This window comes from Rhizobium ruizarguesonis, from assembly GCF_012349115.1.
Taxonomy (GTDB): Bacteria; Pseudomonadota; Alphaproteobacteria; order Rhizobiales; family Rhizobiaceae; genus Rhizobium; species Rhizobium ruizarguesonis.
Genome location: NZ_PQIG01000074.1, coordinates 1 through 55800, shown reverse-complemented (window position 1 = coordinate 55800; position 55800 = coordinate 1). Strand labels below are relative to the sequence as shown.

Below are 55800 nucleotides of genomic sequence, written 5' to 3'. Positions count from 1 at the left end.
TCAAACAGGCAGAGGGCCAGGTGCCGCTGAAGCTCATCGAATCCTCGACGACGGAAGGCGGCGCGGTGATCCTGCGCTACGAGCCCGTCAAGGCTTAAGGATTTTGATGCGATGCCGTCCCGGTGGTCAGGCCAGGGTATCCATCCCTGGCCGCACAGGAGAGCAGCCTGGGAAGTTCGCATTCGACTAAAAACCGGTTTTTAACATTTACGAGTTAGTAATCTCTCGGAAACGAGAGGTTTTGTTATGCGTACTCGTATCGTTCTGACGGCCGTGGGTCTCGCGCTGCTTGCCGGCTGCGCGACGGCGCCGAAGCAGACGAGGAACATCTGTGCCGTCTTCGACGAGCGCGACGGGCTCTTCTCCAGCTGGCAGAGTGCCGCCGAGCGGACGGAGAAGAAATACGGCGTGCCCGTGCCGATCCTGATGGCGACGATGTATACCGAATCCGGCTTCCAGCCCTATGCGCGGCCGCCGCGCACCAAGCTGTTCGGCTTCATTCCCTGGACCCGGCCTTCGACGGCCTACGGCTATTCGCAGGCGCTCGACGGGACCTGGGATCACTATCAGTCGCAGACCGGCAACTGGACCGCGCGGCGGGCGAACTTCGCCGACGCGATCGATTTCATCGGCTGGTATCACTACCAGAACAGCGTGGAGACCGGCATTCCGCTGAACGATGCCTATAATCTCTATCTCGCCTATTATTCCGGGCCGACGGGATACAAACGCGGCGACTGGCGCTCGAACGGGCAGTTGCAGCAGACGGCGCAGAAGTTTGCGCGGATGGCCGGGACGTATCAGCGGCAGTTGCAGGAGTGTGATTGAGCTTGGTGTCAGGTGGATTTTGGGTAGAGCCGCAAAGCCCGCCGACCTGGAATAACAGGCGCTATCCCTGCAAATTCCCATACCGCACCGAGTAGATCCGATCCCGCCCCAACAGATGCGCGACCAGCGACGCCTTGTCGAAAAGACCGTGCATCGCCTTGTGGCGAAGGTCGAGACCGCCGCTCATGACGCCGAAAGCCGGCATCAGCAGGCGGGCGCCATCGGTGGCAAAGCACGGGCGGCGGACGGATTTTTCACGCCGGCGGACGGTCGCGGACGGATGCAGGTGGCCGGCGATTTCGCCGCTCTGCAAGCCGTTCTTCGGCTCGTGCCGGAAGGTCAGGCCGGCATAATGCATCTCGTCGGCGGAAGCGCCCGGCAGATCGACGATGCCATCCGGATCATGGTTGCCATTGATCCAGATCCATTCGCGGCCGCGGGCCATATTGACGATCAGCGTGCGGAAATTCTCCGGCAGATGCTTCGAACCGATGCGGTCGTGGAAATTGTCGCCGAGCGAGACGACGAGCTTCGGATCATAACGCGAGATGACGGCGGCAAGGACGGTCAGCGTCGCCAGCGTATCGTAAGGCGGCAGCATCATGCCGCGGCGCGCGAAGGCCGCACCCTTTTCCAGATGCAGGTCGGAGACGACGAGCAGGCCGGTATCCGGCAGATAGAGGGCGCCAAGCGGATCGCAGACGGCGGCAATGCCATGGACCGATGTCTCGATGCCTGGTATCGCGGCCAGTCCTGAAATGTCGCGCGCCAGCGCCAGGCGGTTCATCACTCTCTTATTCCCAAATACGTCAGTCAGGCCCAATTTTTTATCAGGCGAGTGCTTCGGCGATCAGATCATCCGCCGCTTCGGCCAGGAGTGCGTCATGGGCCTCGCCCGGCACCGCCTCGCGTCCGATTTCCAGCATCACCGGCACGGCCAGCGGGGAAATATGGTCGAGGGCGCGGTGGGTGATGTGGCCCCTGATTCGTCTCAGCATATCGCCAAGACGGCCAATATCCAAAAGTCCCGTCGCCGCATCCTGCCGCGTCGCCTGCAGGAGGATGTGATCCGGTTCGTGGCTGCGCAGCACGTCGTAGATCAGGTCGGCGGAGACGGTGATCTGCCGGCCGCTCTTTTCCTTGCCCGGATGGCGGCGCTCGATCAAGCCTGCAATCACCGCGCAATTGCGGAAAGTGCGCTTCAACAGGAAGGATTCGTCCAGCCAGGCTTCGAGATCGTCGCCGAGCATGTCTTCGTCGAAGAGGTCGGAGAGGCTGAGCCGGCCGTTGCGGATCATCAGCCCCATATCCTCGAGGCCCCAGATGGCAAGCGAATAATCGGTGGCGACGAAACCGAGCGGTTTGGCGCCTATCCGCTCCAGCCGGCGGGTCAGCAGCATGCCGAGCGTCTGGTGGGCGAGACGGCCTTCGAAGGGATAGGCGACCATGTAGCCGCGGCTGCCGCGCGGAAAGGTTTCGATCAGGAACTCGTCGCGCTTCGGCAGCATCGACTTGTCGTTCTGCAGCGACAGCCAGTCGCGCACCTGATCCGGCAGGCGGCGCCAGCGATCGGGATCGGCGATCATCGCCCGCACCTGCTCGGCCAGATAGGTCGACAGCGGAAACTTGCCGCCATTATAGGACGGGATTTTCGGATCGAGCGAAAAGGCCTGCGACGCCATGCACTCATTTTCGCGAATGCCCTCGAAGCGCAGCACCTTGCCGGAGAAGACGAAGGTGTCGCCCGGCGACATTTGCTCGAGGAAATATTCCTCGACCTTCCCCAGCGTGGCGCCGCCACGGCCGATCCTGCCGCCCTCGCCGCGCTTGACCATGCGGATATTCAGCATCGGGCTTTCGACGATGGTGCCGAGGTTGAGGCGGTATTGCTGGGCGACCGCAGGATTGGAGACGCGCCAGCGGCCCTCCCCGGTCTTGCGGATGCGGGCGTAACGCTCGTAGGTGCGGAGCGCATAACCGCCGGTCGCGACGAAATCGACGATGCGCTCGAAGGTCTCCCAGCTGAGATCGGCATAGGGCGAGGCGCTGGTGACCTCATCGTAGAGTTCCAGCATGTCGAAAGGCTCGGCGCAGGCCATGCCGAGCACATGCTGGGCGAGCACGTCGAGCGCACCGCGGCCGACGGGCGGGGTATCCTGCGCGCCGATATAATTGGCATCGAGGGCGGCCTGACACTCCATGACCTCGAAACGGTTGGCGGGAACCAGGATCGCCTTCGAGGGCTCGTCCATGCGGTGATTGGCGCGGCCGATGCGCTGGGCAAGACGCGAGGCGCCCTTCGGCGCGCCGACATGGATGACGAGATCGACATCGCCCCAGTCGATGCCGAGATCGAGAGTGGAGGTGGCAACGACGGCGCGCAGCCGGTTTTCGGCCATCGCCGCCTCGACCTTGCGGCGCTGGGCGACATCGAGGGAGCCGTGGTGGAGCGCGATCGGCAGGTTGCCGTCATTGATCGTCCAGAGTGCCTGGAAAAGCATTTCGGCCTGGCTGCGGGTGTTGACGAAGAGCAGCGTCGTGCGATGTTCGACAAGATGCCGGTAGACATCGGGAATGGCATATCGGGCGGAATGGCCGGACCAGGGAATGTGCTCTTCGGTCGACAGAATCGAGATATCGGGCTTGGCGCCGCCTTCGACGACAACGAGGCCGGCATAATGTTCGCTACCCTCTTCCTGGCCGACCAGCCATTTCTGCAGATCCATGGGTTCGGCGACGGTGGCCGACAGGCCGATGGTCTGGAGGCCGGGGGCAAGGCGGCGCAGGCGGGCAAGGCCGAGCGAAAGCATGTGGCCGCGCTTGGAGGTGACCAGTGAATGCAGCTCGTCGAGGACGATATATTTCAGGTCCTTGAAGAAGCGCTCGGCCTCGCGGTTCGCCAGCAGCAGGGCGACCTGTTCCGGCGTCGTCAGCAGAATATCCGGCGGGCTGAGCTTCTGGCGCTGGCGCTTGGCGTTCGGCGTGTCGCCGGTGCGGTTTTCGACGGTGACCGGCAGGCCCATCTCCGCAACCGGTTTCATCAGATTGCGCTCGATATCGATGGCAAGCGCCTTCAGCGGCGAGACATAGAGGGTGTGGATGCCGGTGAAGGCGGAGCCGGGCGGTATCCGGCCGCGGCGGGTGAGATCGGTGAGCGACGGCAGAAACCCGGCGAGCGTCTTGCCGGCGCCGGTCGGCGCAATCAGCAGCGTGCTTTCGCCGGCCTCGGCGCGGGCGAGCAGTTCCAGCTGATGGGCGCGCGGCCGCCAGCCCTTTTCCGCAAACCAGCGGGTAAAGGCGGCAGGAAGCAGTGTGCGGGCTTCGGAATCGATCTGGTCCACGCCCTGAAACTAGTGAAACGCCGGGGAAAGAGAAGAGCGGCCAAAGCATGTCGCGCAAAAGTGTGCAGCGGTTTTGCGATAACGACATGCGTAAAAACAAAGAGCTAAAGCGCGAGGAGCGAATCTGAAAGATCGCGACGCGCATTAGCAATTCACATGGCGATATAGCGGTCCTTGCGGTGGTTGATGGCAATCGTCAGGTTGAGAACGATCGCACCAAGCACGGAGCAGGCGATGATGAAGGGGCTTGCGACGAAGAAGGACAGCGCCAGGATGATGCCGTCGAAGCCGAGCTGGACGAAGCCGGCCCGCCAGCCGAAGCGATCCTGGATATAGAGGGCGAGAATGCCGATGCCGCCGAGGCTGGCGCGGTGGCGGAAGAGCGCCAGCATGCCGGCGCCGATGACGAGACCGCCGAAGAGCGCACCGGCGAAAGGATCGACATGCGCCATGCTGATGAAGCCCGAGACGAATTCGGACAGGACCGAGGTCAGCGCGATGGCGGCGAAGGTCTTGATGGTGAAGGCGAGGCCCAAGCGGCGGAAGGCGAGATAATAGAAGGGCAGGTTCACGACAAAGAAGCAGAGGCCGAAGCTGAAGCCCGTCGCATAATGTGCGAGGAAGGCAAGGCCCGCCGTGCCGCCGGCAAGCAGTCCGGCGCCGGAGGGAAGCGTTACGCCGAGAACGGCGAGCATGCTGCCGGCGACGATGCCCTGGGCGTCGTCCAGCAGCGAGTGGCGATCGGCGCTGGAATTCAGAAGGCCTGCGAAAGCGTTGGATGCCATGATGTTCCCCTGTCGGCTTTTCCGTCTTCTATCCGGGGTCAGGATAAAGGCAAGTGGCAAGCAACGCGGACGTCTCTTGACAGGCGGCATAATCATGGATATTTTTTATCCACGAATTGAGGAGGCCACGTGGATGAAGATGGGCGATGGGGTCGAGCAGGCCATTCACAGCGTTGCGATGCTTTCCGGCCTCTCCGAGGGCGGCGTGCTATCGGCGGCCGCGCTGGCGGAATTCCACGGCGTCTCGACGAGTTATCTGCTGAAGCATCTGCAGGCACTGTCGGGCGCCGGCATCCTCGATACCGTACCGGGGCCGAAGGGCGGATATCGGCTGGCAAAGGCGGCGAAGGACATTTCGCTGCTCGACATCGTGATCGCGGTCGAAGGACCGGCGCCCGCCTTCCGCTGCGCCGAAATCCGCCAGCGCGGACCGAACCCGGTCTCCGATCGCTTCTTTGCCTCGCCCTGCAACATCAGCGCGGCGATGCTCAGAGCCGAACGGGTCTATCGGGCCGAACTTGCCAAGACGAGCATTGCCGATCTCGGCATCGAGCTGAACGCTCTCGACGACGGATCGATCGCAGCTAGAGGCTGCGCTTTCCTTGAAATCCATGAACGCAAGACGGCTCGTTGAGCCACCAACAAAGGAGAAAGACCATGCAACCACGTTTCAACTTCGCCAAAGCCGCTCCCGATGCCTACAAGGCGGTCGCCGCGCTCGAGCAATATGTCCAGTCCTCCGGACTGGAGCGCCGCTTCATCCACCTGATCAAGCTGCGCGCCTCGCAGATCAATGGCTGCGCCTATTGCGTCGACATGCATGTGAAGGAAGCCCGCCATGATGGGCTCTCCGAACAATGGATCAACCTGATGTGCGTCTGGCGGGAATCGCCGGTCTATGACGCCCGCGAACGGGCGCTGCTCGGCTGGGTGGATTCAGTGACCAATATCGCCAAAACAGGCGCGCCGGATGCCGACTACGAGACGCTGAAGGCACATTTCTCCGAAGAAGAAATGACGAAGATTACGGTGGCGATCGGCGCCATCAACATCTGGAACCGGCTTGCCGTCGGCTTCCGCTCACAGCATCCGCTCGATGCGGCAACGAAGGCCGCCTGATCGATATCTGCGTACCGAGAATTCATCCTGGCAACCGACCCGAAAATCTCGGGTCGGTCGAATATCGGATCACTCGTGATCCCTGGTGGCTCGTACGGCAACGGCGTCAAACCGATTGCCCGAGAGGTCCATGCTGTTGAATATGTCTCGGACGACTTTCGCAATTTCTTCTGCGGAAGCGCCCTTGGCGCGTTCTTCCTGCATACGGCGTCTCACAAGCTTTTCCAAATCTGACATAGTTCACCTCATCAAATCCGGCGCGAGCAGAGTTTGGCGCCGAGACCGATCACAGGCAAGTTACGTTTTGTTTAGAATGGCTTACCGATTTGTAACGTTAGAGCATGTCGCGCAAAACTGTGCGGCGATTTTGCGATAAGGGCATGCGTAAAACTAAAGCGCGATGTAACGGTCGGCGCGGTGGTTGATGGCGACGAAGAGGTTGAGGACGACGGCGCCGAGCACCGAATAAAAGACGACAGGCGGCGTGGTGACGAAGAAGGCGGCGGCGAGCACGCACATGTCGATCGCGAGCTGGACGAGGCCGGCACGGATGCCGAAACGCTCCTGCAGGTAGATGCCGAGAATGCCGACGCCGCCAAGGCTGGCGCGGTGGCGATAAAGCGCCAGCAGGCCGAAGCCGAGCAGCAGGCCGCCGAGAAGGGCCGCCCAGGCCGGATGAATGCTCGAAATGGACAGGAAGCGCGACTGCACATCGGCAAGCACCGAGGTCAGGCCGATGGCGATGAAGGTCTTGATGGTGAAGGCCATGCCGAGGCGCTTCCACGAGAGATAGAAGAACGGCAGGTTGAGCAGGAAGAAGGCGAGGCCGAAATTGACGCCGAAGGCATAATGCAGGAGGAAGGCCACGCCGGCCGTGCTGCCGGTGAGAAGGCCGGCGCTGGCGAGCACATAAAGGCCGAGCGCCGCAACGAAGCTGCCGGAGAATATGCCCTGTACATCTTCGATCGGGGTGTGGCGCGTCGCAGTCGTATTCCAGAAGCCAAGGGCATTGATGAGCTGTGTCATGTCGCCAGTCTCCACGGCAGACGAGTTCAAGAACGCGCTTGGGAAGATCTGCGCGCGACGGAATTTTGGATCATGAAAGGAGCCCGAGCGCCTCGGCGTTAATTGCCAAGCTCTCTGCCGATGCGGTGCAGTATCGGGTTTTTCGGCCTTTCGATCAAGCGAAATAGGTAAGCAATGCTGACCTATTAAAAAATCGCAAGAAATGTTCGCTCACACGGGCTTATGCGTAAGGAACAGAATGCCGGAAACCGGTTTTCCGCCATCTTTGCGAATGACCGATTTGACGATCTTGAGGATTTGGAAGCCGTGACGGGCAAGAAGCATCCTGACATAGCTTTCCGAATGGGCGTAGCGCAGCGACGGAGCGAGGTGAAAGCCGTCGCCCTCACCTGCATCCTCGACGGAAAAGGCGATATCGGCGCCTGGTGCAGCGAGCGCTCCAACGATGGCAAAGACGCTTTCGAGATTGCCGAGATACATCAGCACATCGGCTGCCGTCACCAGGTCGGCGCGACGGCGCGCCGCATCTGCAAAGAGGCCGGAGAGCTCGGGCGCGAGCGAGAGATCGGCCTGGGCGAGACTGTCATAGACCCGTTTCTCGGCAGCCTTCGCCAGCATGTTCTGCGAGAGGTCGAAGCCTTCGAGGCGGCCGGCAAAGCTACGGATTTCCGGGCCGAGCAGGCCGGTGCCGCAGCCGAGATCGACGGCCAGTTCGTAACGCCTGCCGGTGGAGGCGACGAGCGCTGCGAGCTTCTGCGGGACATTGTAGTCGAGCTTATCGACAAGTGCTGATTCGAACCGATCGGCATAGTCGTCGAAGAGGCGCTCGACATAGCGGCTCGGCGGCAGGTCAGGCGTGGCCGCGTCGCCGAGAAGGGTGAGTTTGAGGGCAGCGCCGAAAATGTCTTCGGGATCGAGGGCAAGCGTCTTGCGATAGGCCTCGATCGCGGCTTCACCCCTGCCCGCCTCTTCCAGATAGGTGGCGAGGCGATACCAGCCGGCTGCCCAGGCGGGCACGAGTTCGAGGGCCTGCTCCATCAGCTCGGCAGCCGCTTCCGGCTCGCCGCCTTCCTCGAGCATCCTGGCATAGTCGGCGCGGCGGTCGGCAATGACATCGCCGGAGGAAAGCTGGTGGGGCTGCATCAATGGACCTGTCGCTGTTTCTTTTACGCATGTCGTTGCCGCAAAACCGCTGCACACTTTTGCGCGACATGCGTCGGCCCGCATCTGGCGGCGGCCACAAAAAAACTCAAGTCCTATTTCAGAGGCGAAGCGGCCAATTCCGGAAAGGGCTTGCGGGCGCCGCGCCGCGACCTTATTCCAAGGGCAAACAGGAGATGGCTTATGTCCGATCAGGCGAACAGGTTCCTCGGCGATTCAATCGGCCGCACATTGATAAAACTTATCGTGGTGTCGCTGATCGTCGGTTTCGTCATGACCGTTTTCGGCCTGACGCCGTGGAGCATCATCGACGGCGTCCGCGACTTCATCCTGGAAATCTGGCACCGGGGCTTCTCGGCTCTCGGGCGCGTCGGCGACTATCTCATCCTCGGCGCGACGATCGTCATTCCGCTCTTCGTCATCCTTCGTCTTTTCAGCTACCGCCGGTAACATGACATCCATCGATCTTTCCAGACGCGGCCTGCTACGCCTTTCCGGACTTGCGCTCGCCGCCGGCATCGCCGGCTGCACCACGACCCCGCGGATGGCCGGCACGCCGTCGGACGGCGAAGACGAGACGGCGAGCGTGCTGCCGCTCGTCAACCAGCTGCGGGCCAAACACGGCCTGCCGGCGCTTGCCGTCGATCCGGCGGCGACCACCGCCGCCCTGTTCCAGGCAAAACGCATGGCGAGCGCCGGCAAGATGGCGCATCTGATGGGCATGACCGACAGCTTCGGTGCGCGTGTCAAGGCGAGCGGCGTGCGGCTGCCAGCGGCTGAGAACATCGCCGCCGGCCAGCAGAGCGTCGATGCCGTGGTGACGGCCTGGATCAACTCGCCGCATCATCTGGAAAACATGCTCGGACGTTATGATGGCCTTGGCGTCGCCGTCGCCCATAATACATCTTCCAGGAACCTGCCCTATTGGGCCATGGTGCTTTCCAGCTGAGGTGATTCCGCCTGCAGCAGTTCAAGTGATGCAGCGTCTGTTGCGCGTCTGAAACGACGCGTGGCGCTGCCGCGACGAGGCCGGCATGGATACACGCAGCAATCACAACGCGCTTGCATTCGACGTGACGCACCTGATGGTGCTGTCGATCGCCCTTCCGATGACGCTCGGCTTCATGACGACGCCGCTGCTCGGGCTGACGAACACCGCCGTCGTCGGCCGTATGGGCAATGCGGAGGCGCTGGCCGGGCTGGCGATCGGCGCGATGCTCTTCGATCTGATCCTCGGCAGCTTCAACTTCCTGCGCGCCTCGACGACCGGGCTGACGGCGCAGGCCTATGGCCGGCGCGACCAGCACGAGCAGCAGGCGGTCTTTTCCCGGGCAATGATTTCGGCGCTCGGCTGCGGACTGGCGCTGCTCTGTCTTTCGCCGCTGCTGATGGCGGCGGGGTTGAGCCTGATGGGGGCGGAAGGCGCGATCGCGCAGGCAACCGGCACCTATTTTTCGATCCGCATGCTGGCAGCACCCGCGGCACTGGCGAATTATGCCATCCTCGGCTTCGTGCTTGGGCGCGGACAGGGCAATATCGGACTGCTGCTGCAGGCTGTTATCAACGGCATCAACATCCTGCCTTCCATCTATCTCGGCCTGACGCTCGATTGGGGCGTGGCGGGGGTCGCCTGGGGAACGATGGCCGGCGAAAGCGTCGGCGCGCTCGCCGGGCTTGCCATCGTGCTCAGCGGCTTCGGCAAGGCAGCGCGACCGGCATGGTCCGAGGTCTTTTCCCGGCACCGGCTGGCCGAGCTTTTCGCGCTCAACCGCGACATCCTGATCCGCACCTTCGTGCTGATCGGCGCCTTCACCATCATGATGCGGATCGGCACCAGCTTTGGCGCGGTGACGCTTGCCGCCAATGCCGTAGTGATGAATTTCTTCCTGCTGTCCGGCTATTATCTCGACGGGCTTGCCAATGCCGCCGAACAGATCATCGGCCGGGCGATTGGCGCGCATTACCGGCCAGCCTTCGACCGCGGGCTGAAGCTGACGACCTTGTGGTCCTTCGGACTGGCGGCTGTTAGTTCCGCCTTCTTCTTCCTCGCCGGCCCCTGGCTAATTTCGGTGCTGACGACATCACCCGAGGTGCGGCAGGCGGCCGAAACCTATCTGCCCTGGGCGGCGGTGACGGGACTGACCGGTGCACTCGCCTTCCTGATGGACGGGGTGTTCATCGGCGCCACATGGTCGGCCGACATGCGCAACCGGATGCTGATATCTTTTGCCGGCTATCTCTTGATGCTCGCGGTCTTCGTGCCGCTCTTCGGCAATCACGGCTTGTGGCTGGCGATGAACGCCTTCCTGCTCTTCCGCGGTTTCTTCCTGGCGATGCTGGTGCGGTCGCGGGCCGATCAGACCTTTCGCGCCGCCCAATAATCCAGCCTGACATCACGCAGGTCGCGGATCGAGGCGGCCTTTTCGCGGTCCAGGAGTTTCGAGAGGCCGCGGAGGATATCGCCGGCCAGGCCAGGGCCTTCATAGACCATGCAGGAATAGAGCTGGACGAGATCGGCACCCGCCCTGATCTTCTCCAGCGTGGTTTCGGCCGAGGACACGCCGCCGACGCCGATGATCGGCAGGGCCGGGCCGACGCGCTTGCGCATCCTGGCGAGCACCGCCGTCGACTTTTCGAACAGCGGCACGCCGGAGAGACCGCCCGCCTCCTTCGCCTGGCGCTGATCCTTTAGGCCATCGCGCGACAGCGTGGTGTTGGAGACGATCAGGCCATCCAGCGCATGCGAGAGCACTTCCGCGGCGATATCGTCCATGCCTTCCTCGGTCAGATCAGGCGCGATCTTCAGAAAGACCGGGATCGTCCGGCCGGATGCCGCTGCCATCTCGTCGCGCGCCGCAAGCACGGCTGATAACAGCACCGCAAGGCTTTCGCGCCCCTGCAGGTCGCGCAGGCCGGGGGTGTTCGGCGAGGAGATGTTGGCAGTGAAATAGCGCGCGACGGAATAAAAGCGGCGGATGCCGGCGACATAGTCGGCGATGCGGTCCTCGCTATCCTTGTTGGCGCCGATATTGACGCCGATCATGCCACCGCCCCCTAGCGCGGCGAGGCGCCCGAAGGCGGCATCATGGCCTTCATTGTTGAAGCCGAGACGGTTGATGACGCCTTCATCCTCCACCAGGCGGAAGATGCGCGGCCGCGGATTTCCGGATTGCGGCTTCGGCGTCACCGTGCCGATCTCGGTAAAGCCGAAGCCGAGCTTCAACAGCGCCTCCGGCACTTCGGCATTCTTGTCGTAGCCGGCGGCCATGCCGAGCGGATTTTCGAAGGCAAGGCCGGCAACGGTCTGGCGCAGGCGCGGATCGGGCGTCAGCTGGCAGGCGGGCACGAGGCCGGATTTCAAGGCGGCGATCGACATGCCGTGCGCCGTTTCCGGATCGAACAGGAAGAGACCCTTGCGGGCGAGACGCTTGAAGGGATCGATCATGGCTGCAGCTCCGGAAAGACATGGGTGCCGGCTTCGTCGAGCGGCAGCGGCGCCTCCCAGAGTACGGCGACAAGCGGCAGATCAGCGTAGAGATGCGGGAAGAGATCGCCGCCGCGCGAGGGCTCGAAGACCAGCTTGTCGCCAAAGCCGCGGCCATCGACGGCAATCAGCAACAGGCCGGACTGGCCGGCAAAATGCAGGGCGGCGGTCTGCTTCACCTGGTCCGCCGTCGAGAAATGGATGAAGCCATCCTTGAGATCGATGCCGGCGCCATGAAAAGTGCCGGTTTGTCTGGCTTGCTGCCAGAGCGTTTCCGTCACGATCTTGTAAAGGGTCGGTGTCAGGGTCATCATGGCCTCACGATAGGCTGTTCCTTGGTCACGAGGGCTTTGCCGGAAAGAGGCGGCGATGTCCACGCCCCGGCGCGAAAAACGGGGCAGCTGGAACAGAATTAGAGCATGATGTCGTCCGAAAACCGCGCACACTTTTCGGCATCATGCTCCAGAAAATCCGGAGGATGAGACAATGAAGGCATTCGTTATCACACTTGGCGTTTTTCTGATGCCGTTGGCGGCCGCCGCCGTCGAACCCGATGCGGGCCGATTCCAGCTGGAGAAGAGCGGCGACCATTTCGTCCGGCTCGACCGCCAGACAGGGGCCATGTCGATCTGCCAGGACAAGGACGGCGCCCTCGTCTGCCGGATGGCAGCCGACGAGCGGGCGGCCTACGAGGACGAACTCGACCGGCTGGCAAAGCGGGTGACGGCGCTCGAACAGGGCGGTGTCATCCAGCGCGCGCTGCCGAGCGATGCCGAGGTCGACCGTTCGATCAGCATCATGGAGCGGATGATGAAGAGTTTCATGGGGATGGTGAAGGAGTTCCAGGCCGAGGAAAACACCAATCCCCTTCCGCAGAAGACCTGATCTGATATAGTCGGGCATGAGCAAGCTGGCGTGCAACGCGGAGGGGCGGAGGCATATGCCGGCATGATCGGGCTCTTGGGAGGGAGTTTTCGATGCAGGAACACACCATCATCATTGCGGACGATCATCCGCTTTTCCGCGATGCGCTGCGCCAGGCGGTGATCGGCATGGAAGGCCGGCAGTCGATCGTCGAGGCCGGCGATTTTGCCGCCGCGCGCCGGGCGGCCGGCGCCCATGCGGATGCCGATCTGATGCTGCTCGATCTCGCCATGCCCGGGGTCAGTGGTTTTTCCGGCCTGATGGCGCTGCGCTCCGAATTCGCCAGCCTGCCAATCGTCATCGTCTCGGCAACCGACGATGCGACGACGATCCGGCGGGCGCTGGAACTCGGTGCTTCCGGCTTCATTTCGAAATCCTCCGGCATCGACGACATTCGCCGCAGCATCCAGACGGTGCTTGCCGGTGATATCGCCACGCCGGAGAGCTATCGCGACGGCCAGGAGCAGGATCCCGATGTCGCCGACCTGATCCACCGCCTGCATACGCTGACACCGCAGCAGAGCCGGGTGCTGACCATGCTCGGCGAAGGGCTGCTGAACAAGCAGATTGCCTACGAACTCGGCGTCTCCGAGGCGACGATCAAGGCGCATGTCTCAGCGATCCTGTTGAAACTCGATGTCGACAGCCGGACGCAGGCGGTGATCCAGCTCGGCAAGATCAACATGGCGATGGTCGCCTGAGCGACGCATTCCCTTTGGCAACAGGATTTTATTCCTCTTCTATCTTTACTCAGGCGGCGCGGTCGGTTAATATTCCGCCGGGTTGGAGCGCGGCGTTGAATGAGCCGCGACGGAATCGCGCATGCTGTCACACAACCAGATCTGGGAAGCGCTCGACAGGCTTGCCGAACGGCACGAGCTGACGCCATCCGGACTTGCGCGCCGCGCCGGCCTCGACCCGACCTCCTTCAACAAATCGAAACGGCTTTCCGCCGACGGGCGGCTGCGCTGGCCCTCGACGGAATCGATCGCCAAGGTGCTCGACGCGACGGGGGCGAGCATGGAGCAGTTTCTGGCCTTCATGCGGCCGGGCGGTGCTTTCGGACGGCAGGAAGGCGCATTTCCCCAGCGAGGCAACTCCATTCCGCTGCTCGGCTTCGCTCAAGCCGGCGCCGGCGGCTTCTTCGACGATGGCGGCTTTCCGGCCGGCCAGGGCTGGGACGTGGTGGAATTTCCGGCAGCCCCGGCACAGAAATCAGGCGTCTATGCGCTGGAGGTGCAGGGCGAAAGCATGATGCCGCTCTACCGCGACGGCGACGTGCTGATCGTCGAGCCGGGGGCACAGGTGCGCCGCAACGACCGCGTCGTCGTGCGCACAAACGAGGGCGAGGTGATGGCCAAGGTGCTGCTGCGCCAGAGCCCGCGGTCGATCGAGCTGATGTCGCTCAATCCCGAACATCCCAACCGCACCTTCGAGCTTTCCGACGTCGACTGGATCGCCCGCATCATCTGGGCCAGCCAATAGGAAGATATTCCATGCGCCCTGCCGCCTTCATCACAGGTATCACGGGGATGGCGGTGGTGGCCGGCCTGCTGATGGCGGGCGAAGCAAGGCTTGGCGGCGGCACGGCCGGCGAAGAGACGGCGTCCGCCGAGGAGACGGCGACCGCACCGGCGGGTGCTGCCCCCGAGGCCGGAGAACCCGCGACGATGTCGGACGACCGTGCCGAAATGATCGCCCGCTCGACCGCACCGGCGGCTCCGTCTGCATCGGGTCCAGGCGACGGCGTGGCACCCCAACCGGCCGATGTCCCGCAACAAGCGGAGACGGCTGGCGGGCAAGCGGCAAGTCCGGCTACGAAAAAGCCGATGGAGCTGGCGCGGCCGGCAGTCGAAAATGCCGGCATTCTGTCCTTCGGCGAGCGCCGGCTTCAGCTTGCCGGCATCGTGCCGACGCCGGTCGACAGGATATGCGGGCCGGCGGGACGGCAATGGCCCTGCGGCATGATGGCGAAGACGGCGCTGCGCCTGCTGTTGCGCAACCGCGCCGTCACCTGCGATCTCGAGACCGTGGAGTGGAAGGAAAGCGTAACGACTGCCTGCCGGCTCGGCACAGAGGATCTCAGCGCATGGCTTGCCGAAAACGGCTGGGCGGAACCGGCGGCGGGTTCGCCGCTTACATCCGTCGCCGAGAAGGCCAGGCAGGCGGGAAAAGGCCTCTACGGCGACGATCCGCGCCGCAATTGAACCGGCAGCCATGACAAGCGATCGGACAGCCCGGATCGGGCCGATCCCTTGTAATGACTGTTACCAATTCCTAATCTGGGCTGATTGAAAAAGGAATCAGAGATGAACAAGCCGCTTTCTGCCCATGACGCGCTGATCTACGTGATGGTGATGGCATCCGCCGTCGACAGCACGATGAACGACAGGGAGCTGGAGAGGATCGGCCAACTGATCGGATTCCTGCCTGTTTTCCGGGATTTCGATGACGACAAGCTGATTGCGGTGGCGCGCGACTGCGCCTCGCTGCTCGCCGGACCGGAAGGTCTCGACGTCGTGCTCGAAACCGTGCGCGACACCCTGCCCGCGAAACTCTACGACACGGCCTATGCGCTGGCCGTCGAGGTGGCATCCGCCGATCTCTCGGTCAAGGCGGAGGAGTTGCGGCTGCTTAGCCTGCTGCGCGACCGACTGGGTCTCGACAAGCTCACCTGCGCGGCGATCGAGCGCAGTGCGATTGCCCGGTTCCGCAAAGGCTAAAGGCCAAAACGCGTCCCGCGTCTTTTGGCGGCTTCAATAGAGCCCGTAGGGAAAGTAGCGCAGATAGATTTCCTGGAGGCGGCCGTTGCGCGACAGCGTGGCGAGCGCGTGGTCGATGGCGGATGTCAGCACGCTGTCCTTCTGCCGCAGCATGATCGTCATGCCCTCGCCGAGAAAATGCTCGGAGAGATAGGGACCGTCGAACAGCGCGCAGCATTTTGCCGAGGCCGGCGAAGAGACCCAGAAGGAAAGCTGCAGCGCATCGGCAAAGGCGGCATCGACCTTGCGGTCCCCGAGCGCCGCAAGCAGGGCGTCCTTTGTGTCGAACGGCTCGGCCTTGATCGCCGGGAAGAAGGCGGCCAGCATCGCCTCGTGCACCGTCCCCCTGACGACACCGACCGGATGCTTCGACAGGGCGGCAGCGGTCTTTCCGTCGAGCGGGACGGCGAGATTGCGCACGAAGCGCGCCGGCAGCATCAGGTAGGGTCTGGAGAAGACGAATTGCCGGCGCAGTTCCGGGGTCACGGCAAAACCGGCGATGACGGCATCGCCCTGCGAGGCGGCGAGCGCATCCCTGAGGTCGGCGAAGGGGATCGCCTGGATCTGGCACTTGTCTGAAATCTCCAGCTCGCTGCAGATCTCGCGGGCGAGGTCGATATTGAAACCGGAGAGCTTGCCGTTCTGATCGGTGAAATTGAAGGGCGGGAAATCGACCGACGTCAGGAAGCGCAGGCGCACCAGCGATGAGAGATCGGGCCTCGCAAGACGTTCGCGCGCATCGAAGAGCAGCGGCAGCGAGGGGGACGCCTGCTGGGCGGATGCGGCAAAACTTGAGAAAAGCACGCCCAGAAACAGCCCGAACGCGAAAAAACCCTTCAGAGTCAGGGATGCCAGCTTGGATTGCATCATCTTGATCTTGGTCTCTGGGTTAAGCGCGAAGCATTGCGACGTCGGCGAGATGTATCAGAGTCATGCTCGGTGGGGAATATGTGTGGGAGTGAGACGGATCCCGCCGCCGTGCAGAGGGACGGCCTTCATGCGACATCTCCGGCCGAGATCCGCCGACGCCAGGCGTGAATCTAATAGCTCCGCTGGGGAGAAGAGGGAGCCAAGCCGCGGCTGGACACACTCAGCTTTCGGGAATAGCGTTCCAAGGCGCCACCTGGCCGAAAAAATGCCTGAGCCAGCGTGGATCGCGCAAGGCGCAGATATGGAGCGACGGCTTACCGCGATCTTGGCCGCTGATGTAGTTGGTTACAGCAGCCTCATGGGGAATGAGGAGGTCGGCACGCTGGAAAGGCTGAAGATCTGCCGCAGCGAGCTGTTCGACCCTGCTGTTGCCGAGTTTCACGGCCGTATCATCAAGCTCATGGGAGACGGGGCGCTGGTGGAGTTTGCCAGCGTGGTCGATGCCGTCCAGTGCGCCGCGGCGATCCAGCGACGGATGGCCGGGCACGATCCGGATGTCCCAGAAGCGCAGAAGATCCGTTTCCGCATCGGTGTGAACCTCGGCGACGTCATCGTCGAGGACGACGATCTCTATGGCGACGGCGTCAATGTCGCCGCGCGGCTGGAGGCTATGGCCGAGCCCGGCGGCATCTGCATCTCGGGCACCGCCTTCGATCACGTCTTTCACAAGGCCGACGTCGGCTTCACGAACCTTGGCGAGCAGCGGCTGAAGAATATTCCGGACCCGGTTCGGGTCTACCGCGTTCATCTCGATGCCGGCAAGGCGGGGGAGGTGGCCGCAAGGTTCCGTCGGCCGCGTGCGCGCACCATGGTCCTGTCGGGGATCGGGATTGCGGCGCTGCTGATCGTTCTCGCTGCCCTTGCGTGGCAATTCGAATGGCGAAACCTTGCCGCGCTGCAACGGACGTCGGTGGCGATCCTGCCATTTGCCAATCTCAGCGGCGATCCGAAGGAGGACTATGTCTCCGATGGCATCACCGAAGACCTGATCACTGATCTCGCCAAGCTTTCCGGCGTCGATGTTATCGCCCGCGATTCTGTCTTCGCTTACAAGGGCAAGCCCATTGTGCTTGCGGATGCGGCGCGCGCGCTTAACGTGCGCTACCTGGTCGAAGGCAGCGTTCGCCGCGTCGGCGAGCAACTGCGCATCAATGTGCAGCTCGTCGATATGACCAGCGGCAAGAACATCTGGGCTGACCGCTTCGACCGAAGTGCGGTCGATCTCTTCGCCATTCAGGACGACCTCAGGCGGGAGCTGGTCAGCGCGCTCGGCATCGAGCCATCAGCCACCGAAGCCAAGCGGCTGTCGCGGGTGCCGACGGAAAATCTCGAGGCCTATGACAACTTTCTGCGCGGCGAGCAGGCAGCGCGCAGCGGCAAGCGCGACGGGCTGCAGCAGGCGCTGGCATTCTACGACAAGGCGGAGGCGCTGGACCCCGCTTTCGCCGAGGCCTTCGCATTCGACGCACGCACCACCGTGAATATCTGGCGCGCCAGTTTCAACGACATCATGCAGAGCGCGCTTGCGAGGAAGAGGGCTTACGAGAAGGCAAGCATCGCCTTGAAACTCGATCCTGATCTCTCGTCGCCCTACGCCATTCTCGGCATCATGCAGGTCGTCGACCGACGGTACGAGGAAGCGATTGCGTCTGCTGAGCGCGCCACGGCACTCGGCCCGGGCGATGCGGCAGCACAGATCGCGCTCGGCTACGTTCAGCTGTTTGCCAGCAACCATGCGGAGGCAAGTGCTGCGGTGGAAACGGCGCTGAGGCTCGACCCCGATCTGTCGGCCATCGACCGGGAAATCGCCGGCCTCGTCTTTCTGGTGAAGGGTGACACCGCGAGAGCCGTCGAAACTCTCGAACGCGTTTGCGACGTCGCACCCGAAGTCAGCGAATTCAGGATCGTGCTGGCTGCGGCGTATGCCCGCGCCAACCGCTTGGCCGAGGCGCGGGCAGCGGCTGCCGAGGGCTTACAGCTGTTATCAGGATCTGAAACCTTCAACGAACGGTCCCTGGCTGCCTGGCGGATCGGCTATGCCCACTTTCGGAACCCCGAAGATCTGACGCTCATCATAGACGCGCTCAGCCAGGCCGGCTTGCCCGAGTGGCCGTTCGGGTTCACCGCTGATGAAAAGGACCGGGTGAAGGGTGCGGCACTCGCTTCCCTCGTTTTCGGCCACACCTGGCAAGGCCAGCTCGAACCTGGCGGTCAACCTGCTATCCTGCAGATCGCAAAGGATGGCAGCGCGGGATTTCGCTCGATGACACGCATGTACACAGCCAAGCTCCATGTCGATCACGACGTCTTGTGCGAGCAGAGCGAGAACATGTTCGGGCGGCCCGATTGTGGTCCGGTTTACATCAGGGGCGACGGGACCGGCAAATCCTACACCTATATAAACTCGGGCAAGGTGTTTCATTTCACTGCGGACGAATGACGCGACTATGCCTCAGCGATAGTTATTCTGTGCCAGCTCAGCCTGCTTTTTAGGCCAGTTCGCGTCGGCCTTCGGCCCTGCGGCGTCAACATGCGCGGCAAAATCCTGTGTGTGCACCTTGTCATAGGTAATATAGAGTTTGCCGTCGACGATGGCGAAAGCCTCCGGATCGATGTTGACGGTGACCGATCCGGAAACGGCGACCTCTCCTGCGCAATAACCGCCATATTGCGGGGCATATTTCGCCGGATTTTCCTTGAAGAGTTCGCGGTGCGCTTCACTGGCGAAATACCAGGGCGTGCCCAGCCACTCATAGGAATATTGCTCCGAGCCTTTGACGGCCTTGTTATCCAGGAAATAGGCGACCGTGTCGTAGCCACCAATCGCGACGCCGCCGAAGTAGCCGGTATTCACGCGGCCATCGGCAAACGCGGGCGCGGAAAAACCGAGCAAGAGAGCGAGACAGGCTGCTCCCTTGATGACATGCACAGGCTTTGCGTATTTACGGTGTGAGACCATGATCCGTCCTCCCATCAATAGCTCAGACACTTTTGATACCATTCTTCACTGCCGAGAATTTTTGCCGGCGGGCAGGTGACCCCGTGCTGCTTGTAGAGGTGAACGATATCCTTGTTCCCCTTCCAGAGCGCGCGCGTGATCGGCAGGTAACCGTGAATTTCGGGGTGGCTGGGGTCCGCTCCCTCAGCGATCAGCAACTCGGCGACATCGAGATGGTTTTGCTCGCCCGCCACCATCAGCGGCGTGACGCCCGCCTTGTTGGCTGCATCGTCGAGGGACGCGCCTTTGGCGAGAAGTTGCCGTGCGATCGCAGCACTTCCGGCATAGGCCGCCGCATGCAACGGCGTGAAGCCGCCGGAATTGCGCGCAGTGACGTCAGCCCCCTTGTTCAGCAGCAATTCAACAATATCGGCTTGCTTGCCCAATGCAGCGGCAATCAGCGGCGTTGCCTGATCAGCGGCCCGGTCATCAACCTTGGCGCCGCCGGCCAGCGCCTGCTCCAAAGCATGCCTGTCGCCAGAAGCCACCGCATCGAACAACGTCTGCGCTGACGCAGCCGGGCTCGCCATAGCAAGTCCAGCCATCGGTAACGCCAGAAGCCATCGCATTTCTAATATTAGCATATTCGGAAATTTTGTACCAGTTGGATTGGGTGGTAGGGGGCGGATCGCACCCATCCGCCCCGGGTTGGAGGCCAACTGTCAGGTGCCCACTTCTTCTGTTCATTCCAGTGGTCGCGGAGCAGGGGACGACGGCGGCTGCCACATACCTCTTCTGCCCAGCGGCGTAAACGGGGAGAAGTTCCGGAGCGATAGCGAGGCGATGAGGGGGTGAGCGGCAAAGCCGCGAATGCGCTGAGCGCAAGCGAAAGGCAATGAACGGCGTACCGTGCGCGCTCCTTGCATCCGCCTTGCCGGCACCTTTGGGACACCAAGCCCGTGGGAGAGCGTGGGTCTCCGTCCGCCGTTCCATTGAACCCGAACAGTCGCCAGGGCCGCTTGCGAAAGCAAAGCCCGATTGGACAAGGATGAGATTTGAGGCGTCGTCTCGATTCCCATGACAATTCAGCCCCTAAAAATCACAGTCATCCGCCGCCCTCTGTTAGCGCGGAATTAAAGAATATCGCCTTTTATTTGTTGCGACGACATCGGACCCCGCCAGCCGATCGCATGATGCAAGCGTCAGCCCAAACGTAATCCCTCAACCGCGATATTGAAGCAGCGTTTTCTGCAACAATTGATTTCAAAAGCACCGGGCGCGCGAGCAGCCCCGTCAATCGGGTGACATTTCCATGCTGAAACATCTGAAAATCCGCACAAAAATCATCTCGGTCGTGGCGCTCATGGGGCTGATCACGATGGCCGGGCTGGTCTATGTCATTTCCGAGTTCCGCCGTGCGGACGCGGCCTACAGCGCCTTCATCGATCATGAGGCGCAGGCCTCGATGCTGAGCGCGCGCGCCAGCGCATCGGCGGTGGCCTCGGTGCTGCAGGTAACCCTGCTTGCCGACATGAAGCCCGATACGCCGGCATTCCAGACGGCGCTCGCCACACCGAGCAAGCTGCCGCAGGCGCGTGACCGCATGAAGCAGGCGCTGGCGCTGGTGCCCAGCCGCAAGCCGGCGATCGATGAAATCCAGGCCGGCATCGATGAGATCGAAACCCTGGCAAACAAGATCGTCGAACAGAGCAAAGCCAAGGACAGCGCCGGCGCGCTTTCGAATGTTGCTCTGATCAATGCCAAGCTCAATGCGCTGACGCCGAAGATGATCGCCAACAATGATGCGATGATGGCGATGCTCAACGACGGCGGCGACGCGCTCTCGGCTTCCGTCAACGAACGGATCGTCTTCTGTTTCGTGCTGATCGGCATCGCCGTTCTCGCCGCCGTCGGTTTCAGCGTGGTCGTCGCCCAGAAGGGCATCGCCGGCCCGATGACGCAGCTGCGCCAGCGCATGACCCGGCTTGCCGAGGGCGATACCACAAGCGATGTCAGCGGCCTCGACCGCGGCGACGAAGTCGGCCAGATGGCAAAGGCCGTTTCGGTCTTCCGCGACAACGCGATCGAGCGTGGCCGGATTGAGGCGCGCGCCGAAGCCGACCGCAATGTCAGCGACAGCGAGCGCCGCGAACGCGAGGCGCAGAAGGTCCGCGAAGCATCCGAACTGGAACGCGCCGTCACCGCACTCGGCGACGGCCTGCGCCGCCTTGCCGCCGGCGATCTCGCCTCGCATATCGACGAGCCCTTCGTCGCGCATCTCGATGCGCTGCGTGAGGATTTCAACAACTCGGTCGAGAAGCTCAACGAAACCCTGCATACGGTCGGCGCCAATGCCCGGGCGATCGGCGCCGGCGCCAATGAAATCCGCTCTTCCGCAGACCAGCTTTCCCAGCGGACGGAACAGCAATCGGCCTCCGTCGAAGAGACGGCAGCGGCGCTGGAGGAGATCACAACGACGGTGCGCGACGCCGCCAAGCGTACCGAGGAGGCGAGCCAGCTCGTCGCCCGCACACGCCTCGGCGCTGAAAAATCGGGCGAGATCGTCCGCAAGGCCGTCTCCGCCATGCAGCAGATCGAGAAGTCCTCAGGCGAAATCTCCAACATCATCGGCGTCATCGACGACATCGCCTTCCAGACAAATCTTTTGGCCTTGAACGCAGGCGTTGAAGCGGCCCGCGCCGGCGAAGCCGGCAAGGGCTTTGCGGTCGTCGCCCAGGAAGTGCGCGAGCTCGCCCAGCGCTCGGCCAAGGCCGCCAAGGAGATCAAGGCGCTGATCAGCACCTCCGGCACGCATGTGCAGACCGGCGTCTCGCTGGTCGGCGAAACCGGCAAGGCACTCGACGCGATCGTCCAAGAGGTGCAGGAGATCAACCAGCACGTCCACGCAATCGCCGAAGCCTCCCGCGAACAGTCGATCGGACTGCAGGAGATCAACACCGCCGTCAATTCCATGGACCAGGGCACGCAGCAGAATGCAGCGATGGTCGAGGAATCCACCGCCGCCAGCCACAACCTGGCAACGGAAGCGGCAGCGCTCAACAACCTGCTCGGCCAATTCAGGCTAACCGGCACCGGCGGCTTCACCACGAGTGCGCCAATCGCCACAGCAGTACCACGCGCTGCCGCCCGCCCGGCAGCCAGGGCAGCCCCGATTCGCGTCGCCCGCGAAGGTGCTGCCCGCCCGGCCGCCTCGCCGGCCCGTGCGCTCGGCCAGAAAATCGCCAACGCCTTCGGCGCAGGCGCCAGCACGTCGCCGAGCCAGGATCCCGACTGGACGGAATTCTGAGGCGACCTCGGCACGAGGCACGGCTGTCCGGTTCGCGCCGATGGCTGCCCCTCACCCTAACCCTCTCCCCGTAAAACGGGGCGAGGGGACGTGCCCTGCAAGAGGTGGGCGGGGGACGGAGAGGTCGCGGCATATCCCCTTCGCCCCGCTTGCGGGGAGAAGGTGGCGGCAGCCGGATGAGGGGCGGACGGCGGCGGCCGTCCTTTCCTTTTGGGGTCTCGTCTAACCCGGCCGCCAGCCGATCTCGACGAGGATGTTTCCGGGCGCCGTGCAATAAAACAGCCAGCCGCCGCGCATGGCGGCCGGCGGACCGGACAGCTCAGCACCGGCAGCAGCAAGCCCGGCATGGGCCGCATCGACATCCGCCTTTTCGGGCAGAATGAAGCCGATGTGATAGGTCTGGCGTCCGATCTCCATCTGATCGGCGGTGCCGAATTTTGCGATTGCGTGGCTGAGGACGATTTCGAGGCCGGCATCGTCTTCGAGGATCGCCAGGCCGTTCTGGCCGCGCATATCCTTAAGTCTCAGGCCGAAATGGCGGATGAAAAAATCCGCGGTGGCAGCGATATCGGGTACGTGGAAGTCGAGGTGGTTCAAGCGCATGACAGTCTCCGTTCGAAAAAATCCCGGGACTGCCTTTTGCCGTCTCCGCACGCCGCCGGGATCCCGCATCTTGATGCGGATCACGTCGCGGGTTCTCGTGCCATGGCACGGAGCAGAGCTTCCGTGAGAGCGCTCTTGACGCTCCAATGGAAGGGACCGGGCTTACCTCAACCGATCCTGCCTTTTTCGACGATGCCGATCTAGCAGACGGCATCGATTTCGGCAATGGATGCGTCGGCGCGTCTGGAGGAACGGGATTCTCACCCTAATATCAACAGATGGATGTGGCGTCCCGCCGGCCGCTCGATCACGACGTCCCCGGCGACGCTTCCCGAAGGATTGAAGCGCGGCATGAGCATTCGTGTCGTGAGCCCTATCCGACGAGGTGTAGAGTGATTTTATTCAACGCAATGGGAGGGATGGACATGAAAGCTGCAATCATCGGCCTCGTCGGCACGCTCGTTGTCGCGGGATGCAACACCGTCAGCTACAGCGGACCGGGCCTCGAACCCATCCCCGGCAGCATCACCTATAGCGGCCAACCGCGCACCAAGCTCACCAAATCGCCTGTTGGTTCCGCCTTTCCGCATGATTTCATCGACCAGTACGGCCAGCAGGTGGAAGAAACCTACATCATCCAACCCGACCGGAGCCTGATGATCGCACATCGCCGATACAAGCCGATCCGCTTTTTCGGGGATTAGGCTTGGTCGGCGTGGTTTGCGGGAGATGGAGCGGTGACGGGAAATATACCCTCAATTGCGAACGGAGGCCCTGAGATCGCATCTGGCGCGAACCGTGACACCGGTTATTTGTGACGCGGCCGCGGTGAGCTTAAAGCTTGACGTGACATGTTCGCTTCAGCGAGAGCTCAATTCTGCGCTGGCATCGCAAAACTGTCTATTCTGCGATGCTGCATATCGCCCGGTCATTGGCGCGGCCGGCCAGGTGACGTGGGGGCACCACGGGTGGTGTGCCCCAAGTGGAACAGCTTGCCATTACCGTGCCGGTGATCTTGAGGTTGTTGTCCTTTTGCATCTGGCTCAGCGCCGCGCGCGCGTCCTCGTCGACGACGCCAGTCAGGGAGCCAGCGTTAACCGTAGGCAGTCAACCCCGACAGCACCTGGATGACGATCCGCCTGAAACTTGTTAGATCAACCCTTCAGGGCCAGCCAATCACCGATCGTTTTTCCGTAACCCCGCGTGGAGCGGATGGCCGGAGCCGGCCGCTGTTGAGTTGCCACGGTCCTTCGGATTTCACGCGGGCTCAGCCTGAATTCGTGGATGAAGGCGCGCGTAAAATTGGCGGCGACCTCGAAGCCGGCGGCTTCTGCGATTTCTGAAATCGGCCTGTGGTCGGCCGAATTGCTGAGATCCGCATAGGCCTGCAGCAATCGCCGCTTGCGAATATAATTGAGCACGCCTCCGCTCGCCTCAAACAGCTGGTAAAGCCGCGTACGCGAAATCCCCAACGCGCGGCACATCATGTCTGGTGTCAAGTTTTCCGAATGGAGATTGACGTGAATGTAGCGGTGCGCCCGCTCCATCAATCCCATGTTGGTCTGGTTTTGACCGGTATCAGTCCTTGTGGACGATGCGGCGCCCGCAACGACCATATCGCCGATGGTTTGGATGATCCGGGGCACTTCCTCTATCGTCAGATTGCCGAGGTTCGTTTCGAGGCCCGTGAGATAGCCCGTGAGCAACTCGGCGTGGCTGCCCGAAAGAACCGTGTTGCCGGCGCTCTGGAGAAGGCTCGCATCGCGCGCCAGCAGCTCATACGGCAGGAACACGAGCAACGCTTCGGTATCGGTCATCCGACCGCGATAGGGGCTGCCGAGAGACATGAAAAGTATCTCGCCGGCACCGGTCTCGGTGACACGACGGTTGACCTCGGTCCAGGCTTGGCCGCTGCGCTGCAGGCCGACGTTCCAATGGTCGATAGGGCTCGATCGAAGCATGGCCTGATCGCGGACATATCTGTGGGCCTGCGCGCGCTGCTGGACGATCAGGATATCGCCGAGATGCCAGCCGATCTGCTCCGCGAGGAACCCGTCTTCCGGGGATTTTCCCTCCGGCAGATGAACATCCACGAGCGGCGCCATATGCGCCCGCCAGGCCTGGAATTGTTCTGCCGGTGGCAGGTCCTGCGTCGAGAATCGCAGCGGCACGAGTGCAGGGGAGGCATGGGGTGGGCGTTCCTTGCGCATGGCCGGTTCACGCGGCCAGCGCCGCCGCTCCATATGCGCCGGCCGTTCCTGTTCCGCGGCAGGATCATCGTCGGATTCAGACCCTGTAGCCATCCAATTCCTCCAGCGCATAACCCGACCCGAGCCATGGAAATTGAGAAAAGCAATTGTTTTTGCGGCTGAAATCTCCGCAGAACTCCGTCTGAAAAAGCGGAAGTGCTCGAAGAGTTACCTTCATAAGTTGTTTATCATATTCCTTTTCGCTCCGAAATGTACGGAGTGATAATTTCCAGGACGTGCGGATAACGACAATTGCCTCCCTTAGCTGTATCTAAATAAACATCGGTTCTTTCCAAAAGAAAAACCGGACGAATAAAATATTCGCATGATCGAACGACTTATGTTCGCGGTATGACGAAGTAAAGATCGAAGATCCCATAGCAAAATCTGAAAACACGGGAGGTAGTCGTGAACTATCTTGGTAAGATTCGTGCGCGCTCTGAGCAAATTTCGGCTCGTGATGCAAATTATCCATCCGGAATATCTCGTGCTCCCAAGAGAGTTCTTGTCACCGGCGGTGCAGGTTTCCTCGGATCACATCTGTGCGAGACGCTTTTGGCCGCCGGACACCAGGTGATCTGCCTCGACAACTTTTCCACCGGCATGCGGCGCAATATCGCCCATCTGGAGCGAGTCGATCGCTTCAATGTCGTCGCCCACGATATCGTCCACCCGATCGATCTGGAAGTCGACGAGATCTATAACCTTGCCTGTCCGGCATCGCCCCCGCATTATCAGGCCGATCCGGTCCATACGACAAAGACCTGCGTGCTGGGCTCCCTCAACCTTCTGGAGCTGGCCGCGCGCACCGGCGCACGCATACTTCAGGCATCCACCTCCGAAGTCTACGGCGACCCGAACGTCCACCCGCAAGTCGAAAGCTACTGGGGCAACGTCAATTCGTTCGGGCCGCGCTCCTGCTATGACGAGGGCAAGCGGTGCGCCGAGACGCTGTTCTTCGACTTCCACAACACGCACGGCGTCGAGATCAAGATCATCCGCATCTTCAACACCTACGGCCCGCGGATGCGTCCGGACGACGGCCGCGTCGTCTCGAATTTCATCGTTCAGGCCCTGACGGGGCAAGACATCACGATATATGGCGACGGTTCCCAGACCCGCTCGTTCTGTTTCGTCGATGATCTCATCGGCGGCATGGTCCGCATGATGGCCTCACCGTCGTCGCTGACGGGGCCTGTCAATCTCGGCAATCCGGGAGAATTCACGATCCGGGAGCTGGCCGAGCAGGTGATCGGATTGACCGGCTCCCGGTCGCAAATCATCCATCGCGCTCTGCCGGTTGACGATCCCCGTCAGCGTCGCCCCGATATTTCGCTTGCCATGCAGGAACTCGACTGGCGGCCGAAGATCGACTTGTCGGGCGGCCTGCGTCAGACGATCGACTATTTCGATGGCCTTCTTACCCGTCCGGCACGCGAACTGGAGGCGGTCTGATGGATGCGCCCCGGGTCCTTGTCACGGGCGGCGCCGGCTATATCGGCAGCCACACCGCCAAGCTCCTCCGCTCGGAGGGGATTGAGCCTGTCGTCTACGACAATCTCACGACCGGAAACCGTTCTTCCGTGCGCTGGGGCCCTTTCGTCGAAGGTGACGTCCTCGACACGCCATGCCTGATCGAGGCCATCGAGAAATATGCTCCCGATGCCGTCATCCACTTTGCCGCCTCGGCCTACGTGGGCGAGTCCGTGCAAAACCCAGCGAAATATTACAACAACAATGTCTGCGGTGCGTTGTCGCTTATCGATGCCTGCCGGCAGACGGGGCTTCAGAACGTCATCTTCTCATCGAGTTGTGCCGTCTACGGCGTCCCCTCCGTGCTGCCGATCGATGAGACGTTACCGAAGGCTCCGATCAATCCCTACGGCAAGACCAAGCTGATCTTCGAGCATATGCTCGCCGATTATGCGGCGGCCTACGGCCTGCGGTATGTTGCCCTGCGTTACTTCAATGCCTGTGGAGCCGATCCGGACGGCGAGCTTGGCGAATGGCACGTTCCGGAAACCCATCTCATTCCGCGGGCGCTGCTGGCCGCGGCCGGCCGGATTCCGCACCTGGAGATATTCGGCGATGATTACGACACCCCCGACGGGACCTGCATAAGGGACTATATTCACGTCGCAGATCTCGCTCGCGCCCATGTTCAGGCCTTCACCCATCTCGCCAAAGGCGGAGCAAACCTTGCTGTCAACCTCGGCACCGGGCGGGGTTTTTCCATCAGGGAAGTCCTGCGCGTGATCCAGGAAACGACCGGGTGCGAAGTCCCGGTCGTCATCCATCCACGCCGGCCGGGCGATCCGCCCAGCCTCTACGCCGACGCCAGCCTGGCCCGCGAGACGCTCTGCTTCCAGCCTCGATATTCCGACCTCGAAACCATCGTGCGGACGGCGGCTCCGTTCTTCGGACTGGAGGCGCGCGCGTGACCCAACTTGCGATTACCCAAGCGACGCATGCTCCCGAACCCTCCCACGAGCCGCTTCTTGTCCCGGTTCTGACAGGACATCGGCGGGCCGAATATCTGTTCCTGGCGGCCGTATGGGCCTGCGCCTTCGCCTATTTCTGGATCTGGTGGCTGGAGCCGCGCCATCACGTCGATGCTTTCGGCACAATTACGGTGAGCCTCGTTCTCGCCTGGGTTACCGCTCTGCCGGCCTATTTCATCGTCGTCTTCTATCGGGCGGCAAGACCGAACGGTCCCTTGCGCCTGCCGGCGGGCAGTCGAGTGGCCATGGTCGTGACCAAGGCGCCGGCGGAACCCTTCTCGGTCGTCACTGAAACCCTGCTGGCAATGCTTGCCCAGGAGGTGGAACACGACACCTGGCTTGCCGACGAAGACCCTTCACCCGAGACTCTTGACTGGTGCTCCGGGCACGGGGTCTTCGTCTCGACCCGCAAGGGGCGATCCGATTATCATCGGACGTCGTGGCCCCGACGCACGCGGTGCAAGGAAGGCAACCTCGCCTTCTTCTACGATCACTACGGCTACAACAGCTACGATTTCGTGGCGCAACTCGATGCGGATCATGTTCCCGCGCCCGACTATCTCTTCCACATGCTGCGTCCGTTCGCCGATCCAAAGGTCGGCTATGTCTCGGCCCCCAGCATTTGCGACAAGAACGCTTCCGAAAGCTGGTCTGCACGTGGAAGGCTCTATGCCGAGGCCAGCATGCATGGCTCGCTCCAAGCCGGTTACAATGGCGGCGGCCTGGCGCCGCTGTGCATAGGGTCGCATTACGCGGTACGTACCGTCGCCCTCAAACAGATCGGCGGCCTCGGTCCGGAGTTGGCTGAAGACCATTCGACGACATTGATGATGAATGCCGGCGGCTGGCGGGGTGTGCATGCGCTGGATGCCATCGCCCATGGTGACGGCCCCAGAACCTTCAGCGATCTCGTGACGCAGGAATTCCAGTGGTCGCGCAGCCTGGTCATGCTCCTGTTGCGGTACTCGCCGAGCCTCGTCGGCCGGCTGCCGGCCCGGCTCAAGTTCCAGTTCCTCTTTTCGCAACTCTGGTATCCGCTTTTTGCGTTCTTTATGTTGCTCATGTTTGCGATGCCGATCATCGCGCTCGTGCGCGGCCAGAACTTCGTGACGGTGACCTATCCCGATTTCCTGGCGCATTTCGCACCGCTTTCCATCGCTCTCGTGGTGATGGCTTATCGCTGGCGCGCCAGCAGCTCGTTCCGCCCCTACGACGCCAAGATCCTGAGCTGGGAATGCATGCTCTTTCTCTTCGCGCGCTGGCCCTGGGCGCTCGCCGGCACGCTGGCTGCGGTGCACGATTTTGTGACAGGCTCCTTCGTCGATTTCCGCGTCACGCCGAAAGGGCGGTCCGAAGTCGATCTGCTGCCGGTGCGTGTCCTGGCGCCCTACGCTTTGCTGGCGCTCATGGCGGTATTGCCCGCCCTGGCAATCGGCGATGCCGGCGCCTCCAAAGGGGGGTACTTCTTTACCGTCCTGAACGCGGCAATCTACTGCGCGCTGCTGCTGGTCATCGTCGGGCGCCATTCGAAGGAAAATACGGTTGCGGCGGCCCCGCGTTTCTACCGTCCGGCGATGGCGGCCGTGCTTCTTGCGCTCGTCGCGCTGCCGGGGGCTGCAACCATCATGCGCGGAAAGGATGCGACCGAGGCACTCGCCTGGGGCAGCGGCCGCCTTCAGCTGTTCGAAGAGCGCTATGCCGTCTCCGGTGCAGGCCGGGGCGGGACCGCCCTGCGCACGATCTTCTTCAAACCACGATGGATTTCCGATCCGGAGGAGATCCAACTGAGAACGGATGCCGCTCACCCGGATTTGCGGCCAAGCGTGGAGGAACTACACAATGCATAGCCCATCCAAAATAGCCCTGTTGTCGTTAACCGGCCTGTTGCTGTCGGGAGTCGCGGTCCTGCCGACCGCTCTGGGCAGCTTTGCCGAAGGGCAGCCGCTTGCAATGACGACATCGTCCATCGCGCCGCCGACCAAAATGCCGGTCGTCACGAAGGAGTCGATCACGTTCGGCGCCTATGATCCGCACGGAGATTTAGGCGCCTCGCCCAATTCGAAGATCGAACACCTCTTCCTGCCCTGGGAAGATGTCGATCTGGGCACGCTCGCCCTCGCCGACAATTATGCGCAAGCGCGTGGCCGCACCCTGCTGATCTCGGTCGAGCCCTGGACCTGGTCATCCGATTTTCGCCAAACCTCGCAGGAACTGCTGCACAGCATCCTGGACGGTTCGCGCGATGCGAACATGGCCGCCGTCTGCTCGACTGCTGCCAAGCTGAAAAGTCCGGTGATCATTCGCTGGGGACAGGAAATGGACGAAACCGACAGCCAGTTCTCCTGGTCGCATTGGCAGGGCGCCGATTATGCCAAGGCCTATCGCCGGATGGTGGAGGTCTGCAAGGTCCACCTGAGGACGGCCAAATACATGTGGTCACCGAAGGGCAATGAGGGGCTTCAAGCCTTTTATCCCGGCAACGATGTCGTCGATCTCATCGGGCTCTCGGTCTTTGGCCTGGAACAATACGACAGGGACAAGACTGGCCGTGACCAGACGTTTGCCGAGCACCTTGCGCCCGGATACGCCCGTGTCGCTGGTTACGGCAAGCCCATCATGGTTGCCGAACTCGGCTACGAAGGCGACGATTCCTTCGTGCGAAACTGGGCTGAGAGCGTAACGAAACGCTATCCCCAGTTCCCGGCCCTGAGCGCCGTTATCTACTTCAACGACCGTGAAGTCTATCCGTGGCCGGACGGCTATGGCCGCCCCGACTGGCGGCTCGTCCACGAAAGCATCAATTGAACAAGAAGGAACCTGAACATGTCCATGCTTCAAAAAATGCTCCTGGCCGTGGCCCTGACCAGCGGTATCGTCACGGCCGCGTCCGCTGCCGGAACCAATGAGCCTGCGGGGATCGAGACCGCAAAGCCGATGAGCAGCGCGGAAATCTATCGGCTCTACAACCAGAATTCCTGGATGTGGAAAGCCGGCGCCGGCTACTTCTCCACAAAGGCGCGTCGCTTTACCGCCTGGTCGCGGGAAAATGGCTCGCCGTCCTTCGGCATGGGCCGCTGGTTCATCACGGAGTCGGGTAAACTCTGCTTCAACGCCGACTGGCACGCCAAGACCGGAACGGCGACGGCAATCACCTGCTTCAGCCACCGCAAGAAGGGCGGCCTGATCTATCAGAAACGCGAACCGGACGGTCAATGGTACGTTTTCAAGAGGGCACCGGCACAAGCCACCGACGAATTCGCAAAGCTTCGCCGCGGCGACTACGTGAGGTCTCAATTGGGGAGAATTGAGACGACCGTCAGTAAGACCAGATAAAGGCGAAGCTAGGGGTTGCGCGCGGCCGAGGCGCCATCTGTCTCCTTGTAGGAGCCGATGCCTGCGCGCAACCCTTTTCATAAAAGATCACGAAGCGCCTTCAAAAGGCGGCGAACAGACGGCCGGGGCTCGAACCCATCCCCGGCAGCATCACCTATAGTGGCCAGCCGTGCAGCAAGCTAACCAAATCCCCCCCGGCTCCGCCTTCCCGCATGATTTCATCGACCAATACGGCCAGCAGGTCGAGGAAACCTCCATCATGCAGCGCGACAGGAGCCTGATCATCGCGCATCGGCAATATAAGCCGATCCGGTTCTTCGGGGATTAGATTTTGGAGATGGGCGTGTGAAGAAAAGCCGTTTGTGACATCGGGTATACCCCCATGTAACCAGCGACTTGTTACTCGCTGTCCTGTAACTTCTGGGTTGACATCGCCTATTTGTGACACGGTAGCCTCGGGCCTAAAGCTTAAGGTTACAATATGCCACATACGGAATGTGTGCGTCTGGTCGTCGAGCGGCCATGGTCACTGAGACGCGAATTCGCAACGACCTGATCGTCAGCGACAGTCATCGGAATGGCTATCATCGAGTTTCAGAGCATATTTGCTTCGGAAGACCGACGGCCTAGCGGATCGTACCATCGCATTCGACGCTTCTCCGTCGTCCCTTCACACCCTCATTCAAATTCAGGCCGTATCGATCCCGCCCGGCCAGGTGACCCATTGGGTCCCGGCAAGCCTTTTTCTCCAGGGGGGCCATCTGGGCCAGCCGGACCGCCTGGACATGCGGCAGAACCACGTCCTCCGTCCCCCCCTTTTCCTCCGGGTCCGCCAGGCCCGCCCTGGCCTCCCTTGCCGCTCTGTCCACCTAGCGCCGTAAACTGAATCGCCAGTCGAGACTTCGCAATTTCGCCGCGCAATACCAGATATCCGCCGTCGCCGCCGTCGCCACCCGCTCCGCCCGGTTGACCTGGTCCACCTCTTCCTCCCGGCCCACCTGCTCCCCCAGGACGCCGGCATTTGAAAAAAGCCTCTTCTGCGAAGGACCTTGCGTCCTCCCCCCGCGCTCCGACAGTGCCTGGAGAACCAGGAGCGCCATCACCACCAGGTTCCCCAGGCTCCCCATTCACGTTCACATGAAGTGACGAACCGAGTTCGACCCGCCCCACATTGAGCAGAAGTGTCCCGCCGGGGCGCCCCGAAAGACCGCTGGCGCCGACTTCGGCCTGTATAACGACTGGATCTTCGAAAGCAACGATTTGCCCGTCACTAGATTCGAGGACCGCAGTGTTAATAACGAGATCGTAGCCATTAGTAACGATCTTACTGCCGTTCAACATCCTTATGCGCGTCGCTGAAATTGTCTTCTCACCATAACTATCTTCCAATCCCTCTATTATCTCAAGTGTTGCACCATCCAGTATAAGTTCCGGCAAATGCTTGACGTATTCGTTAATCCTTTCGGGGCTAATGGTCCGAAGCTTCCTCGCACCCTGCCGCATCATCATTGGCAACTGGTCTAAAGTAATGACTTTCCCAGGACCGTATCGGATCGGTAGCTGCTGAGACGCTGCGGGAACATGCGCGGCCGCCATCACAAGGGATGCTATCAACACACGAAAGCTCATTTCTTCGGCCCACTCGTCTGAGAAACTGTTCCAATAATCTCGAATTCGTGATCGCCGGCAGCTGATCTAACCTGCAAATCACCGCCAGGAATTGGCCACCTCAATACAACATCACGATTAGGATCCCAAAACGTCCACATTCTTTCGGGACTCTTCTGTTCAACCAAGGCGCTTGCCATATCGTCACGTTTGAAGACCCAACCTTTTCCTTGTTTTATAAGTCGACCTCCAGTCGAAACACGGTATTCATATTCCACAACCGGAGCCGTTGAGACTGCGCCTTGCACTACTTTTGCCTCCTGGAACGCTGCTCGTAAGATTTCACTCTTGGACAAGAGCTCCTGGATTGTGACCCCACGATTGGAAGAATTTGGATCGCCCGCACGGCCACCCTCTAAGTGCAGCCCGATTAGGTTGAAACTTCCATCAAATACAGGGGCACCGGAACTGCCGGGATCGGTATCGCAGGTATGGAAAAATGAGTTCCCGTTGATTGCCGGATTAGACGAATGGCAGTCCATGCGCGTTATGACCAAAGTACCCGGACCTGGGTAATGGAGGACGAACAAATCTTTGTCGTCGCTCAGCGGGTTTTCCGATGACTTCAGCAAGGGTGCTGCGAACTCCGTGATTTGCTCCTCAGATGCTATCACAACGAAGTCATCGATATCGCTTTGATCGGCAAAATCGTGCTTCAACTTGTAGGTCTTGACGCTGTTTTCCGTGCGCCCCATAGAGACATAGGAGTTCAGATAAGCTACCATCCCTCCTGAGGGGCTCAAAAAACAGTGACGAGCTGTGAGGATATATCGCTGAGAAATAGCCAGAGCCGAGCAAACATTAGATGTGGTCGTTCCGCCGGAAGGATCCGGGACTTCCAGAATCACTTGCCCTACCATTTTGGCCAATTTAAAATAGTCTGATTGCGGCGAAACGCTTTCCCGCCGGGACAGGGGAGGCGGACCCTCCGTTCCGCGTGACACGCCTGGATCCTGAGCAGCCAACAGCATCGTGAGAGCAACGCATCTAAGATGTGAGTGCATTGTCAGCACCCCAACTTTGTTACGTGGGCGCCCATTTTCTAAAGCCCCTGCTCGAATAATGCCGCCTCTGCCTCACGTCTTCTTTTCAATCCTCTAACGTCGGGCCAAAGCCGCCTCATGCTCCGGATCTCGTTCGGGATATCTTCGAGTTTTCTCTCCACCATGAGCTGCCTGATATTTCGCATCTCTTGGTAACGCCCAGAGGGGTCACTCGTCTTTGGCACATCGAACGACGGTCCACGATTGTAAACAAGAGAGACTAAAGCACCGCGGCAATCCTCCGATAGGGCTGAAAAGTTGGGTAAGCTTGTCTGAGTTAATGTCACATAGCGTTGAATTTCGACATTGAATTGCTCGGTTGCCACAGCCCACGTTATTTCAACATCAGACAATTTTGGAACAAGATCTTTGGCAGCATCCCCGGTCACGCCGCAGGCAATCTTTAAAATGGACAGATACTCTGCATGACCGTTTAAAATCCTCTCCCAACTCTCCGTCAGTTCGTCGGTACTCACATAACCGAGGTCGTAACCAATGCCGATAGTTGCACCGGAGCGACCTCCGGGCCATATTGGTCTCCTATAATTGGCTGAGTAGATTGCCTCGCTTGACACTTCGAAAGCTATGATTAGATCCCGGGCAGTCTTTGAAATTTTTAGCTTAGACGGTTTAATACGGCTTGGAGCGCGTTCTAGGCTTAACAGAGGGAAATTTTCCTCGAACTCGCGAAAGCCGAAGTTGGCGGCAGACAATTCGCCTGAATTGCTGAAATCTTTTAGAGCCGATTGAATAACGTCCGCTGGGCTTTCGGCGATCGCACGGAACCTTGCCAGCGGCATCAGAGAAACCGTGCTACCCGCCAGTAGAGAGACGAACAAACGACGGCTAATAACTCCCGGCAGAGGAACCAATGCTGCAAGCTCGACAACAGTCATTGCGCGCTCCCCTATGTTTAAAGAAAGAATACTTCCCAGCGTATTCCAATGCAACTGTTTCTTGCAAGGTGCCCTGGGTTGAGCGTAGCCGTAAGGCCCTGCGACCGTCTCCGTGAGTAAGGTAACCGCATCTCGGATGGCCGAGCCGATCTCCTCAGAAGGGCGAGTGATAGCGCAACCAAAAGCAAACCGCGCTCAACACCTAGGGGCGATCTATGGGCCAAAATCCGGCCGCGGCGGCAAAGCGCTGTTGTCGGTCCCCTGCCAATTTGAGGGCGGCGTAGACGGCGACTGAGCGGGGCTTATGCGGGCAAACCGCAAAGTCCTGTCTATCGCTTCGACTACCCAGATCGGCTTGTGGGGTGCATGAGATTCGGCAGTCCGCGGGTTACCTAGGCGGTTGCGCGCGACATCGTTACGCACTTTGGTCTGTGCCCTGTCAGATGTCGTCACTCAGGATGTGCACGCAAAATGCGATACACTTGCATTCGCGAACACCCCACGGCGGCTGCTATGGCAGAAGGCCCCACACCCTCATGGTGTAGTTGCCTAATTTGGGAGGCGTCAAAGCGCGCCTTGCCGCCTTTGTATACGCCCTCATTTTTCGCTCGCGCAATACCTTCACGCTGCCGTTCTTTCAAAAATCGGCGCTCCATCTGAGCGACCATGCCGAGAACCGTGAGGATGACGCAACCCATTTCCCCTCGCGTTGAAACGTGAGGGTCGAGGACCGTCACGAACGCACCACGTTGCTGGCATTCGTGGACGATGTTGAGCACATCCCGGGTGTCCCGTCCGAGCCTATCAAGGCGGGTCACCACCAGTTCATCACCCACCCGGAGAAATTCAATAACCGTTGAAAGTTCGGAGCGACCTTCACGGCTGTCCCCGGACACCTTCTCCGAGCGGACTATGTCGCAGCATTCTTGTCGAAGACGTTCGACTTGAACATGTAGATCCTGATCAATCGTGCTGACTCGGGCGTAACCGATGCGGGCCATATTGTAACCTTAAGGTTTAGGCCCGAGGCTACCGTGTCACAAATAGGCGATGTCAACCCAGAAGTTACAGGACAGCGAGTAACAAGTCGCTGGTTACATGGGGGTATACCGCGATGTGACGCGATGCACCTGTGCGATCCGCTGCGACGACCGCCTCTATTGCACACGAAGCAAAAGGCCCGCGCAAAACAGAGCGAGACCGCGCGAAATGGGGACATGTGGCTTTTTATGTAGAAATACCACAACGAATTCAACAATGTGATAAGCTGATAACAACTTAAAAGGTTATTACGTGAAAAATGTGCTTGAATAATAGATGTTTATGAGTTTCTATTGCGGATAGGGAAATATGAAATAATACAACCGGCCGGAGGAAGCAGTGCGAGTTCTCGCCACGGGTATTTGTGCACTTTTTTCCGTTTTGATTTGTTCGTGCTCGTCAGTTCCTGCGAGTATAAATCACAATTTTACCGCATCCACCGTCGCCGGATACGCATCCAACAACAGAGTAATATTAGACGCATTGTCAGCTGATGCCGGATACGCAAAGGATTCGGTGAGTTTTTACAATATTGCTGAATCCGGCTTCAATTTTGTAGACGACCAATGCAATCGGTATTTTCAAGATCTCCATGAACTTGAACACAAACGCTCAGCCACGAAACGGGCTTTCGGCGCATTCGGCCAGACCACCAACGCGATCCTAGCAATAACTGGCGCAAGCGCGATCTCCATTGCGGTTACGGCGCAGGCGTTCGGATTGGCCCAAAGTGTAACCGATGCCTACGCTGGCACGTTCTTGTTCTCTTTGCCGCCCAGCAAAACCGGGCAATTCGTCTCCAAAATAATGAGTGCCTATCGGAATTCGGTAGCGCAGCACAGCGACAGGGTCGATAGCGGACCCGCAGTTTACCGAGAAATCCAAGGCTATCTAAGACTTTGCACTCCAGTCACCATCGAGGCGATGCTGACGGAGCACGTCGCCGACGTGACAGCTGAGGGGATATTTGGCCCGGGAAGTACAGACGTAGTGCTCGGAAGCCGCACGAGTGCCCAACAGAAGGCAGTACAGGACGCAGTAGCACCAATAGCTAGTCCGCAGACAAAGCTCCCGAAGCGTACGGGACAAACACAAGACACGCCCGGCGCAATAAACAGATACGAAGCAAATGTTAGTCCGTCTTTACTGAAGAATATACAGGCCATGGTTTGTGTTGAGCCATCGGGAAGGTGGACCCCCCACACAAGGGAAGCGATATCGAAGTTGCTTGATGCAATGAAGCTTCCCAGGCCGACCGTCGTGTCGAGTGGAGTTACCGCGAACGAGGTGACGATACTGCAACGAGGATTGGTTCCGAAGCCGCTGAAGTGCGGCAAGGGCAAGAATAACAGCTTCAATATTGAGTATGAGAACGTCGAAGACTTAGCCGCCCACCTAAGCTAGGAGATATTGCAATGGCAGTCGTGACAAGCACGCGAACCCTCAGGCGCGATCCAGCAGGTGAGAGTAGTGGCAACGACGCGCCCGCCGGAGCCAGGGTCGAAATACTAGAAGATACGGGCAATGGTTGGATAAAGATACGAATACCGGGCGCGCCGGGCGCACCCGAGGGTTGGGTGAGCGCTCTCGCCGTCGATCGGGAACGCGACTCACTTGGCGCGATAGACAAACTTGTGTTTGCGACGACATGCTCGTGGGATTCGCTCTTGGTGGAAACAAGCGCGCACTACCTGTTAGCCGTAGCTCAATTGAGATCAAACATCATTGATGGCCCACAAGAAGGGGACGGTGATTGGGGCCCATTTGCACTGAATGAAAAAGAGTGGAGTAAATTCTCCCAAAAGCCGGAACTTGAACTCTCATTTCAGGAAAGCGACCGCAAGGACTGGCTCGCACAATGTATGGTTTTTGCCGTAATGTCGAATGCAATGCAGAAGCGGGTTGCAATCAAGCTGTCGGATGAACCTACTGTCGCAGAGCTGTACCTCGCACAGATGGTCGGCGCGTCGGCCGCTCACGCTATAAAGACGTCCCCTGGAAAAGCGATTGCGGAAGTTCTCGCTGCTATTCCCGAAGAGGAGTTTGCCGTTGATGGCATCACGCGGGACCGAGCGCGCGACCGAAAGTATCTCACGGCAGGCTCGGGTTCGGACTTAGTGAAGCTTCTTGAAAAGGACTTGCAAAAGGCTCTGGACGACACCCGGCAGTTTGCGACTCAAGTGAGTGCTCAGCTGCTCGCTTCGGATGAGACCCGGCTTGAGGCTGATGGTCTGCCGAGTCTGGACATCAATTTCAACGCTGCCGTCATTCCCTCGAAAAGGAAAGGAAACGCAATACTCATCGCTACACGCTTTAAAGACGCGGGATACGGTTCGATCCAGCAGATCGCGGCAATCGCAAACGCGATCGCCGAGTCCGGCCTGGATGAAACCGCGGATGGCGACAATCACCACAGCCACGGCTTGTTTCAACTGAACCAAAAGGGCGGTGTTGGGGCGGACTTCAGCACGAAGGAGCTCGAAGACCCGGAGAGGAACATTGTGATCATGCTCGAGCATATGGCGAAACAGGAGAAGGCAGCGGACAAGGCGTTCCGCGCTACGACAGCCATCTTGGCGGCGGTCACAATATTCGTCCGCAACTTTGAGCGACCAAAGGACCAGCTTGGCGAAATCGCCAAGCGAGTCGGAATCGCCCAAAAGTTGGTTGTGTGAGAGGCTGAGCGCCAAGCGGAGATGCCGCGATGAAGCGAATATTCCTTCAATGGTCAATGGCTGCAACTGCTGCGATCGTGCTCTGTTTGGCCAATTCCGCGCCGGCGTTCTCCGCAAAATGTCAACCCAATTCCGTGCAAGGTGTTGCCAGCACCGGAAATCTAGTCGTCAGTGAGATTGCCCTCACAAAGCAATTCGACGCATGCCCGTCATCGGCGGCCCAACAAACGATTGAAGTGGCAGCTCAGCAGCAGATTTTCGTATGGCTGCGACTTGAAGGCGACGAACGATTTGCCAAGTCCGCGCGTGCCTCGGATGAATTCAGCATCCGTTTACACAGGGTCGGAACACTAAGGGAGCATTGGACAGATCTTGAACTCAACAACACCAAGCTCACCATCCCAGCCGTTAGGGAAGAAGCTGCACTCCCAGGCAACAGCGGCTTTTTCGATTGGCGGATCTACGCTGATATCAAAGCGTATCTGGTTCCGGGCACCTATCAGATGTTCGTATCGTACGGCCGCAATCGTGTGTGCCCGGCGAAGGGCCGGTGCGAGATTGTCTTTGCCGTAAAGAGGGGAGAATAGAAATGGCAAACGCTTTCGGACAGGCAGCGCAAGACCCCGGCGATGAAGGAGGTGCAGAGCAGAACGCGGGTCAAGCGGCTCCCGCAAATGGCGCGGCGGAGGTAGGGCAGCAACAGGTTCAACAACCGAATCAAGTCGCAGGGAATGGCAATGGCGCGCCAGTAGAGCCTGCGGCCGTACAGGTCGACACTGCCCCCGAAGAGGAAGTCGTGACTCCAGTTCCGGCGGCACGCCTTTTGCCGGCAAGTCCCGAGCTTCGCCGTGCAGCGGAGGATGTGAGGGTACTTTATTCTTACGTGTCTCGAGAGGGCCGTCTGAACCCCAAGGATCTACTCCATGAACCTCTAACGCTTTATGCCGAGTTGCCCGATCGGATTCTGGACGAAAACATTCCAGCATCGTATGAACAACGCTCCAAACTGTGGGAAATCCTCTCCGAGCTGTCGAACCTCGCATACCCGGCAACTGCGGACTCTATCCGCAACAGTTACTATAGTGAATTGATGGACACTCCCGATCGCAAAGGCCGAAAGGCGAACGGCAATGTCATAAGGCCCATCTGGATGATCGGTGTTCTGGGGTTCATTCTTACTCTGCTTCTCGGACTTTATGTTTCGTTCACTGAAAGTGTTGTTAACGACACGAGTAAGAGAATAGAGGAATACGACAAGATCCGTGTCGGGATCTATTCTGGAACTCGGCTTGAAAATCTCGTCTCCACTCCGAAGGGCGAGGTTCCCCCGCCCGCGCCAGCACCATCGCCGGTAGGAAGCGCGCTCACTTCGACAGCAAACGGGACAAACAGCGACGATCCAAAGGCCAATGCTACACCGGCTGATACAAGCGGGGAATTCGCAACGCTCCGTACACAAGCGCTTGAGGAGGTAGACGGCGAGATTATCGGCAGCTTCCGTATTCTTCATATTACGTCGTTCGGATTCAGTGCTCCTCTGGGTGAGCCGTTTTTGCAAACTCCTGAACAGGAGTACAGTCTCTTTTCTCGGATGCCATTGCATGTCCAAGGCTACATAAACAAAACCATTTCCGCGTTCATACTCCCAGCTATCGCGTCGCTCTTAGGGGCGGTTGTATTCATTTTGCGCGATGCGGAACGACGCATGGACAGCGTTTCCCTATCTCCAATGCGGTCCGAAACCTACACCCCACGCATAATTTTGGCAGTCATCGCCGGGACCGTGATCGGTTGGCTGACCGGACAAGACAGTTCGGGCGTAATAGCCAAAATTTCACCGGCCGCGGCTTCGTTCGTCGTAGGATACTGCACAGAGATCCTGTTCAGACTGTTGGATTCGGTGAAAGAAGCACTCGGTGTCAATGAAGGCGAACCGAAGACAAGGGACCGTGGGCTGGTCAAATAGGGTATTCAGCAGTCGCATCGCAACGCCTGTAACGAAATGTCCGACCTGAGAGATAGGTGGGGTGATTGGAGCGGGTGAAGGGAATCGAACCCTCGTATTCAGCTTGGGAAGCTGCTGCTCTACCATTGAGCTACACCCGCGATGAAGCGAGATTTCCAACAGATGGGGGGCGCTGTCAAGTCGCGCCGGATGCGACGCCTCAGATGCGGAAGTGTTTCGAGAGTTTCAGGCCCTGCGCCTGGTAGTTGGAGCCGAGGCCGGAGCCGTAGAGGCTTGCGGGTTTTTCCTGCATATGCTCGTAGACGAGGCGGCCGACGATCTGGCCGTCTTCGAGAATGAACGGCACCTCGTGGCTGCGCACTTCGAGCACGGCACGGCTGCCGCGCCCGCCGGCGGGCGCATGGCCGAAGCCAGGATCGAAGAAGCCGGCATAATGAACGCGGAATTCGCCGACCAGCGGATCGAAGGGGGTCATCTCGGCGGCATAATCCGGCGGCACATGCACGGCCTCGCGCGAGACGAGGATATAGAACTCGTCGGGATCGAGGATCAGCTCGTTGCGGCCGCGGCTGTGGAGCGGTTCCCAGAAATCGAAGAGGTCGTGCTCGGCCTTCTTGTCGACGTCGACGACGGCAGTGTGATGTTTGCCACGATAACCGATCAGGCCGTCCTTATCTCCGGCAAGGTCGATCGACAGGGCAATGCCGCCGCCTGATACGTTCGGCAGCTTGCTGGCGACCAGCGTCTCGCTCTCGTGCAGCTTCAACAGTTCCGGCTCGCCGAGCAGCGCCTGGCCGACGCGGAAGCGGATCTGCGACAGGCGCGAGCCGCGGCGCACGACGATCGGGAAGGTGCGCGGGCTGATTTCGAGATAGAGCGGTCCGGAATAGCCGGCCGGGATCTTGTCGAATTCCTGGGCGTAATCGGTGATGACGCGGGTGAAGATATCGAGGCGCCCGGTCGAGCTCTTCGGATTGGCCGAGGCCGACATGTCGGCCGGCAGCGCTAAGCTCTCCATCAGCGGCACGATATAGACGCAGCCGGTTTCGAGCACCGCCCCCTCGGAGAGGTCGATCACATGCAGGCTCAGCCGGTCGAGCTTGTCGGACACCAGATGCGAGGGGCCGGGCATGAAGCTGGCGCGCACGCGAAACGCCTTGGCGCCCAAGCGCAGATCGAGGCTTGCCGGCTGGATCTGGTCGCGGTCCAGCTCCCGTTCGGAGATCAGACGCCCCGTTTCGAACAGCGCGGAGATCGCGCGATCCGCCAGAATTCCCGTTTCGCGAGCCATCATGCCTCATCCATCATTTGCCGCCGACAAAACCAAACTCGGGGAATTGACGCAAGCAGCTAACAGCAGTATTGCAGAATTATCCCGTGGTGATTTGGCCGGTCGGCTTGCAGCCACGTTAAACAAGTGGCTAAAAAGACCGGGTTGAAACCGGTCTGCTTTTGCGACCGGTTTTTTTGTTATGTGAAGGTGATGGCATGAGCAAGACCTGGCGCCCGGCAACCCAACTCGTCCACGGTGGCACGCTACGTTCGCAATATGGCGAGACGTCCGAGGCAATCTATCTCACGCAAGGGTTCGTCTATGAGACTTCGGAGGCGGCCGAAGCGCGCTTCAAGGGCGAGACCGAGGGCTTCATTTACGCCCGCTACGGCAGCCCGACCAACGACATGTTCGAAAAGCGCATGTGCATGCTCGAAGGGGCCGAAGACGCCCGCGCCACCGCTTCCGGCATGGCCGCCGTCACCGCGGCGATCCTCTGCCAGCTGAAATCAGGCGATCATATCGTCGCCGCCCGCGCCCTCTTCGGTTCCTGCCGCTGGGTCGTTGAGACGCTGGCGCCGAAATACGGCATCGACTGCACGCTGATCGACGGCCGGGATCTGGCGAACTGGGAAAAGGCGATCACGCCGAAGACCAAGGTGTTCTTCCTGGAAAGCCCGACCAACCCGACGCTCGAAGTGATCGATATTGCAGGCGTCGCCAAGCTCGCCAACCAGATCGGCGCCAAGGTCGTCGTCGACAATGTCTTCGCCACGCCGCTCTTCCAGAAGCCGTTGGAGCTCGGCGCCCATATCGTCGTCTATTCCGCCACCAAGCATATTGACGGCCAGGGCCGCTGCCTCGGCGGCGTGGTACTATCCGACAAGGAATGGATCGACGAAAACCTGCACGACTATTTCCGCCATACCGGCCCGGCCATGTCGCCGTTCAACGCCTGGACGCTGTTGAAGGGCATCGAGACGCTGCCGCTGCGCGTGCGCCAGCAGACCGAGAATGCGGCAAAGATCGCCGATTTCCTGGCCGAGCAAGGCAAGGTCGCCAAGGTCATCTATCCCGGCCGCAAGGACCATCCGCAGGCCGATATCATCGCCAAGCAGATGACCGGCGGCTCGACGCTGGTCGCCTTCGAGCTGAAGGGCGGCAAGGATGCGGCCTTCGCGCTGCAGAACGCGCTCGAGATCATCAAGATCTCCAATAATCTCGGCGACAGCAAGAGCCTGATCACCCATCCGGCGACGACGACGCACAAGAACCTGACGGAAGAGGCGCGCGCCGAACTCGGCATTTCTCCGGGCACGGTCCGCCTTTCGGCCGGCATCGAGGATACCGACGACCTGATCGAGGATTTCGCGAAGGCGCTTGCCAAGGTCTCGGCCTGATCGACAGTCATGACGGCCGGGCCCGCCCGGGTTCGGCCGGACCTCAGCCGCACCAGCCGCGGAACAAGTTTGCCCGCCGCGGCGTTCCGAAACGGAATTAACACTGACAATTAGGCTTAACGTTCGAAAACCTTCGGATCACAGCCATTTCAGCGATGATAATTGTTCCGTTTCTTGACGGACAGGGCCTCTTATAAGATACGGGTAACATATCTTGACTAAGGTGCAAGGCATGTATCGCGCCCTCACAAGAGACATCGAAGTTGTCGTCGAACCGTTCTATCTGGAGGAGCAATCCGATCCGGAAGACGATCGCTATGTCTGGGGTTACCGGATTGTCATCAGCAACAATTCCGGCATAGCCGTTCGCCTGGTCAACCGTTACTGGAACATCACCGACCAGAACGGACAGGTGGACGAGGTCACCGGCCCCGGCGTCGTCGGCGAGCAGCCGCGGCTCAGCCCCGGCGACACCTACGAATATTCCTCCGGCTGCCCGCTCGACACGCCCTCAGGGCTGATGTTCGGCCATTACCAGATGGAAACGGACGAAGGCGAGATGTTCGATGTCGACATCCCCGCCTTCTCGCTGGATTCCCCAGGGCTGTTGCGGGTGCTCAATTGAGGCGCATCAATTGACACGTCATATTCCGTCAGCGCCACGTTCCTGAGACGTCTTCGACGCCGGCTCCTGGGAGATTGCCGAGGCCTGCCCCTCATCCGCCTGCCGGCACCTTCTCCCCGCTCTTGCGGGGCGAAGGGGACGTGTCGCGACCTCTCCGTTCCCCACCAATCTTTCGTAGGACACGTCCACTCGCCCCGTTTTTACGGGGGTCCGCAGGACGGGCCGAGACCAGTGGCTCGACCCCGGCAGGGTTAGGGTGAGGGGCAGCCATTCGCGCAAATCGGACAGCAGTGGTGTCAACTATTCAGCCGGCTGAAGCTCGGCCGGCTCGAAGCGATAGGTGGTCGAGCAGAATTCGCAGGTGACGGCGATTTCGCCGTTTTCCTGGCTGGCTTCGATCTCCTCGGCCGAAAAGCCCTTCAGCACGCCCTTGATCTTGTCGCGCGAGCAACTGCAGCGGTCGAAGACGGCGCGCGGTTCGTAGACGCGCACGCCGCGCTCGTGGAACAGGCGGAACAGCAGCCGCTCGGTGCCGACCAGCGGATCGGTGAGCTCGTCGGCGTCGATGGTCTCGACCAGCGAACGCGCTTCGAGCCAGGCGTCGTCCTCGCCATGCGGGCGGCTGCCAGTGTCGCCGTCGCCGCCGTGGAGATCCGGCTGGCGCATGCGCTCCGGCGCTTCCGGCAGGAACTGGGCGACGAGGCCGCCTGCCCGCCAGCGATGGCGCGGCTTGCCCGCATCGTCACGATCGAAGAGCTCGGCCGCGGCAAGGCGCACGCGCGTCGGGATCTGCTCCGACTGGCGGAAATAGACGCCGGCGATGTCTTCCAGCGTGGTGCCGTCGAGCGCAACGATGCCCTGGTAGGGCTGGCTGAACTTGCCCTGGTCGATGGTGAAGGCGAGAATGCCCTTGCCGAGCAATTGCTCCGGCTCGGTTTCGCCTGACTCGATCGCCTTGTTGAGCAGCGCCTGATCGAAACGGGCGTAGGCGCGGACATTTTCCGGCGTCGAGAAATCGGCGACGAGAAGATCGACCGGGCCGTCGCCCTTGGTCTGCACCGTGAACTTGCCGTCGAACTTCAGCGAGGTGCCGAGCAGCACGGTCAGCACGACGACTTCGGCAAGCAGCCGGGCAACGGGTGCGGGATAATGATGACGCTCGAGGATCGCGTCGAGCATCGGGCCGAGCTGAACGGCGCGTCCGCGCACATCCAGCCCTTCCACCTGGAAGGGGACGACATGGTCATCGCCGGCGAAATCAAACTGGCCGAGGGCGGCTGCAGCTTCTGCCATGGCTTTTTCACTCCTACTTTCCAGAGCGATGGGCCAGCGTGCCCGCCGCTCGCGCGGTCGCGAGTCTGTGACTCGCGACGTCCGATTATGGTTCAGATCGCGCCCAGGCACCAAGCAAGAATCGACTTCTGCGCATGAAGACGGTTTTCCGCTTCATCGAAGACCACGGATTGCGGACCGTCGATCACTTCGTCCGTCACTTCCTCACCGCGATGGGCGGGCAGGCAATGCATGAACAATGCATCATTGCCGGCTTTCGCCATCAAGGCCGCGTTGACCTGATAAGGCTGGAAGACATTGTGACCCCGGGCCCGATGTTCCTGATTCATGGAGACCCAGGTATCGGTCACCACGCAATCGACGCCGGCGACCGCACGGTCGGCATCATGGCAAAGCATGATTTCGGCGCCCTCATTGCGGGCCCAGTTCAGATAGTGATCCTTGGGCTCCGAGCCAAGGGGGACGGCCATGTTCATGCGGTAGCCGAAACGCGCGGCACCCTCGACCAACGAATGCAGCACATTGTTGCCGTCGCCGGTCCAGGCGATGGTCTTGCCCTTGATCGGGCCGCGGTGCTCTTCGAAGGTCATGATATCGGCCATGATCTGGCAGGGATGGGTGTCATCCGTCAGCGCATTGATCACAGGCACGGTCGCATGCTGGGCCAGCTCGACCAGCCGCGAATGCTCGGTGGTGCGGATCATGATCGCATCGACATAACGCGACAGCACCTTGGCGGTGTCGCCGATCGTCTCGGCGCGGCCGAGCTGCATCTCGGTGCCGGACAGGAACAGCGTTTCGCCGCCGAGCTGGCGCATGCCGACGTCGAAGGAGACGCGGGTGCGCGTCGAGGGCTTTTCGAAGATCATCGCCAGCATCTTGCCGGCGAGCGGCTTGTCGCCCTGGCCTGCCTTGAAGGCCTGCTTGCGGGAAAGCGCATCGTTCATGATAGTTCTGAGATCGGCTGATGTGACTGCCGAAAGATCGAGGAAATGTTTAGGGCTCATATCGTCTTCTTACCTGTGCTGCGCCCGAAGGCGGCAATCTCTTCAAGCCGTCTTCTTGACCTTGGAGGCGCGAATGCTCTCGGCGGCGCGTTCGACGCGGGCAAGGCCCTCGCGGGCTTCCTCGGCGGTGACCACGAGCGGCGGAAGAAGGCGGATGACATTATCGCCGGCGGGTACGCCGAGAAGATGGGCGGCGCGGATCGCCTGCAGCAGTTCGGCTGAGGGAACGGCAGCCTTGATACCGAGCAACAGCCCCTCGCCGCGCACATCCTCGATCACATCGGGATAACGATCCTTCAGCGAGGCGAGGCCTTGGCGGAAGACAAGTGCGACGTCGCGCACCTGCTGGAGGAAGCCATCGGCCAGGATGATGTCGAGCACGGCGCTGCCGACGGCCATGGCAAGCGGATTGCCGCCATAGGTCGAACCATGGGTGCCGGCCTTCATGCCGGAGGCGGCCTCTGATGTGGCAAGGCAGGCGCCGAGCGGGAAACCGCCGCCGATGCCCTTGGCGACCGCCATGATGTCGGGTGTGATGCCCGACCATTCATGGGCGAAGAGCTTGCCGGTGCGGCCGACGCCGGTCTGGACCTCGTCGAGGATCAACAGGAGATCGTTGTCGTCGCAGAGCTGGCGAAGCGCCTTCATGAACTCAGGCGTGGCAGGACGGACGCCGCCCTCGCCCTGCACCGGCTCGATGAGAATTCCAGCCGTGGCATCGGTGATCGCGGCGCGGACCGCTTCGATGTCGCCGAAAACCACCTGATCGAAACCCGGCGCCTTGGGGCCGAAACCTTCGAGATATTTTTCCTGGCCGCCGGCGGCGATCGTCGCCAGCGTCCGTCCGTGGAAGGCGCCTTCGAAGGTGATGATATGGAAGCGCTCGGGATGGCCCTTGGAGAACTGATAGCGGCGCGCCGTCTTGATCGCGCATTCGAGCGCCTCGGCACCCGAGTTGGTGAAGAACACCTTGTCGGCGAAGGTGGCGTCCGTCAGGCGTTTTGCCAGACGCTCCTGGCCGGGGATCTCATAGATGTTCGACAGGTGCCAGACCTTGTCGGCCTGCTCCTTCAGCGCGCCGACCACATGCGGATTGCTGTGACCGACGGAGGTGACGGCGACGCCGGCGCCGAAATCGAGATATCGCTCGCCAGTTTCGGTGATCAGCCATACGCCCTCGCCTCGCTCGAACCGCAGCGGGGCACGAGAATAGGTGTCATAAAGCGGCGCGGCTTCAGCCATGGCGCGATCTCCATCAAAGTTGCCGGGCAATGACTCCGGCTAAGGAAACCAGGCCCGAAAAATCAAAAATGCCGCCTTGCGGCGGCGAGTGGCACTATTTCCTTTTCGCGCTGCAATGTCAACAAAACGGCGCCCTTAGCGTATGCAGCACAGGTGTACAGCGGCATTTTCAGTCTTCAACAGGCATTATTGCAGAAATGCCACGCAGGGACAGCAAGTTGGGGAAAACTACGAATTCGATTCATCCGGATTCATGCGACTCTTGTCACGGAGTCAGGCTCACACTAGGTTAAAGATCAATTACTAGACTGCATGCGGCGGAACTAGTCACCAAAATTGATCAAGCGTTTCTTGTTTCGGAGCTCCCGGGACAACGGTGAGGGATTCTGCCATCACCAACGCAAAAGGTGGAGACAGGGCATGAACTGGACAGACGAGCGGGTCGAGAAACTCAAGAAGCTTTGGGCCGAAGGACTGAGCGCGAGCCAGATCGCTGCGCAGCTTGGCGGTGTCAGCCGAAACGCGGTCATCGGTAAAGTGCACCGGCTGTGCCTTCCCGGCCGTGCCAAGGCCGGCGGCACCAACACCGCGGCGCGAACGCCGAAGCGCAATACATCGGCGCCGCGCGCGCCGAACTTCGCCTCTCGCATCACCACCCGCACCGTCACCCGCCAGCAGGGCGCGACGATGCTGAAGGAAGAGATCGAGATCGAAACGATCGAGGAAATGGAATACGTGCCGAGAGGCAATGTGGTGGTGCCGATTTCCCGCCGCCTCGGCCTGACGGAACTGACCGAACGCACCTGCAAGTGGCCGGTCGGCGATCCGCTGAAGGATGACTTCCATTTCTGCGGCTGCGAGTCCCCCGACAATTCGCCCTATTGCGGTTATCACCAGAAGCTTGCCTACCAGCCGGTGAATGAACGCCGCCGGGCAGCGGCGCGGGCCAGCTGAACGGGCTGACCATCGTTAGAATGCAGAAAACGGGCCGAGTGGCCCGTTTTTTTATGCGCGGATGGAAGCTCAGGTTTCCCTCCGTCATGCTCGGCCTTGTGTCGAGCATCTGATCACCTCAACTACTTGAGGGAAAAAACTTTATTTTCAAATACTTCATTTGGCGTGCGCAGATCCTCGGCACAAGGCCGAGGATGACGTCGCGGGTTTTGCCAGGCTCAGCAGGCTCAGATGAAAGCCCTCAGGCTTCCATCGAATAACCGGCGCCGCGGACGGTGCGGATGACGTCTTGCATGTTGGAGAAATTCAGCGCCTTGCGCAGGCGGCCGACATGGACGTCGACGGTGCGCTCGTCGACATAGATATCGTGGCCCCAGACGCCGTCCAGAAGCTGCGAGCGGGAGAAGACCCGGCCCGGCGACGACATCAGGAATTCCAGCAGGCGGAATTCGGTGGGGCCGAGGCGGACTTCGCGGGTCTTGCGATGGACGCGATGGGTTTCGCGGTCGAGCTCGATGTCACCGCATTTCAGCACCGTCGACAGCACCTCGGGACGGGCGCGACGCAGCATCGCCTTGACGCGGGCAACGAGCTCGGGGGTCGAGAAGGGCTTGACGACATAGTCGTCGGCGCCCGTCGACAATCCGCGGACACGCTCGCTCTCTTCGCCGCGCGCCGTCAGCATAATGATCGGCAGGCGCTCGGTCTCCGGCCGCATGCGCAGGCGCCGGCAGAGCTCGATGCCGGAGACGCCGGGCAGCATCCAATCAAGGATGAGAAGATCGGGCGTGCGCTCCTGAAGCCGCATTTCGGCTTCGTCGCCACGAAGGATGGTATCGACCTCGAAGCCTTCCGCTTCGAGATTGTAGCGAAGAAGCACGCTGAGGGCTTCCTCGTCTTCAACAACTGCAACTCTCGGGATCATGCGTGTCGGTCTCCTCGCGCATGATCCTTAAACCAGGGTGATTTAAGCAATGCATCCTGCGCAAATTCAAAAATTTGGCTGCGACCTCTTTGCGCGCCCGGACGGGCGCGCACGCAAGCGGCGGGGTGTGGGCGGTTATTCGGTGACCGCGCCGACGGTGTTGGCGCTGTCATCCTTCGGACGATCGCCTTCCGGCTGCGCGCCTGTCGTCATGTAAAAGATCGTCTCGGCGATGTTGGTGGCGTGGTCGCCAATGCGCTCGATGTTCTTGGCGCAGAAGAGAAGATGCGTGCAGCTGGTGATGTTGCGCGGATCTTCCATCATGTAGGTCAGGAGTTCGCGGAACAGCGAGGTGTACATCGCGTCGATCTCGTTGTCGCGTTCGCGGATCGCATTCGCCTTGTCGGCGGAACGATTGGTGTAGACGTCGAGCACTTCCTTGAGCTGGACGAGCGCCAGCTCGGACAGGTGCTCGAGGCCGCGGGCGAGCTTGCGGGGAACGCCGGTGCTTTGGACGGCGATGACGCGCTTGGCAGTATTCTTGCCGAGGTCGCCGACGCGTTCGAGATCGGCGGCGATGCGGATCGAACCCATGATTTCGCGCAGGTCCGCGGCCATCGGCTGACGGCGGGCGATGGTGACGATCGCCTTGTCGCCGATTTCGCGTTCGGCGTGATCGAGGATCACATCGTCGGAGATGACCTTCTGCGCCAGCGCGGTATCGCCGTTGACCAGCGCCCGCACGGCTTCGGCGACCATCTGCTCGGCCAGGCCGCCCATTTCGGAAATCCGCCTGGACAGGAACTTCAGATCATCATCATAGGCAGAATAAATATGTGTCGATGCCATGGGGCTTTGTCCTCGAATAACGGAAAGGCTTGGTGACGCCAAAATCAGCCGAAGCGACCCATGATGTAGTCCTGGGTGCGCGGATCGTCGGGATTGGTGAACATCTTGTCGGTGTCGTTCTCCTCGACGAGATTGCCGAGGTGGAACATGGCGGTGCGCTGCGAGACGCGCGCGGCCTGCTGCATGGAGTGGGTGACGATGACGATCGTGTAGTTCTCGCGAAGCTCGTGGATCAACTCCTCGACCTTGGCGGTGGCGATCGGGTCGAGCGCCGAGCAGGGCTCGTCCATCAGGATGACTTCCGGGCTGACGGCGACGGCACGGGCAATGCAGAGGCGCTGCTGCTGACCGCCCGACAGGCCGGTGCCGGATTCGTGCACGCGGTCCTTGACCTCGTTCCAGAGGCCGGCGCGCTGCAGGCTGGTCTCGACGATCTGGTCGAGATCGGCCTTCGACTTGGCAAGGCCATGGATGCGCGGGCCGTAGGAGACGTTTTCGTAGATCGTCTTCGGGAACGGGTTCGGCTTCTGGAAGACCATGCCGACGCGGGCGCGAAGTTCGACGACGTCGATATCGGGATCATAGATATCGTCGGTGTCGAGCGTGATCTTGCCGGTGACGCGGCAGCCGTCGATCGTGTCGTTCATGCGGTTGAGGCTGCGCAGGAAGGTCGACTTGCCGCAGCCGGACGGGCCGATCAGGGCGGTTACCGTGTTTTCGCGGATGTTCAGGTTCACATCGAATAGCGCGCGCTTTTCGCCGTAGTAAACCGAGACATCCTTTCCGATCATCTTATACGGGACGTTGCTCATCTTGTGATCCAGCGCCTTTTCAACTGCAGCTTCCGTCAACATGTTCATGATCTTGTAACTCCGTTTACCAGCGGCGCTCGAAGCGACGACGCAAGAGGATGGCGCCCATGTTCATGACGATCAGGAACAGGAGCAGGACGATGATGGCACCCGAAGTACGCTCAACGAAGGCACGTTCGGCCTCGTTGGCCCACATATAGACCTGTACGGGCAGAGCCGTCGAGGGATCGAGCGGTGTCGTCGGCGCGTTGGCGACGAAGGCGACCATGCCGATCAGGAGCAGCGGCGCGGTTTCGCCGAGCGCATGCGCCAGGCCGATGATCGTGCCGGTGAGGATGCCGGGCATGGCGAGCGGCAGAACATGGTGGAACACCATCTGCATCTTCGAAGCGCCGAGGCCGAGGGCCGCGGCGCGGATCGACGGCGGCACGGCGCGAAGGGCGGCGCGCGTCGCGATGATGATCGTCGGCAGGGTCATCAGCGTCAGCACCAGGCCGCCGACCAGCGAGGCCGAGCGCGGCAGGCCGATGAAGTTGATGAAGACGGAAAGACCGAGCAGACCGTAGACGATCGAGGGGACCGCGGCGAGGTTGTTGATGTTGACCTCGATCAGGTCCGTCAGCTTGTTCTTCGGCGCAAACTCCTCGAGATAGATCGAGGCGGCAACGCCGATCGGCAGAGCAAGCACGAGCACGATCAGCATCAGGTAGAGCGAGCCGATCAGGGCGACGCCCAGGCCCGCGGCCTCCGGACGGCTGGAATTGCCGTTGACGAAGAGGCCGGTGTTGAACTGCTTGTGGAGAGCGCCGCTCGCCTTCAACTCGTTCATCCAGCCGACCTGCTTGTCGTTGACCTTGCGGTTCTTCTCATCGACCGACAGATCGATCTGGCCCTTGTTGGCGCTGTCGACATTGGCGTCGGCAAGCACCGTGACATTGACCGTCTTGCCGATGATCGACGGATCGGCGACGACCATGTCGCGCAGCTGGACCGGCGCACCCTTGGAGAGCATGGCGGATGCATCGCGCACATCGGGACGGCTCGCGGCATTGACGTTCAGCTGCTTTACGATCGCGTCGCGCAGGAGAACCGGGTAGTTGGCGGCGATCAGCACCGAAGGGTCGGTCGCACGCTTGTTGTTCGGGTCGATCGTCTTCTCGGAGAATTCGATCGGCAGGGTGATCGCCGTCTGCTGGAAGGCGGTATAACCTTTGCCGATCACCGTCCACAGCAGGATGAACAGGAAGACGAGACCGAAGGTGATGGCGGCGATGCCATAGGCCTGGAACCGGCGCTCGGCGGCATAGCGGCGCTTGATGCCGATATCGCGGCGCACTGGCGCCTTGGAAACGGTGACGCCTGATGTGGGAGAAACAATATCCGTCATTCGTACTGCTCCCGGTATTTGCGCACGATGTAGAGCGCATAGATATTGAGGCAAAGCGTGATGCAGAACAGGGTGATGCCAAGGGCGAAGGCAACCAGCGTCTGCGGCGAGGTGAACTCAAGGTCGCCGGTCAGCTGGTTGACGATCTTGACGGTCACCGTCGTCATCGGCTCGAAGGGGTTGATCTGGATGCGGGCGGCGACACCGGCGGCCAGCACGACGATCATGGTTTCGCCGATGGCGCGCGAGGCCGTCATCAGCAAGGCGCCGACAATGCCGGGAAGAGCGGCCGGCAAGACCACTTTCTTGATGGTTTCAGAACGTGTGGCACCAAGACCGAGCGAACCGTCACGCAAGGTCCGCGGCACGGCGGTGATGATGTCGTCCGACAGCGAGGAGACGTAAGGGATCAGCATGATGCCCATGACGATGCCGGCCGTCAGAACGCTCTGCGCCTGGATGAAGTTGCTGTAGTTGCCGGAGAGCAGGCCGCTGATCTGGGCTGAGAAATCGCGCAGGAACGGGCCGACGGTGACGAGCGCGAAGAAGCCGTAGACGATCGTCGGAATGCCGGCGAGCACTTCGAGGAGCGGTTTGGCGACGCCGCGCAGCTTCGGCGAGGCGTATTCGGCCATGTAGATGGCGGCAAAGAGGCCGACCGGCACGGCGACCAGCATGGCGACCAGACCGATATAGATCGTGCCGAGCAGCAGCGGGATCAAGCCGAACTGGCCGAAGGACGAGCTGCCGGCGCCGGCAAAGCGCGGATCCCAGACGGTGCCGAAGAAGAAGTCCATGGCGGGAACGGCCGCAAAGAAGCGGGCGGCTTCCGACAGCATGGAGAAGACGATGCCGATCGTCGTCAGGATGGCGATCGAGGAGGCAAGCAGCAGGCCCCAGAGCATGACGCGCTCGACCCGGTTGCGGGCGCGGAAGCGCGGAGCGATGGAACGCAGCGCATAGAAGGCACCGGCAACGGCGAGAGCGAAGACGATCGCCGTCATGGCGATGCGGCTCGTCATGCTCATCGCGTTGAGCTTTTTGGCGGCGTCGAGCATGTAGGGCAGCGGCTGGCTGGCAAGCGGCACGCCCTTTTCGAGGAGCTTGGCCTGCAGGGCAGCCGGATCGTTGGCGACCGCGGCGGTTTCATCCGAGGTCAGCATCGTCATGCCGCGGGCGACCATCGCCACCATCGAATAACCAAGATCCTGCTCGACCGAGGCTTGCGCCTTCACATCGTCGGGGACAGCGCCGCGAACCGACGACTGGATGATGCCGGGGCTGATGGAGAGCCAGAGGCAGAGGACGATGAGGGCAGGAAGAACCGCCCAGATCGCGGCATAGGCGCCGTAATAGGCCGGCCGCGAATGCAATGCGGAGGATCGGCCTCCGGCAAGCGCCGTGGCGCGGCTGCGCGCGACCAGATAGGCGGCGGCACCGATCACCACAAGGCACAAAAGTATGATGGATGTGCTCATTCGTTACGTCCCCAGGCCCATGGCCCCCAAAAAGCCCGGCAGCTTCATCAGCCTGCCTTCAGCTTCCAATCATGGAGAAGGAATTCAACCCTGCAGCTCCAGAACCGCCGGCGCGCAGGGACATAAGGCAATGCCGGCGCGGGCTGAAAGGCACCGCGCCGGCAAAGTGATTACATGGACTTGCCGGCTTCGACGTCCTTGCGGATCGCGTCACGTTCGGCATCCGGAGCGGCAACGAGGCCGTATTCGACGAGCGGGCTGTCGGGGCCGATCATCTGGTCGGATACGAAGAAGTTGACGTATTCCTTCAGGCCCGGAACGGCGCCGAGATGTGCCTTCTTGACGTAGAAGAACAGCGGGCGGGAAACCGGGTAGGTGCCGTTGGCGATCGTTTCGGTGGACGGAACGATACCGCTCATGCTCGCAACCTTGAGCTTGTCGGCGTTGTTTTCGTAGAAGGAAAGGCCGAATACGCCGACGCCGGTCTTGTTGGCGGCGATGCGTGCGAGGGTTTCCGGATAGTCGCCATCGATGTCAACGGCAACGCCATCCTTGCGAACTGCGACGCAGGCCTTGCCCTGGGCAGCCTTGTCGGCGATTTCCTTGGCGATGACGTCGATTGCGCCAGAGGCCTTGCAGCCGGCGGCGAGAACGTTCTGTTCGAAGACTTCGCGGGTGCCGTGCTTTTCGCCCGGGATGTAGGCAGCGATATCAACAGCCGGAAGCTTCGGGTTGACTTCCGACCACTTCTTGTAAGGGTTGGCGACGAGCTTGCCGTCGACGACGACCTGGGCTGCGAGGGCCTTGTAGATGTCGGCAGGAACGTAGGCGACGTCAGGGTTGGAAGCGTCAGTTGCGAAGACGATGCCGTCGTAGCCGATCTTGACTTCCTGGATGTCGGTTACGCCGGCAGCCTTGCAGGCTTCGGCTTCGTTCTTGTTGATCGGACGCGAGGCGTTGGCAATGTCGATGGTGTCTTCGCCAACGCCCTTGCAGAATTCCTTCAGACCAGCGCCCGTGCCGCCGGATTCAACGACCGGCGTCTTGAAGTTGGTGAAGGTTTCGCCGAAGGACTCGGCAACGATCTTTGCGTACGGCAGGACGGTGGACGAACCAGCAACCTGAATCTGGTCGCGGGCGACGGCAGCGCCAGCGAAAGCGGCGGTTGCAGCGAGCGCGGCAACGGTGAGCTTGAAGGTGTTCATTTAGAATCTCCCGGCATTTGGGCTTGTGTGAGTGCGGCCTTAGAGAGGCCCTCGCATTGCCTTTTTTCATCGGCGAGACTCTCTTAGCGCTTTAAGCACCGTCCTTTTATGTCAAAGCCGTGAAACATTTGTGACAGGTTAAGCTATTGATTTATAAGGTTATATTTTAGATCGACCGATCGATCATGTCGGACGACCGGCAAAGTTCGGTGGTCAATCCACCTCGCGTTGTAAAAACCGGCAGCATATCGGCGACGGGTAGGTGAGGCGGCGGTTCTTTGCGTGGGCCCTTTCATCAAGGTCGCTTCGCGTGATTTGCCCCTCATCCGCCTGCCGGCACCGACCGGGGTCGAGCCGCGGGTCTCGACCCGTACTTCGGACCCCCGCTCGCGGGGCGGGCGGAGGTATATGCCGGGGCCTCTCGATTCCCTCTTCTCCCCAGCGGGGAGAAGGTGCCCGGAGGGCGGATGAGGGGCCGGCGAAGCCGGTCTTTCCTATAATCCGTGAACCGTGCAGGCGTCGTCTCGACCATCGTCAAGGCCCTTGGGCAGGTGTCGCGGAATAGGTTTTACGTGAGGGCGTGCCGTGTGGCCCGCTCATCCGCCTGCCGGCACCTTTGTAACTTCCCTTTATCCGCTCCTGGCGCTGTAATGCCTGTTGCGGTGGCGGATGGAAGACCGATGCACCTTTGGGACACCAAGCCCGTGGGAGAGCCTGGGTCTCCGTCCGCCGTTCCATTGAACCCGAACAGTCGCCAGGGCCGCTTGCGA

General features: G+C 60.8%; 53 protein-coding genes, 1 tRNA gene, 1 pseudogene and 1 riboswitch (1 of these 56 only partly in view). Of the genes and pseudogenes, 28 read left to right on the top strand and 27 right to left on the bottom strand.

The annotated features are described in order from the left end of the window. Both C3Y91_RS14360 and C3Y91_RS14355 read left to right on the top strand, forming a co-directional pair. Window positions 1-98: the end of a dihydrofolate reductase family protein gene (locus C3Y91_RS14360; protein ID WP_075224267.1), read on the top strand. 460 nt of this gene lie to the left of the window's left edge; 98 of the gene's 558 nt are visible here — the last part of the coding sequence; its start codon lies off the left edge, out of view; the stop codon is at window positions 96-98. Between the two features lie 148 nt (window positions 99-246). Beyond that, the gene (locus C3Y91_RS14355) at window positions 247-828 is read left to right on the top strand and encodes a transglycosylase SLT domain-containing protein (protein ID WP_003545252.1); all 582 of its coding nucleotides are present in this window, start codon (window positions 247-249) and stop codon (window positions 826-828) included. 61 nt (window positions 829-889) lie between these two features. Here the strand turns inward: C3Y91_RS14355 and pdeM are convergent, their stop codons facing one another. From pdeM to C3Y91_RS14340, 3 genes are all read right to left on the bottom strand, one after another. Beyond that, window positions 890-1615 carry a ligase-associated DNA damage response endonuclease PdeM gene (gene pdeM, locus C3Y91_RS14350; protein ID WP_164597659.1) on the bottom strand — a complete coding sequence of 242 codons (726 nt, stop codon included), beginning with the start codon at window positions 1613-1615 and terminating at the stop codon, window positions 890-892. A gap of 43 nt (window positions 1616-1658) precedes the next feature. Then, on the bottom strand, window positions 1659-4169 hold the full coding sequence (locus C3Y91_RS14345) for a ligase-associated DNA damage response DEXH box helicase (RefSeq protein WP_168575485.1): 2511 nt from the start codon (window positions 4167-4169) through the stop codon (window positions 1659-1661). 152 nt (window positions 4170-4321) lie between these two features. Continuing rightward, window positions 4322-4954, bottom strand: coding sequence for a YitT family protein (locus C3Y91_RS14340; protein WP_168575484.1), 633 nt, complete (start codon window positions 4952-4954; stop codon window positions 4322-4324). A gap of 133 nt (window positions 4955-5087) precedes the next feature. Between C3Y91_RS14340 and C3Y91_RS14335 the strand changes: the two genes are divergently transcribed. Together C3Y91_RS14335 and C3Y91_RS14330 are read left to right on the top strand one after the other, a co-directional pair. Then, window positions 5088-5588, top strand: coding sequence for an RrF2 family transcriptional regulator (locus tag C3Y91_RS14335; protein ID WP_130654522.1), 501 nt, complete (start codon window positions 5088-5090; stop codon window positions 5586-5588). A 23-nt stretch (window positions 5589-5611) separates the two neighbouring features. Next, the gene (locus C3Y91_RS14330) at window positions 5612-6073 is read left to right on the top strand and encodes a carboxymuconolactone decarboxylase family protein (RefSeq protein WP_018072447.1); all 462 of its coding nucleotides are present in this window, start codon (window positions 5612-5614) and stop codon (window positions 6071-6073) included. Between the two features lie 390 nt (window positions 6074-6463). Here the strand turns inward: C3Y91_RS14330 and C3Y91_RS14325 are convergent, their stop codons facing one another. Then, window positions 6464-7099, bottom strand: coding sequence for a YitT family protein (locus tag C3Y91_RS14325; RefSeq protein ID WP_024321019.1), 636 nt, complete (start codon window positions 7097-7099; stop codon window positions 6464-6466). A gap of 210 nt (window positions 7100-7309) precedes the next feature. Further along, window positions 7310-8242, bottom strand: coding sequence for a class I SAM-dependent DNA methyltransferase (locus C3Y91_RS14320; RefSeq protein WP_168575502.1), 933 nt, complete (start codon window positions 8240-8242; stop codon window positions 7310-7312). 201 nt (window positions 8243-8443) lie between these two features. On the opposite strand from C3Y91_RS14320, the gene C3Y91_RS14315 reads away from it, so the two are divergent. The 3 genes from C3Y91_RS14315 to C3Y91_RS14305 all read left to right on the top strand — a co-directional run bounded on the left by C3Y91_RS14315 (window position 8444) and on the right by C3Y91_RS14305 (window position 10641). Continuing rightward, complete coding sequence (locus C3Y91_RS14315; protein ID WP_024321021.1) at window positions 8444-8710, top strand: DUF6460 domain-containing protein; 267 nt, start codon at window positions 8444-8446, stop codon at window positions 8708-8710. A 1-nt stretch (window position 8711) separates the two neighbouring features. Beyond that, window positions 8712-9209 (top strand): CAP domain-containing protein, encoded by a 498-nt coding sequence (locus C3Y91_RS14310; protein ID WP_018483937.1) that lies wholly within the window; start codon window positions 8712-8714, stop codon window positions 9207-9209. An 85-nt stretch (window positions 9210-9294) separates the two neighbouring features. Then, the gene (locus C3Y91_RS14305) at window positions 9295-10641 is read left to right on the top strand and encodes an MATE family efflux transporter (protein ID WP_168575483.1); all 1347 of its coding nucleotides are present in this window, start codon (window positions 9295-9297) and stop codon (window positions 10639-10641) included. Here the strand turns inward: C3Y91_RS14305 and C3Y91_RS14300 are convergent. Both C3Y91_RS14300 and C3Y91_RS14295 read right to left on the bottom strand, forming a co-directional pair. Next, window positions 10617-11705, bottom strand: a complete 1089-nt coding sequence (locus C3Y91_RS14300) for a quinone-dependent dihydroorotate dehydrogenase (protein ID WP_130654518.1) — start codon at window positions 11703-11705, stop codon at window positions 10617-10619. The two genes, C3Y91_RS14305 and C3Y91_RS14300, sit on opposite strands and share 25 nt — an antisense overlap. Beyond that, window positions 11702-12055: a DUF952 domain-containing protein gene (locus tag C3Y91_RS14295; protein ID WP_164586688.1), complete on the bottom strand. Its 354-nt coding sequence runs from the start codon at window positions 12053-12055 to the stop codon at window positions 11702-11704. Before C3Y91_RS14295 ends, C3Y91_RS14300 begins: the two co-directional genes overlap by 4 nt. A gap of 175 nt (window positions 12056-12230) precedes the next feature. Here C3Y91_RS14295 and C3Y91_RS14290 point away from each other — a divergent pair, with 175 nt between their 5' ends. The 5 genes from C3Y91_RS14290 to C3Y91_RS14270 all read left to right on the top strand — a co-directional run bounded on the left by C3Y91_RS14290 (window position 12231) and on the right by C3Y91_RS14270 (window position 15391). After that, complete coding sequence (locus C3Y91_RS14290) at window positions 12231-12629, top strand: hypothetical protein (RefSeq protein ID WP_018483941.1); 399 nt, start codon at window positions 12231-12233, stop codon at window positions 12627-12629. 92 nt (window positions 12630-12721) lie between these two features. Next, the gene (locus C3Y91_RS14285; RefSeq protein ID WP_018072437.1) at window positions 12722-13369 is read left to right on the top strand and encodes a response regulator; all 648 of its coding nucleotides are present in this window, start codon (window positions 12722-12724) and stop codon (window positions 13367-13369) included. Between the two features lie 121 nt (window positions 13370-13490). Further along, window positions 13491-14153 (top strand): S24 family peptidase, encoded by a 663-nt coding sequence (locus tag C3Y91_RS14280; protein WP_164586671.1) that lies wholly within the window; start codon window positions 13491-13493, stop codon window positions 14151-14153. An 11-nt stretch (window positions 14154-14164) separates the two neighbouring features. Then, a complete protein-coding gene (locus C3Y91_RS14275) occupies window positions 14165-14875 on the top strand; it encodes a thermonuclease family protein (RefSeq protein WP_164586673.1) in 711 nt (236 codons plus the stop codon). Window positions 14876-14977: 102 nt separating this feature from the next. After that, window positions 14978-15391, top strand: coding sequence for a tellurite resistance TerB family protein (locus tag C3Y91_RS14270; protein ID WP_018072434.1), 414 nt, complete (start codon window positions 14978-14980; stop codon window positions 15389-15391). A 33-nt stretch (window positions 15392-15424) separates the two neighbouring features. Here the strand turns inward: C3Y91_RS14270 and C3Y91_RS14265 are convergent, their stop codons facing one another. Then, a complete protein-coding gene (locus tag C3Y91_RS14265; RefSeq protein WP_164586675.1) occupies window positions 15425-16300 on the bottom strand; it encodes a transporter substrate-binding domain-containing protein in 876 nt (291 codons plus the stop codon). A gap of 301 nt (window positions 16301-16601) precedes the next feature. On the opposite strand from C3Y91_RS14265, the gene C3Y91_RS14260 reads away from it, so the two are divergent. After that, window positions 16602-18800, top strand: a complete 2199-nt coding sequence (locus C3Y91_RS14260) for an adenylate/guanylate cyclase domain-containing protein (RefSeq protein WP_164586677.1) — start codon at window positions 16602-16604, stop codon at window positions 18798-18800. A gap of 12 nt (window positions 18801-18812) precedes the next feature. Here C3Y91_RS14260 and C3Y91_RS14255 read toward each other — a convergent pair whose 3' ends face one another. Both C3Y91_RS14255 and C3Y91_RS14250 read right to left on the bottom strand, forming a co-directional pair. After that, window positions 18813-19319 carry a YHS domain-containing (seleno)protein gene (locus C3Y91_RS14255; RefSeq protein WP_246780194.1) on the bottom strand — a complete coding sequence of 169 codons (507 nt, stop codon included), beginning with the start codon at window positions 19317-19319 and terminating at the stop codon, window positions 18813-18815. A gap of 14 nt (window positions 19320-19333) precedes the next feature. Next, entirely contained in the window at window positions 19334-19927 is a 594-nt protein-coding gene (locus C3Y91_RS14250) for an ankyrin repeat domain-containing protein (RefSeq protein ID WP_024321031.1), read from the bottom strand. A 683-nt stretch (window positions 19928-20610) separates the two neighbouring features. On the opposite strand from C3Y91_RS14250, the gene C3Y91_RS14245 reads away from it, so the two are divergent. After that, a complete protein-coding gene (locus tag C3Y91_RS14245; protein ID WP_018072429.1) occupies window positions 20611-22605 on the top strand; it encodes a methyl-accepting chemotaxis protein in 1995 nt (664 codons plus the stop codon). 222 nt (window positions 22606-22827) lie between these two features. Here C3Y91_RS14245 and C3Y91_RS14240 read toward each other — a convergent pair whose 3' ends face one another. Next, window positions 22828-23208: a VOC family protein gene (locus C3Y91_RS14240; RefSeq protein WP_130680951.1), complete on the bottom strand. Its 381-nt coding sequence runs from the start codon at window positions 23206-23208 to the stop codon at window positions 22828-22830. Window positions 23209-23633: 425 nt separating this feature from the next. On the opposite strand from C3Y91_RS14240, the gene C3Y91_RS14235 reads away from it, so the two are divergent. Then, window positions 23634-23912, top strand: coding sequence for a hypothetical protein (locus tag C3Y91_RS14235; RefSeq protein ID WP_018483948.1), 279 nt, complete (start codon window positions 23634-23636; stop codon window positions 23910-23912). Between the two features lie 450 nt (window positions 23913-24362). On the opposite strand, the gene C3Y91_RS14230 is transcribed toward C3Y91_RS14235, so the two are convergent. Then, window positions 24363-25511: a helix-turn-helix domain-containing protein gene (locus C3Y91_RS14230; RefSeq protein WP_168575482.1), complete on the bottom strand. Its 1149-nt coding sequence runs from the start codon at window positions 25509-25511 to the stop codon at window positions 24363-24365. Window positions 25512-25865: 354 nt separating this feature from the next. Here C3Y91_RS14230 and C3Y91_RS14225 point away from each other — a divergent pair, with 354 nt between their 5' ends. From C3Y91_RS14225 to C3Y91_RS14200, 6 genes and pseudogenes are all read left to right on the top strand, one after another. Continuing rightward, window positions 25866-26912 (top strand): NAD-dependent epimerase/dehydratase family protein, encoded by a 1047-nt coding sequence (locus tag C3Y91_RS14225; protein ID WP_168575481.1) that lies wholly within the window; start codon window positions 25866-25868, stop codon window positions 26910-26912. Next, window positions 26912-27898 (top strand): UDP-glucose 4-epimerase GalE, encoded by a 987-nt coding sequence (galE, locus tag C3Y91_RS14220; RefSeq protein WP_168575480.1) that lies wholly within the window; start codon window positions 26912-26914, stop codon window positions 27896-27898. The genes C3Y91_RS14225 and galE overlap by 1 nt, the downstream gene beginning before the upstream one ends. Continuing rightward, window positions 27895-29805 carry a glycosyltransferase family 2 protein gene (locus tag C3Y91_RS14215; protein ID WP_168575479.1) on the top strand — a complete coding sequence of 637 codons (1911 nt, stop codon included), beginning with the start codon at window positions 27895-27897 and terminating at the stop codon, window positions 29803-29805. Before galE ends, C3Y91_RS14215 begins: the two co-directional genes overlap by 4 nt. Next, a complete protein-coding gene (locus C3Y91_RS14210) occupies window positions 29798-30763 on the top strand; it encodes a glycoside hydrolase family 26 protein (protein ID WP_425523611.1) in 966 nt (321 codons plus the stop codon). The genes C3Y91_RS14215 and C3Y91_RS14210 overlap by 8 nt, the downstream gene beginning before the upstream one ends. A gap of 18 nt (window positions 30764-30781) precedes the next feature. Next, entirely contained in the window at window positions 30782-31291 is a 510-nt protein-coding gene (locus C3Y91_RS14205) for a DUF995 domain-containing protein (RefSeq protein ID WP_168575478.1), read from the top strand. A gap of 122 nt (window positions 31292-31413) precedes the next feature. Then, window positions 31414-31619 (top strand): annotated as a pseudogene (locus C3Y91_RS14200) (hypothetical protein); the annotation flags it as partial. A 541-nt stretch (window positions 31620-32160) separates the two neighbouring features. Here C3Y91_RS14200 and C3Y91_RS14195 read toward each other — a convergent pair. The 4 genes from C3Y91_RS14195 to C3Y91_RS14180 all read right to left on the bottom strand — a co-directional run bounded on the left by C3Y91_RS14195 (window position 32161) and on the right by C3Y91_RS14180 (window position 35899). Beyond that, complete coding sequence (locus tag C3Y91_RS14195; protein ID WP_168575477.1) at window positions 32161-32418, bottom strand: hypothetical protein; 258 nt, start codon at window positions 32416-32418, stop codon at window positions 32161-32163. 498 nt (window positions 32419-32916) lie between these two features. Beyond that, a complete protein-coding gene (locus C3Y91_RS14190; protein ID WP_246780196.1) occupies window positions 32917-33819 on the bottom strand; it encodes a trypsin-like serine peptidase in 903 nt (300 codons plus the stop codon). Window positions 33820-34001: 182 nt separating this feature from the next. Continuing rightward, a complete protein-coding gene (locus tag C3Y91_RS14185; protein ID WP_168575475.1) occupies window positions 34002-34898 on the bottom strand; it encodes a DUF8812 domain-containing protein in 897 nt (298 codons plus the stop codon). A gap of 449 nt (window positions 34899-35347) precedes the next feature. Then, window positions 35348-35899, bottom strand: coding sequence for a recombinase family protein (locus C3Y91_RS14180; RefSeq protein WP_168575474.1), 552 nt, complete (start codon window positions 35897-35899; stop codon window positions 35348-35350). A gap of 379 nt (window positions 35900-36278) precedes the next feature. On the opposite strand from C3Y91_RS14180, the gene C3Y91_RS14175 reads away from it, so the two are divergent. The 4 genes from C3Y91_RS14175 to C3Y91_RS14160 are packed head-to-tail and all read left to right on the top strand — an operon-like array spanning window position 36279 to window position 40580. Beyond that, window positions 36279-37343, top strand: a complete 1065-nt coding sequence (locus tag C3Y91_RS14175; RefSeq protein WP_168575473.1) for a hypothetical protein — start codon at window positions 36279-36281, stop codon at window positions 37341-37343. Between the two features lie 11 nt (window positions 37344-37354). Beyond that, window positions 37355-38614, top strand: a complete 1260-nt coding sequence (locus tag C3Y91_RS14170; RefSeq protein WP_168575472.1) for a phage tail tip lysozyme — start codon at window positions 37355-37357, stop codon at window positions 38612-38614. A 29-nt stretch (window positions 38615-38643) separates the two neighbouring features. Further along, window positions 38644-39201, top strand: a complete 558-nt coding sequence (locus C3Y91_RS14165; RefSeq protein WP_168575471.1) for a hypothetical protein — start codon at window positions 38644-38646, stop codon at window positions 39199-39201. Window positions 39202-39203: 2 nt separating this feature from the next. Beyond that, complete coding sequence (locus C3Y91_RS14160) at window positions 39204-40580, top strand: hypothetical protein (RefSeq protein WP_168575470.1); 1377 nt, start codon at window positions 39204-39206, stop codon at window positions 40578-40580. A 66-nt stretch (window positions 40581-40646) separates the two neighbouring features. Here the strand turns inward: C3Y91_RS14160 and C3Y91_RS14155 are convergent. Then, window positions 40647-40720: transfer RNA gene (locus C3Y91_RS14155), tRNA-Gly, on the bottom strand. A gap of 59 nt (window positions 40721-40779) precedes the next feature. After that, window positions 40780-41874: a 2'-deoxycytidine 5'-triphosphate deaminase gene (locus C3Y91_RS14150; RefSeq protein ID WP_018072418.1), complete on the bottom strand. Its 1095-nt coding sequence runs from the start codon at window positions 41872-41874 to the stop codon at window positions 40780-40782. 73 nt (window positions 41875-41947) lie between these two features. Then, window positions 41948-42026: riboswitch (SAM riboswitch) on the top strand. A 42-nt stretch (window positions 42027-42068) separates the two neighbouring features. Here C3Y91_RS14150 and C3Y91_RS14145 point away from each other — a divergent pair. Next, window positions 42069-43253, top strand: coding sequence for an O-succinylhomoserine sulfhydrylase (locus C3Y91_RS14145; protein ID WP_018072417.1), 1185 nt, complete (start codon window positions 42069-42071; stop codon window positions 43251-43253). A gap of 232 nt (window positions 43254-43485) precedes the next feature. Then, entirely contained in the window at window positions 43486-43878 is a 393-nt protein-coding gene (apaG, locus tag C3Y91_RS14140) for a Co2+/Mg2+ efflux facilitator ApaG/CorD (RefSeq protein ID WP_026170930.1), read from the top strand. Between the two features lie 300 nt (window positions 43879-44178). Here the strand turns inward: apaG and C3Y91_RS14135 are convergent, their stop codons facing one another. From C3Y91_RS14135 to C3Y91_RS14125, 3 genes are all read right to left on the bottom strand, one after another. After that, window positions 44179-45171 (bottom strand): Hsp33 family molecular chaperone, encoded by a 993-nt coding sequence (locus C3Y91_RS14135; protein ID WP_131717205.1) that lies wholly within the window; start codon window positions 45169-45171, stop codon window positions 44179-44181. 92 nt (window positions 45172-45263) lie between these two features. After that, on the bottom strand, window positions 45264-46178 hold the full coding sequence (gene argF / locus C3Y91_RS14130; protein ID WP_003545186.1) for an ornithine carbamoyltransferase: 915 nt from the start codon (window positions 46176-46178) through the stop codon (window positions 45264-45266). A gap of 42 nt (window positions 46179-46220) precedes the next feature. Next, entirely contained in the window at window positions 46221-47420 is a 1200-nt protein-coding gene (locus tag C3Y91_RS14125; protein WP_168575469.1) for an aspartate aminotransferase family protein, read from the bottom strand. A 420-nt stretch (window positions 47421-47840) separates the two neighbouring features. Between C3Y91_RS14125 and C3Y91_RS14120 the strand changes: the two genes are divergently transcribed. Beyond that, a complete protein-coding gene (locus tag C3Y91_RS14120; RefSeq protein ID WP_012755911.1) occupies window positions 47841-48374 on the top strand; it encodes a GcrA family cell cycle regulator in 534 nt (177 codons plus the stop codon). A gap of 241 nt (window positions 48375-48615) precedes the next feature. Here the strand turns inward: C3Y91_RS14120 and phoB are convergent, their stop codons facing one another. The 6 genes from phoB to C3Y91_RS14090 form a co-directional block, all read right to left on the bottom strand. Then, on the bottom strand, window positions 48616-49299 hold the full coding sequence (phoB, locus tag C3Y91_RS14115; RefSeq protein WP_003545181.1) for a phosphate regulon transcriptional regulator PhoB: 684 nt from the start codon (window positions 49297-49299) through the stop codon (window positions 48616-48618). Window positions 49300-49434: 135 nt separating this feature from the next. Continuing rightward, window positions 49435-50148: a phosphate signaling complex protein PhoU gene (gene phoU, locus C3Y91_RS14110; RefSeq protein ID WP_024321049.1), complete on the bottom strand. Its 714-nt coding sequence runs from the start codon at window positions 50146-50148 to the stop codon at window positions 49435-49437. A gap of 44 nt (window positions 50149-50192) precedes the next feature. Beyond that, complete coding sequence (gene pstB / locus C3Y91_RS14105) at window positions 50193-51008, bottom strand: phosphate ABC transporter ATP-binding protein PstB (RefSeq protein ID WP_003556197.1); 816 nt, start codon at window positions 51006-51008, stop codon at window positions 50193-50195. 16 nt (window positions 51009-51024) lie between these two features. Beyond that, complete coding sequence (gene pstA / locus C3Y91_RS14100) at window positions 51025-52347, bottom strand: phosphate ABC transporter permease PstA (protein ID WP_003556196.1); 1323 nt, start codon at window positions 52345-52347, stop codon at window positions 51025-51027. After that, complete coding sequence (pstC, locus tag C3Y91_RS14095) at window positions 52344-53825, bottom strand: phosphate ABC transporter permease subunit PstC (RefSeq protein ID WP_168575468.1); 1482 nt, start codon at window positions 53823-53825, stop codon at window positions 52344-52346. The genes pstA and pstC overlap by 4 nt, the downstream gene beginning before the upstream one ends. 170 nt (window positions 53826-53995) lie before the next feature. Beyond that, the gene (locus C3Y91_RS14090; RefSeq protein WP_018496546.1) at window positions 53996-55030 is read right to left on the bottom strand and encodes a substrate-binding domain-containing protein; all 1035 of its coding nucleotides are present in this window, start codon (window positions 55028-55030) and stop codon (window positions 53996-53998) included. Window positions 55031-55800 lie beyond the last annotated feature (770 nt).

Excerpts from the sequence above, each read along its gene's own strand:
- C3Y91_RS14330 (WP_018072447.1), top strand. The coding sequence starts at position 5,612 with ATGCAACCACGTTTCAACTTCGCCAAAGCCGCTCCCGATGCCTACAAG.
- C3Y91_RS14240 (WP_130680951.1), bottom strand. The coding sequence starts at position 23,208 with ATGCGCTTGAACCACCTCGACTTCCACGTACCCGATATCGCTGCCACC.
- C3Y91_RS14170 (WP_168575472.1), top strand. The coding sequence starts at position 37,355 with ATGGCAGTCGTGACAAGCACGCGAACCCTCAGGCGCGATCCAGCAGGT.
- C3Y91_RS14280 (WP_164586671.1), top strand. The coding sequence starts at position 13,491 with ATGCTGTCACACAACCAGATCTGGGAAGCGCTCGACAGGCTTGCCGAA.
- C3Y91_RS14355 (WP_003545252.1), top strand. The coding sequence starts at position 247 with ATGCGTACTCGTATCGTTCTGACGGCCGTGGGTCTCGCGCTGCTTGCC.
- C3Y91_RS14335 (WP_130654522.1), top strand. The coding sequence starts at position 5,088 with ATGAAGATGGGCGATGGGGTCGAGCAGGCCATTCACAGCGTTGCGATG.
- C3Y91_RS14185 (WP_168575475.1), bottom strand. The coding sequence starts at position 34,898 with ATGACTGTTGTCGAGCTTGCAGCATTGGTTCCTCTGCCGGGAGTTATT.
- C3Y91_RS14135 (WP_131717205.1), bottom strand. The coding sequence starts at position 45,171 with ATGGCAGAAGCTGCAGCCGCCCTCGGCCAGTTTGATTTCGCCGGCGAT.
- pstA (WP_003556196.1), bottom strand. The coding sequence starts at position 52,347 with ATGACGGATATTGTTTCTCCCACATCAGGCGTCACCGTTTCCAAGGCG.
- C3Y91_RS14210 (WP_425523611.1), top strand. The coding sequence starts at position 29,798 with ATGCATAGCCCATCCAAAATAGCCCTGTTGTCGTTAACCGGCCTGTTG.
- pstB (WP_003556197.1), bottom strand. The coding sequence starts at position 51,008 with ATGAACATGTTGACGGAAGCTGCAGTTGAAAAGGCGCTGGATCACAAG.
- C3Y91_RS14290 (WP_018483941.1), top strand. The coding sequence starts at position 12,231 with ATGAAGGCATTCGTTATCACACTTGGCGTTTTTCTGATGCCGTTGGCG.
- C3Y91_RS14250 (WP_024321031.1), bottom strand. The coding sequence starts at position 19,927 with ATGCGATGGCTTCTGGCGTTACCGATGGCTGGACTTGCTATGGCGAGC.
- C3Y91_RS14150 (WP_018072418.1), bottom strand. The coding sequence starts at position 41,874 with ATGATGGCTCGCGAAACGGGAATTCTGGCGGATCGCGCGATCTCCGCG.
- C3Y91_RS14310 (WP_018483937.1), top strand. The coding sequence starts at position 8,712 with ATGACATCCATCGATCTTTCCAGACGCGGCCTGCTACGCCTTTCCGGA.
- C3Y91_RS14145 (WP_018072417.1), top strand. The coding sequence starts at position 42,069 with ATGAGCAAGACCTGGCGCCCGGCAACCCAACTCGTCCACGGTGGCACG.
- C3Y91_RS14285 (WP_018072437.1), top strand. The coding sequence starts at position 12,722 with ATGCAGGAACACACCATCATCATTGCGGACGATCATCCGCTTTTCCGC.
- C3Y91_RS14190 (WP_246780196.1), bottom strand. The coding sequence starts at position 33,819 with ATGGTAGGGCAAGTGATTCTGGAAGTCCCGGATCCTTCCGGCGGAACG.
- C3Y91_RS14195 (WP_168575477.1), bottom strand. The coding sequence starts at position 32,418 with ATGGGGAGCCTGGGGAACCTGGTGGTGATGGCGCTCCTGGTTCTCCAG.
- C3Y91_RS14255 (WP_246780194.1), bottom strand. The coding sequence starts at position 19,319 with ATGGTCTCACACCGTAAATACGCAAAGCCTGTGCATGTCATCAAGGGA.
- C3Y91_RS14090 (WP_018496546.1), bottom strand. The coding sequence starts at position 55,030 with ATGAACACCTTCAAGCTCACCGTTGCCGCGCTCGCTGCAACCGCCGCT.
- C3Y91_RS14160 (WP_168575470.1), top strand. The coding sequence starts at position 39,204 with ATGGCAAACGCTTTCGGACAGGCAGCGCAAGACCCCGGCGATGAAGGA.
- C3Y91_RS14245 (WP_018072429.1), top strand. The coding sequence starts at position 20,611 with ATGCTGAAACATCTGAAAATCCGCACAAAAATCATCTCGGTCGTGGCG.
- C3Y91_RS14295 (WP_164586688.1), bottom strand. The coding sequence starts at position 12,055 with ATGACCCTGACACCGACCCTTTACAAGATCGTGACGGAAACGCTCTGG.
- C3Y91_RS14235 (WP_018483948.1), top strand. The coding sequence starts at position 23,634 with ATGAAAGCTGCAATCATCGGCCTCGTCGGCACGCTCGTTGTCGCGGGA.
- C3Y91_RS14120 (WP_012755911.1), top strand. The coding sequence starts at position 47,841 with ATGAACTGGACAGACGAGCGGGTCGAGAAACTCAAGAAGCTTTGGGCC.
- C3Y91_RS14320 (WP_168575502.1), bottom strand. The coding sequence starts at position 8,242 with ATGCAGCCCCACCAGCTTTCCTCCGGCGATGTCATTGCCGACCGCCGC.
- apaG (WP_026170930.1), top strand. The coding sequence starts at position 43,486 with ATGTATCGCGCCCTCACAAGAGACATCGAAGTTGTCGTCGAACCGTTC.
- C3Y91_RS14230 (WP_168575482.1), bottom strand. The coding sequence starts at position 25,511 with ATGGCTACAGGGTCTGAATCCGACGATGATCCTGCCGCGGAACAGGAA.
- C3Y91_RS14325 (WP_024321019.1), bottom strand. The coding sequence starts at position 7,099 with ATGACACAGCTCATCAATGCCCTTGGCTTCTGGAATACGACTGCGACG.
- C3Y91_RS14180 (WP_168575474.1), bottom strand. The coding sequence starts at position 35,899 with ATGGCCCGCATCGGTTACGCCCGAGTCAGCACGATTGATCAGGATCTA.
- C3Y91_RS14125 (WP_168575469.1), bottom strand. The coding sequence starts at position 47,420 with ATGGCTGAAGCCGCGCCGCTTTATGACACCTATTCTCGTGCCCCGCTG.
- C3Y91_RS14315 (WP_024321021.1), top strand. The coding sequence starts at position 8,444 with ATGTCCGATCAGGCGAACAGGTTCCTCGGCGATTCAATCGGCCGCACA.
- phoB (WP_003545181.1), bottom strand. The coding sequence starts at position 49,299 with ATGATCCCGAGAGTTGCAGTTGTTGAAGACGAGGAAGCCCTCAGCGTG.
- C3Y91_RS14260 (WP_164586677.1), top strand. The coding sequence starts at position 16,602 with ATGGAGCGACGGCTTACCGCGATCTTGGCCGCTGATGTAGTTGGTTAC.
- C3Y91_RS14305 (WP_168575483.1), top strand. The coding sequence starts at position 9,295 with ATGGATACACGCAGCAATCACAACGCGCTTGCATTCGACGTGACGCAC.
- pdeM (WP_164597659.1), bottom strand. The coding sequence starts at position 1,615 with ATGAACCGCCTGGCGCTGGCGCGCGACATTTCAGGACTGGCCGCGATA.
- argF (WP_003545186.1), bottom strand. The coding sequence starts at position 46,178 with ATGAGCCCTAAACATTTCCTCGATCTTTCGGCAGTCACATCAGCCGAT.
- C3Y91_RS14265 (WP_164586675.1), bottom strand. The coding sequence starts at position 16,300 with ATGATGCAATCCAAGCTGGCATCCCTGACTCTGAAGGGTTTTTTCGCG.
- C3Y91_RS14275 (WP_164586673.1), top strand. The coding sequence starts at position 14,165 with ATGCGCCCTGCCGCCTTCATCACAGGTATCACGGGGATGGCGGTGGTG.
- C3Y91_RS14270 (WP_018072434.1), top strand. The coding sequence starts at position 14,978 with ATGAACAAGCCGCTTTCTGCCCATGACGCGCTGATCTACGTGATGGTG.
- C3Y91_RS14205 (WP_168575478.1), top strand. The coding sequence starts at position 30,782 with ATGTCCATGCTTCAAAAAATGCTCCTGGCCGTGGCCCTGACCAGCGGT.
- C3Y91_RS14340 (WP_168575484.1), bottom strand. The coding sequence starts at position 4,954 with ATGGCATCCAACGCTTTCGCAGGCCTTCTGAATTCCAGCGCCGATCGC.
- phoU (WP_024321049.1), bottom strand. The coding sequence starts at position 50,148 with ATGGCATCGACACATATTTATTCTGCCTATGATGATGATCTGAAGTTC.
- galE (WP_168575480.1), top strand. The coding sequence starts at position 26,912 with ATGGATGCGCCCCGGGTCCTTGTCACGGGCGGCGCCGGCTATATCGGC.
- pstC (WP_168575468.1), bottom strand. The coding sequence starts at position 53,825 with ATGAGCACATCCATCATACTTTTGTGCCTTGTGGTGATCGGTGCCGCC.
- C3Y91_RS14300 (WP_130654518.1), bottom strand. The coding sequence starts at position 11,705 with ATGATCGATCCCTTCAAGCGTCTCGCCCGCAAGGGTCTCTTCCTGTTC.
- C3Y91_RS14165 (WP_168575471.1), top strand. The coding sequence starts at position 38,644 with ATGAAGCGAATATTCCTTCAATGGTCAATGGCTGCAACTGCTGCGATC.